The sequence below is a fragment of the Pseudomonas sp. NDM genome, assembly GCF_003105095.1.
Classification (GTDB): domain Bacteria; phylum Pseudomonadota; class Gammaproteobacteria; order Pseudomonadales; family Pseudomonadaceae; genus Aquipseudomonas; species Aquipseudomonas moraviensis_A.
In genome coordinates this window covers 56,278-113,466 of record NZ_QETJ01000004.1, presented here as the reverse complement: position 1 = coordinate 113,466, position 57,189 = coordinate 56,278, and the positions used below count along the sequence as shown (strand labels likewise).

Sequence of the window (57,189 nt, the reverse complement as noted above, 5' to 3'; positions counted from 1 at the left end):
CTATCGCGAGCAGGCTCACTCCTACAAGGGATTTGTATTGGGTCAGAGAGGCTGGGTTAAGATGCCCATCACCCAAAAAACAACAAGGCTTACCTCGCTCCATGGCGGACAAAGACACCATTGCCATTCCACTGGTGCGCGAAGCACTGCTGCAGAGTTGTGCTCCGGGCGCGGCCACGGATGAGGCGTTGAGCAAGGTCGGCATTGCTCCGGCTCTGTTGGCATCCGACGCGGGCAGGGTGCCGGCCTCGCAATACGCCAAACTCTGGCGCCTGTTGGCCCGGCGCGGTGATGACGAGTTCTTCGGCATGGACCCGCGCAAGCTCAAGTCCGGCAGCCTGGCATTCCTGTGTCGCAGCGCCATGGCGCAACCGACGCTGGCGGCAGCGCTGGACACCGGCCTGAATTTCCTTTCGCTGATGCTCGAACGCCTGCCGGCGCAACTGGTGCATCAGCAGAGCCTCGCCGAAATCGTCCTGCTCGAAGACGATGCCGACCCACGTCGTGCGTTCACCTATTTCACTTACTGGATGATCGTGCACGGCGTAGCGTGCTGGCTGGCCGGGCGGCGGATTCCGATTCTGGCGATCGAACTGCGCTGCGCCGAACCGGATTTCACCGACGACTACCGGGTGATGTTTTCGGAGAACCTGCGTTTCGAACGTCCACGCACGCGAATGATTTTTTCCGCCGACTGCCTCGACCTGCCGGTCAAGCGCAGCGCCGAAGAGCTGAAGCGCTTTCTCGCCCAGGCGCCGGCGAACATTCTGGTCAAGTACCGCGACCCGGACAGCCTGGCGAGCCGGATCAAGCAGGATCTGCGGCAACTGCCCGCCGAGCAGTGGCCGGAAACCGAGGCCTTGGCCCAGCAACTGTGCATGTCCGCCTCGACGTTGCGCCGGCGTCTGGCCGAGGAAGGGCAGACCTATCAGGGGCTCAAGGACAGTGTGCGCAAGGAACTGGCAATCACCTGGCTGGCAGAGCCTTCGATCAGTTTTGTCGAGATCGCCACCCGACTGGGCTTTGCTGATGCCAGCTCGTTCTACAAGGCGTTTCGCAAGTGGTCCGGGTCGAACCCGGGGCATTACCGCACGCTGATCCTGAATGAGGTCGTCTGACCCGACGCCTTCGCGAGCAGGCTCGCTCCCACACTTTGAAATGCGTTCCCCCGTAGGAGCTGCCGAAGGCTGCGATCTTTTGATCTTGATGGTGAAAATCAAGATCAACAGATCGCAGCCTCGTTGCACTCGTCAGCTCCTACAGGGGATGCGGCGCCAATCCCTTGGCCAAACCAGTCAGCTACTTTGATAATTTTGACCATTGCCCCAGGCCCCGCACGGCGCGACTATCCCTGTGTTGTTTACGGTTCCCAGCCTAATAAAAACACCGAGGGATTCTGGCAATGCGCGATTACTTGTCTGCCACCGAACAGTTCGATTATCAGCACACCGTCGACGCGTCGCTCAGCGGCTCGCTGGCGGCGCTCAACGCCTGCGTCGAATGCTGCGACCGCCACACCTTGCCCGGTCGCATTGCCTTGTTCTGGGAAGGTCGCGACGGTTCAAGTGCGACTTACACCTTCACTGACCTGCAAGACAAAGCCGCGCGTTTTGCCAATTTCCTCCTCGCCCAAGGCGTGCAAAAGGGCGATAGAGTCGCCGGACTGCTGCCGCGCAACGTCGAATTACTGATCACCGTGCTCGCCACCTGGCGCATCGGCGCGGTGTATCAGCCGCTATTCACCGCGTTCGGTCCCAAAGCCCTTGAACATCGCTTGAACAGCTCCGGGGCGACGGTTGTGGTGACCGATGCGGTCAACCGGCCAAAGCTCAATGAGGTCGGCGAGTGCCCGACCATCGTCACGGTTGGCGGCGTGAAAGGTCAGGGCATTGTCCGTGGTGATTTCAGTTTCTGGGCCGAGCTGAGCAACTATTCCAATGTCTGCGCACCGGTGCTGCTGACCGGCGAAGACCCGTTCCTGCTGATGTTCACTTCAGGCACTACGGGGCCGGCGAAAGCGCTGTCGGTGCCGCTCAAAGCGATCGTCGCGTTCCAGAGCTACACCCGCGATGCGGTGGACCTGCGTCCTGAAGATGCGTTCTGGAACGTCGCTGATCCGGGCTGGGCCTATGGCATTTATTTCGGTGTGACCGGGCCGTTGGCGCTGGGTCACCCGATCACCTTCTACGATGGCCCGTTCACCCTCGAAAGCACCTGCCGGGTGATCAACAAATACGCCATCAGCAACCTCACCGGCTCGCCCACTGCCTATCGTCTGCTGATTGCCGGGGGAGAGGAGTTCGCCAGATCGATCAAGGGCAAGCTGCGCATCGTCAGCAGCGCCGGTGAACCGCTGAATCCGGAAGTGATCCGCTGGTTCGCCGACAACCTCGACGTGGTCATCCACGACCACTACGGCCAGACCGAACTGGGCATGGTGCTGTGCAACCATCACGGCCTCGAGCACCCCGTCCATGTTGGCGCTGCCGGTTTCGCTTCGCCCGGCCACCGCATCGTCGTGCTCGATGAGCAGTACAACGAGCTGGGCGTCGGCCAGCCCGGCATTCTCGCCATCGACCGGGCGAAATCGCCGATGTGCTGGTTCGGCGGCTACGAAGGCGCACCGACCAAGGCCTTCGTCGGCGACTACTACCTGAGCGGCGACACCGTCGAATGGAACCCCGACGGCAGCATCAGCTTCGTCGGCCGCAGCGATGACGTGATCACCACCTCGGGCTACCGCGTCGGCCCGTTCGATGTGGAAAGTGCGCTGATCGAACACCCGGCCGTGGTCGAAGCGGCGGTCGTCGGCAAGCCCGACCCGGAACGCACCGAACTGGTCAAAGCCTTCGTCGTGCTGAGTGCGCAGTACCGCGCCGCGCCGGAGTTGGCCGAAGAGCTGCGCCAACATGTGCGCAAGCGTCTGGCCGCGCATTCGTACCCGCGTGAAATCGAATTTGTCAGCGAATTGCCCAAGACCCCGAGTGGCAAATTGCAGCGCTTTATCTTGCGCAACCAGGAAATCGCCAAGGCTCAAGAGGCCGCGGCGCACAACGTTTCAGCTTGAATCCAAGGAAACACCGTCATGCAGATCGAGAACAAGGTTTTTATCGTCACCGGCGGCGCCTCCGGCCTTGGTGCCGCCAGCGCTGAGTTGCTGATCAGTGCCGGCGCAAAAGTCATGCTGGTCGACATGAACGCCGAAGCCGTCGCCGCTCAAGCCGAGCGCCTCGGTGCGCAGAGCGTCGTCGCCGACATCAGCAACGAAGCCGCCGCCGAAGCTGCTGTGCAGGCGACCATCGCCGCATTTGGCAGCCTCAACGGCCTGATCAACTGCGCCGGCATCGTTCGCGGCGAGAAGATCCTCGGCAAGAACGGCCCGCACGCCCTGAGCAGTTTTGCCCAAGTGATCAACGTCAACCTGATCGGCAGCTTCAACATGCTGCGTCTGGCCGCGGCGGCCATTGCCGAGAGCGAAGCCAATGCTGACGGCGAGCGGGGGGTGATCATCAACACTGCCTCGGTCGCAGCATTCGATGGCCAGATCGGTCAGGCTGCGTACTCGGCGTCGAAAGGTGCGATCGCCAGCCTGACCCTGCCCGCCGCCCGTGAACTGGCGCGCTTCGGCATTCGCGTGATGACCATCGCACCGGGTATCTTCGAAACGCCAATGATGGCCGGCATGACCCCGGAAGTGCGCGACTCATTGGCCGCGGGCGTGCCGTTTCCGCCGCGTCTGGGCAAGCCCGCCGAATACGCCGCGCTGGTACGCCACATCATTGAAAACAGCATGCTCAACGGTGAGGTGATCCGTCTCGACGGCGCCTTGCGTATGGCCGCCAAGTAAAGAGGAATCCGTCATGACTATGTCCAACGATCCGATTGTTATCGTCAGCGCCGTCCGCACACCGATGGGCGGCTTTCAGGGCGAACTGAAAAGCCTCACTGCACCGCAACTTGGCGCGGCGGCAATCAAGGCGGCGGTCGAACGCGCCGGTGTCGCCAGTGACGCGGTTGATGAAGTGCTGTTCGGCTGCGTACTGCCGGCGGGCCTCGGCCAAGCGCCGGCACGCCAGGCTGCGCTGGGCGCCGGGCTGGATAAATCGACGCGCTGCACCACGGTCAACAAGATGTGCGGCTCGGGCATGCAGACCACCATCATGGCCCACGACATGCTGCTCGCTGGCAGTGCCGATGTGGTGATTGCCGGTGGCATGGAAAGCATGTCCAACTCGCCGTACCTGCTCGATCGTGCCCGCGCCGGTTATCGCATGGGCCATGGCCGCGTGCTCGATTCGATGTTCCTCGACGGCCTCGAAGACGCCTACGACAAGGGCCGGCTGATGGGTACCTTCGCCGAGGATTGCGCCGAGACCAACGGCTTTAGCCGCGAAGCGCAGGACGCTTTCGCCATCGCCTCGACCACCCGCGCACAACAGGCGATCAAGGACGGCAGCTTCCAGGACGAAATCGTCCCGCTGACCGTCACCGTCGGCAAAGAACAGGTGGTGATCAGTAACGACGAGCAGCCGCCGAAAGCCAAACTCGACAAGGTCGGCTCGCTGAAACCGGCGTTCCGCGAAGGCGGCACGGTCACGGCGGCCAACTCCAGCTCAATCTCCGACGGCGCGGCGGCACTGGTGCTGATGCGCCAATCCCACGCGCAGCAACTGGGCCTCAAACCGCTGGCGGTGATTCACGGCCATTCGGCGTTTGCCGACACCCCGGGCCTGTTTCCCACCGCACCGATTGGCGCGATCAAGAAACTGGTGAAGAAAACCGGCTGGGCACTGGATCAGGTGGATCTGTTTGAAGTCAATGAAGCGTTCGCGGTGGTCGGCATGGCGGCGATGACGCATCTGGAGATTCCCCACGACAAGCTCAACGTGCATGGCGGCGCCTGTGCGCTGGGTCACCCGATCGGCGCCTCGGGCGCGCGGATTCTGGTGACGCTGCTGGCGGCACTGCGGCAGAAACAGCTCAAACGCGGGATTGCAGCCATCTGCATTGGCGGCGGCGAAGCCACGGCCATGGCTGTGGAGTGCGTTTACTGAAGGCATCTCCGATCAACTGTGGGAGCGAGCCTGCTCGCGAAAACGTCGTTTCAGCCGGCACATGCGTAACTGACACACCGCTTTCGCGAGCAGGCTCGCTCCCACAGAGTTCTATGTCGTACCCAGATTTGAAGGAATCATCATGATCCCCAACGAAGACCAACATCAGATCCGCGACATGGCCCGGCAGTTTGCCGAGGAGCGGCTCAAACCGTTCGCTGCCGAGTGGGATCGCGAGCACCGTTTCCCCAGGGAAGCCATCGCCGAGATGGCCGGCCTGGGCTTCTTCGGCATGCTCGTGCCGGAGCAGTGGGGCGGTTGTGACACCGGCTATCTGGCCTACGCCATGGCCCTGGAGGAAATCGCCGCCGGCGACGGTGCCTGCTCGACGATCATGAGCGTGCACAACTCGGTCGGCTGCGTGCCGATTCTCAAGTTCGGCAATGACGACCAGCGCGAGCGCTTCCTCAAACCGCTGGCCAGCGGCGCCATGCTCGGTGCCTTTGCATTGACCGAACCGCAGGCCGGTTCCGACGCCAGCAGCCTGAAGACCCGCGCGCGGCTGGAAGGCGATCACTACGTGTTGAATGGCTGCAAACAGTTCATCACCTCCGGGCAGAACGCCGGTGTCGTGATCGTGTTTGCCGTGACCGACCCGAGCGCCGGCAAACGCGGGATCAGCGCGTTTATCGTGCCGACCGACTCGCCTGGCTACAAGGTTGCGCGGGTCGAAGACAAGCTCGGCCAACACGCCTCCGACACCTGCCAGATCCTCTTCGAAGATGTGAAAGTGCCGGTCGCCAACCGCCTCGGCGAGGAGGGCGAGGGCTACAAAATCGCACTGGCGAATCTCGAAGGCGGCCGCGTCGGCATCGCCTCGCAAGCCGTCGGCATGGCCCGTGCCGCCTTCGAGGCCGCCCGTGATTACGCCCGCGAGCGTGACACCTTCGGCAAGCCAATCATCGAGCATCAGGCCGTGGCATTCCGCCTGGCGGACATGGCCACGCAAATTGCCGTCGCCCGGCAGATGGTGCATTACGCAGCGGCCTTGCGTGACAGCGGCCAGCCGGCGCTGGTCGAGGCGTCGATGGCCAAGCTGTTCGCCTCGGAAATGGCCGAGAAGGTCTGCTCAATGGCCTTGCAAACCCTCGGCGGTTACGGTTACCTCAACGACTTCCCGCTGGAACGCATCTACCGCGACGTGCGCGTCTGCCAGATCTACGAAGGCACCAGCGACATTCAGCGCATGGTTATTTCGCGCAATCTCTGACAAGGAATTTTCTTCATGACTTACGAAACGATTCTGCTGGAAACCCGCGACCGCGTCGGCCTGATCACCCTCAACCGGCCGCAGGCGCTGAACGCGCTGAACGCGCAACTGGTCAGTGAAGTGAACCACGCTCTGGATGCGCTGGAAGCCGACGCACACATTGGTTGCATCGTCCTCACCGGCTCGAAAAAAGCCTTTGCCGCCGGCGCCGACATCAAGGAAATGGCCGAGCTGACCTATCCGCAGATCTACATGGACGATCTGTTCAGCGACAGCGATCGCGTCGCCAACCGGCGCAAGCCAATCATCGCCGCGGTCAACGGTTTTGCCCTCGGCGGTGGCTGCGAACTGGCGCTGATGTGCGACTTCATTCTGGCTGGCGACAATGCCAGATTCGGCCAGCCGGAGATCAACCTCGGCGTGCTGCCAGGCATGGGCGGCACCCAGCGCCTGACCCGCGCGGTGGGCAAGGCCAAGGCCATGGAAATGTGCCTGAGCGGGCGCATGATCGACGCGGTGGAAGCCGAGCGCTGCGGCATCGTCGCGCGAATCGTGCCGAGTGATGAACTGCTTGATGAGGCGCTGAAAGTCGCAGCAGTGATCGCCGGCAAATCGCTGCCGATTGCGATGATGATCAAGGAGAGCGTGAACCGCGCGTTTGAGGTCAACCTTACGGAGGGCGTGCGTTTCGAGCGCCGGGTGTTCCATGCGGCGTTTGCGACGCAGGATCAGAAGGAAGGGATGGCGGCGTTTATTGCCAAGCGTGAGGCTGCATTCCAGGGCAAGTGATTGTGTCCCGCTGGCGCTTTCGCGAGCAGGCTCGCTCCCACAGGGAGCTCCACCGTCCAGTGTGGGAGCGAGCCTGCTCGCGAAGCTTTTAAAGGCCCACTCACTAGCGCTAGTCTGTTGACCTTCTTGCACATCAAGAGCGGAGGTCAACATGCGTATCGGATTTATCGGGCTGGGTTCCATGGGCAAGGGCATGGCTGCCAACCTGCTCAAGGCCGGCCATGAAGTGCGGGTGTGGAACCGCAGCCAGCCTGCCGTCGAACAACTGGTCAGCCAGGGCGCAACCTCCGCAGGCGATCCCGGCGAAGCCTTCGATGCTGAAGTGGTGATCAGCATGCTCGCTGACGACGCGGTGACGCGCTCGGTGCTGATCGACAGCGGCGCATTGGCCTCAAGCAAGCCGGGGCTGATTCACCTGAGCATGGCCACGCTGTCGGTCGAGTTCATCAAGGAGCTGGCAGCGCTGCATGACAGCGTCGGCGCCCAACTGATTGCCGCCCCGGTATTCGGACGCAACGATCTGGCCGAGGCCGGCAAGCTCAACATCGCCGTCGGCGGTCCGGCCACCGCGCTTGCTCGGGTTCAGCCACTGCTGGATGTGATGGGGCAGAAAACCTGGCCGATGGGTGAAGACCCGGTCAACGCCGCCATCCTCAAGATCGCCACCAACATGATGCTGATCAGCGCCATCGAAGCCACCGGCGAAGCAATGGCGTTGACCCAGAGTTATGGCGTGGGCAATAGCGATTTCGTCGAGTTCATTACCAACACGCTGTTCGCGGCACCGGCCTATAAGGTCTACGGGCCGAAAATTGCCGCGCGGGAGACGGAGGGGGCGGGTTTTACTCTGCGCCTGGGCTTGAAGGATGTTGGCCTGGCGCTGAAGGCCGGCGAGCCGAATCATGTGCCGTTGCCGGTGGCCAGCGTGTTGCGCGATAACTTGCTGGATGCGGTGGCGTTGGGCGAGGGGGAAAGTGATCTGGCGGCGTTGGGGGTGAGGGCGATCCGGCGTTCGGGGCAGGAATAATGTGTGAAACCTTCAAAAGCCCCTCACCCTAGCCCTCTCCCGGAGGGAGAGGGGACTGAACGGGCGATATTGGCGAATTACGCCGACCTGAAAGGTTGTCGCTGAATCCGTAACCGACTCGGTCTGCTCCCTCTCCCTGGGGAGAGGGGACTGACCGGGCGATATTGGCGAATTACGCCGACCTGAAAGGTTGACGCTGAATCCGTAACCGACTCGGTCTGCTCCCTCTCCCTGGAGAGAGGGGACTGACCGCGCTATATTGGCGAATTACGCCGACCTGAAAGGTTGTCGCTGAATCCGTAACCGACTCGGTCTGCTCCCTCTCCCTGGGGAGAGGGCTGGGGTGAGGGGAAGGGGGGCGACACCATCACAACTGGTAGTTCTTCAGATCCCGCGCAATCACCATCCGCTGTATCTCGCTCGACCCTTCATAAATCTGGGTAATGCGCGCATCGCGGTAATACTTCTCGACCGGATAATCCTCGAGATAGCCGTAACCGCCATGAATCTGAATCGCCGAAGAACACACTTTCTCAGCCATTTCCGAAGCAAACAGCTTGGCCTGTGATGCCTCGGACAAGCACGGTTTGCCCGCCGTGCGCAGCCGCGCTGCATGCAGGATCAGCAACCGCGCGGCATTGATCTGCATGTGCATGTCAGCGAGCAGATTGGCAATGCTCTGGTGCTCGATGATTGGCTTGTCGAATTGCACGCGATCCTTCGAATAGGCCAGCGCCGCTTCAAACGCCGCCCGGGCAATGCCCAATGCCTGTGCCGCGATGCCGATGCGTCCGCCTTCAAGGTTGGACAGGGCAATGGCCAGGCCTTTGCCACGCTCGCCGAGCAGGTTGGCCTCGGGGATGCTGCAGTTGTTCAGCGTCACCGCGCAGGTGTCGGAAGCGCGAATGCCCATTTTGTGTTCGGTGCGATCGACGATGAAACCCGGCGTATCGGTCGGCACCAGAAACGCCGAAAGGCCTTTTTTGCCGAGATCCGGATCAGTCACCGCAAACACGATCGCCAGTTTCGCCCGTTTGCCATTGCTGACAAATTGCTTGGCGCCATTGATCACCCATTGGCCGTCGCGCAGTTCGGCGCGGGTACGCAGGTTGTGCGCTTCGGAGCCGGCCTGGGGTTCGGTCAGGCAGAAGCAACCGATGGTTTGCCCGCTGGCCAGATCGGCCAGCCAGGTCTGCTTCTGTTCGTCACTGCCGTAGTTGAGCACCGGGCCGCAGCCGACCGAGTTGTGAATGCTCATGAACGCGCCGGTCGCGCCGTCACCGGCGGAGATTTCTTCGACGGCCAGCGCATAGGCGACGTAATCGACGTAAGTGCCGCCCCATTCCTCAGGCACGACCATGCCGAGCAAGCCCAGCTCGCCCATCTTCGCCACCAGGGCGTCGTCGATCCAGCCGGCCTTTTCCCAGGCCTGGGCATGGGGCGCGATCTCGCCGCGGGCAAAATCCCGGGCCATGTCGCGGATCATCACTTGTTCTTCAGTCAGTTCGAGATCGTGCATGGCTCAGCTCCCGCTCTCATCAAAACCATGGAAGAAACTCGCCACCTGCGCAGCGTCCAGCCCAGCGACGGTTGGCGGGTTCCAGCGCGGTGACTTGTCCTTGTCGATCAGCAGGGCGCGCACGCCCTCGATCAGGTCGCCCCGGGCGAACCACTGGCGGTCCAGGTGCAGTTCCAGAGCAAAGCAGTGCTCCAGGCTCAAGTGCCTGCCACGACGGAGCATTTCCAGGGTCACGGCCATGGCCAGCGGCGAGCGGGTTTCCAGCAGATCTGCCGTGGTCAGCGCCCATTCGTGGCTGTCGGCGACGGTGACGGCGCGCAATTGCTCGATCATGCTCGGCACGTCGGGCAGCGCAAAGAAGTGGTCGATGGCCGGGCGCAAGGCTTCGAGCGGCGCATCGGGCAAGGTTTGCACGGCGTGCCTGGCGAGCAGGTTCTGCAGCGACTTGAGCGGTGTGTCCTGCCATTCCATCTGGTCGAGCTTTTCATCGAGCAGGGCCAATTTGCTGCTGTCCAGATACCAGTCGGCGAGGCCGCAGTACAGCGCGTCGGCAGCGCGAATCTGCACGCCGCTGACGCCCAGATAAATCCCCAGCTCACCGGGAATGCGCGGCAGGAAATAACTGCCGCCGACATCAGGGAAATAACCGATGGCCACTTCCGGCATCGCCAGACGGCTCTTCTCGGTGACTACGCGCAGATCGGCGCCTTGCACCAGGCCCATGCCGCCGCCGAGGACAAAACCGTCCATCAAGGCCAGCACCGGTTTGCGGTAGTGATGAATCGTCAGGTCGAGGGCGTATTCCTCGACGAAGAAATCTTCGTGCAGCGTGTCGCCGCTCTTGTAACTGTCGTACAGCGAACGAATATCACCGCCGGCGCAGAAGGCCTTTTCACCGGCACCGCGCAATACCACGGCGTGCACTTCGGCGTCAGACGCCCAGGCATCGAGCTGCTGTTGCAGCAGACGCACCATGTCGAGGGTGATTGCATTGAGGCCCGCAGGGCGGTTGAGGGTCAGGTGGCCGATGTGGTTGCGCACCTCGGCCAGCACATCGTTTTGCATGGCATCCATGGACGGGGTCCGCCGGGATGAAGCCTGAGCTGTCATCAGTAACTCCCTGCTTTTATTGTCTTTATTCGAAAAGCCCGCGCGCGGGCGTTAGCGGATCGTAACAGTGCAAATTTGCCGTGTACAACGGGGATATCTGCAGGGGGAATCTGCGTTTTTACATGCCTCGAAATTGCGCGGTTATCTGAAGGTTTCGCTGATGCTGCGGCGTTTGGCGTGCAGTTCGCTGGCGTGGATCAGGCGTTCGAGGTCTTCGGGGGTGACGTCGATGAAAGCCTCCATGTCGGCCAGCGCCCGTTTCAGGTCTTCGGCGGTGATCGCCTGGCTGTCGATCGGGACCACTGGCGGGGCCGGATCGGCGGGGCGTTTCGGGTAGCGGATGCGGGTCAGGTTGTTGTAGGCCAAGGCGCTGGCGAGCATGCACAGGGCACCGAGCATCACCGGCTCCATGGCTTTCCAGTCCATGGCGATGGTCGCCGGATCGGCCAGCACCAGTGTCAATGCCAAGGCACCGGCCGGTGGATGCAGGCAACGCAGCCAGCACATCAGGATCACCGCCATGCCGGCGGCGAGGCAGGCGCTGCCCAGCGTTCGGCCGAGCACGTGGGCCACCAGTAAGGCGACCACGCCGGCACACAGGTAGCCGCCGAGAATCGACCACGGCTGGGCGAGGGCGCCGGAGGACACCGCGAACAGCAACACCGCCGAAGCGCCGAGCGGGCCGATCAGATGAAACGCGACGTCATGCCCGAACACCTGCGCGCACATCCACACGCTGACCAGCGTGCCCAGGCTCATGCCGATCGCGGCACGGCTCCATTCTGTGGGGCGGGTGTTGATGGCGGCGGGCAACCAGCGAGCAAGCATGTAGAACTGATCCTTTGCAAAAACCGGGACAAAAAAAAGGACTTGTCCGGCATATCCGGAAAGCCCTCGAAGGTTCCAACATTGGGGGAGGAACGCGCGTAGTTTGCCGATCAAACTCGATGCTGACAAATTCATATAAATGCACTTTTAGTGCACTATCTTTGCATTGAAGCAGTGCGACGCGCGCTGATGAAGCATAGATAACCGCCCAGTGCCGCCAATCCGCTCAGCGCATAGAACATGCTCGGGGCGGGTGTGTGCATCAGCAGAAACCCGCAAATGACCGGGCTCGCGCCGCCACCAAGGGCGGCGAGGTTCTGCGCGCCGTAGTAGCTGCCGCGCAGGGCCTCCGGGGCGAGGGTGTCGACGAACAGGAAGTCGGCCGGGTAAATGATCATCTCGCCCAAGGTGAAGATGAACATCGCCACGCACCAGCCGAGCAGGCTGTCCGCCATGCTGAAACCGATCAACCCGGCGATGAACAGCGCGGTGCCACCGGCAATCCAGTGACGCAGGTGTTCGCGGCTGAGCCAGCGACCGACCTGGTACTGCAGCAGGATCACCGTGATTGCGTTGCACGCGAGCAGGGCGGCCATGGTGTCGAGCATCTGTTGCTGGTTATGGGTGACCAGCAGGTATTGCGACAGGTAAAGGGTGAAGCGCCCGTGCACCAATGTGCTGAGCAGACAGCCGAGGGTGAACAACACCATCGTGCGGTCGTTTTTCAGGATCACCAGGGTGTTGAGGAAACTTTGCGGCGCGCTGCCAGCAGTGATCGGACGGGCATCCCTGGCCACGCCGAGCAGGAGAAAAATACTGCCAATGGCAATTGCACCGGCAACGATGAAAGGCGCGGACGGCTGCACTCCGGCAATCACCACGCCGAGCATCGGGCCGACGGCGTAGCCGATGTTGGTCAGCGTGTAATTGAGGGAAAACGCCTTGACCCGCTGGCCCACCGGCAGCTGTTCGCTGAGGATCGCCTTGCTACCGATGAGGAACAGCGCCGACGCAGTTTCGCTGATGATCAGCACCACGGTGACCAGATACAGGTTCTGCGCGAAGGTCAGCAGGATCAGGCCGATACCGCTGGAAAGCATGGACAGGATCAGCAATTGGCGTTTGTCCAGCTTGTCGATGATGTAGCCGCCGTACAGCGACAGCAGCGTGGCGCTGAACACGGCAATGCCCAGCAGCAGGCCGACATCCTGCGGATTGAGCCCGAGCTTGTTGCTGAGGAACAGCGTCAGCAGCGGACTGACCAGAGCACGACTGACCACCACGGTCAGCGAGCTGATCATCAGCCGGCGAATGAACGGAGAATAGATGGCCACGGAAGGGGAATGTCCTTATTCGGGAAGCCTGGGGCAAAAAGCTGATCCACTATCGCCCCCTTGTAGGAGTGAGCCTGCTCGCGATGGTGGTGGGTCAGCCTCTGAATGTGTCGAATGGTACACCGCTATCGCGAGCAGGCTCACTCCTACAGGGGGTGTGCACCCACAATTACCACTGACTCCCACCGGGGCAGCTCAAGCCACATCCGAAGCCGCCGGTCTCTGCCGCAATGTGATCGGCAACCTGCACGATTCGCCGCGCCCCATCGGGAAATACTGAAACCCGTTGCGCGCCAGGCGTTCGGCGTCGTACAGGTTGCGCCCGTCGAAAATCACCGGGCTGTGCAGACGCTGTTTGATCAGCTCGAAATCCGGGGCTTTGAACTGTTGCCATTCGGTGCAGATGATCAACGCATCGGCGCCGGCCAGTACCGATTCCGGCGTGCCCATCAACATCAGTTTTGACTCGTTCGGATAGAGCTTCTGCGTTTCCAGCATGGCCTCGGGATCGAACGCACGCACGCTGGCACCGGCAGCCCACAAATCCTCGAGCAGCACCCGACTCGGCGCGTCACGCATATCGTCAGTGTTGGGCTTGAACGCCAGGCCCCACAGGGCAAAGATCTTGCCGCGCAAATCGCCCCGGTAGAAGGCATTGATGCGCTCGAACAGCTTGTGCTTCTGGCGCTGGTTGATCGCCTCGACCGCTTGCAGCAGATCACTTGAGCAGTGCGCCTTCTCGGCACTGTGAATCAGCGCGCGCATGTCCTTGGGAAAACACGATCCGCCGTAGCCGCAACCCGGGTAAATGAAGTGATAGCCGATCCGCATATCGGCACCGATGCCCTGGCGCACCGCTTCAATGTCCGCACCCAGATGCTCGGCGAGTTCGGCGATCTGGTTGATGAAGCTGATCTTGGTCGCCAGCATGCAATTGGCGGCGTATTTGGTCAGCTCGGCGCTGCGCAGATCCATGAACAGGATGCGCTCATGGTTGCGATTGAACGGCGCGTACAGATCGCGCATCACTTCGCGCACCTCAGCGCTTTCGCAGCCGATGACGATACGATCCGGCCGCCGGCAATCGGCGACGGCAGAGCCTTCCTTGAGAAATTCCGGGTTGGAGACGATATCGAACTGCAGCAAACGGCCGATCTTGATCAGCGCCTTCTCGATGTGGCTGCGCAAGGCATCGCCCGTGCCCACCGGCACCGTGGATTTCTCCACCACGATCAATGGCTGCTCACGATGCCGGGCAATCGCGTCGCCGACCGACAGCACATAGCGCAGGTCCGCCGAACCGTCCTCGCGTGACGGCGTCCCCACCGCGATAAACGCTACCCGCCCATGCAACACGGCGCGTCGTTCATCGGTGGTGAATTGCAGGCGATTGGCATCCAGCCCTTCACGCACCAGGTTTGCCAGGCCCGGCTCGAAAATACTGACGTGCCCCTCGCGCAGCTGCTCGATCTTCTGCGCGTCGACATCCATGCACACGACCTCGTGCCCCACCTCGGCCAGCACCGCCGCTTGCACCAGACCGACATAACCACTGCCAAACACCGTGATCTTCATGCCGCACTCCTGCCTGCAGTTCCATGCATTGAAGATAAGAGCGCGATGTTTCAGTTCGTCTACCGTGCGGATGAGCCCGCAAATGGACCGTTCGGGGAATGCCCGATTGACTTTTGCGGCCTCGAACGGCAGGTTGTCGGCCTTTCGCGGCAACCCCTTTCATTGAGTCATGCCGTTTTTTGCGTTTCATTTCATGCATTTATTGTTTTTGTTGAATCGTTTTTTATTTCAAGGCCATTTCGTTTGAGTGATTTGTCGAGTACCCAACCCGCACCGTCCACCAGCAATCCACTGACCGTTTACCTGGCGCGACTGGCGCCTTCCAGCCAGTTGACCATGCGTTACGTGCTGCAAGACGCCGCCGACCGCCTCGGTTTCGAAGACGTCGATATCGAAGAGATCCCGTGGCACGGTTTGCAACCGGAAGACGTGGTGGCGCTGGTCGCCGCGTTGCGTGCCGACGGTTACGCACCGAACACTTCGTCCCTGTATGTGAACGCCGTGCGCGGGGTGATGAACGAAGCCTGGCGCATGAGCCTGATCAGCCAGGATCACCTGCTGAAAATGCGTTCGGTCAAAGGCATTGCCGGCACGCGTTTGTCCCAGGGCCGCAATCTCAAGCGCACGTTGATTCACGAACTGATGGAAGTCTGCGCTGCCGACCCGCGCCCGCAGGGCCTGCGTGATGCGGCGGTGATTGCGTTGCTGTACGGCACCGGCATGCGCAAGTCGGAATCGGTGGATCTGGATCTGAGTCAGGTCGACTTCCACGAACGCAGCCTGACCGTGACCGGCAAAGGCAACAAACAGCTGATCAAGTACGCGCCAGCCTGGGCGTTTGCCAAGCTCGACGCCTGGCTGGAACTGCGTCGCTCACAGCTCAAGGAAGGCGAGAGCGACGATGCGTTTCTGTTCAACCGTATTCGTCGCGGCAGCCACATCACCCGCGAGCGCATCACCAAACACGCGATTTACTACATTGCCCGCCAACGCGGAACGCAGGTCGGGGTGAAGATCATGCCCCACGATTTCCGGCGCTCGTTCATTACTCGGGTGATCGAGGAGCACGACCTGTCGATCGCGCAGAAACTGGCGCATCACAGCAATATCCAGACGACCGCCAACTACGACGTACGCGATGACAACGAGCGGCGGCGGGCGGTCGATCGCTTCGATTTGTAAGCCGAGTCAGTTTTGCGGCGGGCAGCGCGAGCCGGTGGCCGCCTGCGTGATTTGCCCAGCGAGGCGTTTGACGTTGTTCTGTTGCGCGGTCACCAGTTCTTCGATGCTCGGCCCTGAAGACGTCTGCAAGACCGAGCGACAGGTCAGCAGCGCTGCATCCGCCGCACCGAGCGGGCGCACTCGCCATTTCACGTCAATCAGGGCGTACTGACCAGGAATCGAATCGAAGCGCTGCACGTCGACGCGCACGGAAGCTCGTTGCTGGCCGACGCCACTGCTCAATTGATCGGCCAGCGCACCGCGTAACTCATCGGCAAGGGTGGCGCTCCACCAATCGGTATCCAGGATAGCGACGCCGCTGTTGCCTTGGCGGATGACGATCTGCGCGCGATCGACCTGCGGCGGCACGCTGATGCTTTCGATGACAATGTCGGCGCCGTTGCGACTGACGCCCGGTTGCGCCGGGGTCAGCGTGTGAAAGCTGATCGGGTCGCTGCGGCACGCGGTCAGCAAGGCGAACGCAGCGAGCAGGGTGATCTTCAACGGTAAAGCCATGGATGCAGCTCCTGTGCTCAATTGCGTGGCGGTCCTTTGAGGTCCAGCGGCGCGGCGTTGTCGGGACGTCCACGAATCAGCGACTCAGGATGGCGGCCAAGGTAATCCGACAGCTCACGCAACGAACGTGACATGCGCCCGAGTTCGTCGAGGGTCTCGGTGAGTTGCTCGCGCTGCGGTGAATCCTCGGCCAGGGTCGAACTGGCGGACTGCAGGGTTTTGCTGACATCGGCGAGGGTGCTCTGCACGCCCGGCAGGGTCTTGGCGTTGAACTGCTTCAGGCTTTTGCGCAGCTCGACCAGATTGCCGTCGAGGTTGCTGGCGATGCGCTCGACCGGCAGCGCGTTGATCTTGTTGACCATCGCTTCGAGTTTTTCCTGCAACTGTTCGAGGCTGCCCGGCACTGTTGGAATGGTCACTGGCCGCGCCGTAGGGTCGAATGCGACTTTGGGTGCCTTGGGGTAGAAATCCAGGGAAATATACAACTGACCGGTGAGCAGGTTGCCGTTGCGGGCCTGGGCGCGCAGACCATTTTCGACGAAAGTGGCGATCAGACGCGCGCCGGTGGCCTCGTCGTTTTCGTCGCCATGGTAGGTCTTGAGAATTTTCGCGTGGGCGCGGCCCAGTCGCTGCGGATAGATGACGATGCCGACATTCACCGGAAAGGTTCGCTTGACCTCGTCGAAGTCGAGATTGACTGCCACCACCCGACCGATTTCGATGCCAAGGAACTCCACTGGCGCATCGACCTTGAGCCCGCGCAAGGCCTGATCAAAGCGCAGCGCCAGATACTGCGCCTTGCCGTCGGGCGGGGCGAGGGCGGCGGTCTGGTTGGCGAACAGTTCGAAATTCTTGTCTTCGCCCGCCGGCGTGTCGTTGGGGCTGTAGTCCGGGGCGCGGAAAGCGATGCCGCCGACCAGCAGGGTCGACAGCGACTCGGTTTTCACCGCAAAACCGTTGGCGCCGACATTGATGTCGATGCCGCTGGCGTTCCAGAACCGGGTGTTTTCGGTGACGTAGGCATCGTTGGGCGAATGCACGAAGACTTCGATATTGACGCCTTTGCCATCCGGGTCCAGCGCGTAGGACACCACCTGGCCGACCGGAATCTTGCGGTAGTAGACCGGGGAGCCGATGTCCAGCGAGCCAAGGTCAGCGGTGTGCAGGGTAAAGCGCTTGCCCGGTTCGCCGTAGGTGATCGGCGGCGGGTTCTCCAGACCTTTGAAGGTTTTTGCCCGAGTGTTGGCCTGGCCAATGTCGGCGCCGATGTAATCGCCCGACAGCAGCGTATCGATGCCTGAGACACCGCCAGCGCCGATGCGCGGGCGCACCACCCAGAATTGCGAATCCTCGCGGGTGAAGGCTTCGGCCTGCTTGGCCAGTTTGATCGTGGCGTTGACGTTTCTATGATCGTCGGCCAGTTCGACCTCGGAAACGTGGCCGATGACCACGTTGCGGTACCTGACTTCGGTCTTGTTGGCGGTCAGGCCATCGCCGGTCTTGAAGGTGACGGTAATCGTCGGGCCTTCCTGGAGGATGTTGTGAATGACCAGCGAGATACCCACCAGCACCGCCACGATCGGCACGATCCATACCAGCGAAATGCCGAAACGGCGGGTCTTGATCGGCGCCTGACCGGGTGCTCGCGGCTCGTCGCTGGCTGACGACTTCATCCATGTCCTCCTTAATTGATCGGGCACTGAGCGTCAGGAACGCAAAAGCACTTCATCAATATAGAAGTGCCTTGCGATAGAGCAAATCCCCAGCCGTTTTAACTTCAGGAATATGTAAGCGCCTGTTAACCGAGCATTTCGCGCAGGCGATACCAGAACATGCCCAATGCCAGCAACGGTGAGCGCAGGGCCGGGCCGCCGGGAAAGGTCATGTGCGGCACGCTGCTGAAGACGTCCATGCCTTGGCTGTGTCCGGCGTGAATGGCTTCGCCCAACAGTTTCGCGCACCAGTGCGTGACGTTGAGGCCATGACCGGAGTAGCCCTGCGCATAGAACACGTTCGGATGCTGTTTGAGCCGGCCAACCTGGGGGAAGCGGTTGGCGGTGATGCCAATCTTGCCGCCCCATTGGTAGTCGATGCGTGCGTCGGCCAGTTGCGGGAACACCTTGAGCATTTTCGGTCGCATATACGCGGCGATGTCCGCCGGATCGCGGCCGGAATAATGACAAGCGCCGCCGAACAGCAAGCGTCGATCAGCCGAGAGACGGTAATAATCCAGTCCGACCTTCTGGTCACACAGCGCCAGGTTCTGCGGAATCAACCGTGCGGCGCGGGCTTCGTCCAACGGCTCGGTGGCGATGATGTAACTGCCGGCGGGCAGCACTTTGCCGCTGAGTTTCGGTTCCAGTTCATCCAGATGCGCGTTGCAACCCAGCACCAGGCTGCCGGCGCGCACTGAACCCGTGGCGCAACGCACCTCGACGGTCGGGCCATGGAGAATTTCCAGCACCGGACTCTGTTCGAAAATGCGCACGCCCAGCGACGCGGCGAGACGCGCTTCGCCTTGCACCAGATCCAGCGGATGCAAATGGCCCGAGCCCATGTCGATCAATCCACCGGCGTACACACCAGCATCAACCACTTGCTGACGGATCTGCTCAGGGCCGACCAACTTGGTCTCGTGGGCGTAGCCGAGTTCGTCGAGGCTGGCCTGTTCCTGCTTGAACCCAGCGAATTGCGCAGCAGTGTTGGCCAATTCGCAAAAGCCCCAGCGCAAATCGCAGTCGATGGCGTTTGCAGTGACGCGCTGGCGCACCAACTCCACCGAATCGATGCCGGCGCGCTGCAGATAACGCACGCCGTCCTGGCCTACGTAGCGGGCGAACCCCTCGACTTCATGGCCGATCCCGCGAATCAATTGACCGCCATTGCGCCCGCTGGCGCCCCAGCCGATCCGCCGCGCCTCGAGCAACACCACCGACAGACCGCGCTGCGCCAGTTCAATCGCCGTGTTGACGCCCGTGAAGCCGCCACCGATCACGCAGACATCGGCAAGCAGATCACCGTCGAGCGCAGGGTAGGGCACGGTCGCCCGAGCGGATGCGGCGTACCAGGAACGAGCGTGTTGTGGGCTGTGCTGATTCATTTGTTCGACTTCACTTTGCTCCACGACCGGGTCATCAGGCGCATGATCGCCTGGGGCGGGGTCGAGGAAATGTAGAGTTTGTCGAGCACCGCCTGCGGCGGATAAACCTCGGGATTGTTGACCAGTTCCTGATCCATGAAGGGCTTGGCCGCCGGGTTCGGGTTGGCGTAGCCGACGGTGGCGCTTACCTTGGCGATCACTTGCGGATCGAGCAGGTAATTGATGAAGGCGTGGGCCTCTTTGGCGTTGCTCGCATCGGCGGGAATCGCCAGCAGATCGAACCACAGGTTGGCGCCTTCCTTGGGAATGGCGTAGGCGATATTGACGCCGTTCTTGGCTTCCTTGGCGCGGTTGGCGGCCTGGAACACATCGCCGGAATAACCGAAGGCGACGCAGATGTCGCCATTGGCCAGGTCGGAGACGTATTTGGAAGAATGGAAATAGGTGATGTACGGGCGGATGCTCAGCAGCTTGGCTTCGGCCTTCTTATAGTCCTCGGGATTTTCACTGCGCGGGTCCATGCCCATGTAATTGAGAATGGCGGGGAAGACTTCGTCGGCGGAGTCCATCATCGACACGCCGCACTGGCTGAGCTTCTTCAGATTCTCGGGTTCGAACAGCACGGCCCAGGAATCGATGTGGTCAATGCCGAGCACTTGCTTGACCTTGTCGACGTTGTAACCGATGCCGTTGGTGCCCCACAGATAGGGAACGGAATGCTCATTGCCCGGATCGTTTTTTTCAAGCAATTCAAGCAGTTTCGGATCCAGGTTGTTCCAGTTTGGCAACTGCGAGCGATCGAGCTTCATGAACGCGCCGGCCTTTACCTGCCGAGCGAGAAAATGATTGGACGGCACTACCACGTCGTATCCGGTACGCCCGGCGAGGAGTTTGCCTTCGAGGGTTTCATTGGAGTCGAAGACGTCATAGATCACCTTGATCCCGGTTTTGCTCTGGAAGTCGGCGAGGGTGGTTTCGCCTATGTAGTCGGTCCAGTTGTAGACGCTGACCTGAGGCTCGGCGTGGGCTGTGGCGCTGAACAGCACGCTCAGCGCTACCGGGAATAGGGATTTCAATGGACGCATATCGACACCTTTTCAGTTGTAGGTTTTTTCAGGTGGTTCTCTATTGCCTGGATAACCGCTATCGCGAGCAGGCTCACTCCTACATGGGAACGCGTTTCAAATGTAGGAGTGAGCCTGCTCGCGATGGTGTTAGGACAGACAGCGAGGATTTCAGACGCTCAGCAGCAGGAACTCGCGCTCCCACGAGCTGATCACGCGCTTGAAGTTTTCGTGCTCGGCGCGCTTCACCGCGACGTATCCGCGGACGAATTTGCTGCCCAGGTACTCGGCCACTTTCGGGCACTCTTCCATTTGCGTCAGGGCTTCTTCGATGGTGATCGGCAGACGCAGATTGCGCCGTTCGTAGGCGCGGCCCTCGACCGCCGCGCTCGGCTCGATCTTTTCGACCATGCCGATGTAGCCGCACAGCAAGCTCGCGGCAATCGCCAGATACGGGTTGGCGTCGGCGCCGGGCAAGCGGTTCTCCACGCGCATCGACTCCGGCCCCGACGTCGGCACACGCAGGCCCACCGTGCGATTCTCTTCGCCCCATTCGACGTTGACCGGCGCCGAGGTGTCCGGCAGGAAGCGGCGGAACGAATTGACGTTCGGCGCGAACATCGGCAGGACTTTCGGGATGTACTTCTGCAGGCCACCGATGTGATGACGGAACAGCTCGCTCATGTTGCCCTCGGCATCGGCAAAGATCGGCCTGCCGGTGGCGATCTCGACCACGCTCTGGTGCAGATGCATGGCGCTGCCGGGCTCGTCGCCGATCGGTTTGGCCATGAACGTCGCGGTGACGTTGTGCTTGAGCGCCGCTTCACGCAGGGTGCGTTTGAACACGGTGATCTGGTCAGCCAGATCCAGCGCATCGCCATGGCGGAAGTTGATTTCCATCTGCGCCGGGCCGTCCTCATGGATCAGCGTGTCGAGGTCCAGGCCTTGCAGTTCGCACCAGTCGTAGACGTCTTCGAACAGCGGATCGAATTCGTTGGCGGCGTCGATGGAGAACGACTGCCGGCCACTTTCAGCGCGGCCCGAACGGCCCAGCGGTGCCTTGAGCGGCAGGTCCGGATCTTCGCAGCGCTGGGTCAGGTAGAACTCCATTTCCGGCGCAACGATCGGCTTCCAGCCCTTGTCGGTGTAGAGCTGCAAGACTTTCTTCAGCACGTTGCGCGGCGACAGTTCGATCGGGTTGCCGAACTTGTCGAAGGTGTCGTGGATGACGATAGCGGTTGGCTCGATCGCCCATGGAATCACGTAGACCGCGTCAGCCACGGGTTTGCAGACCATGTCGATGTCGGCCGGGTCGAGCAGGTCGTAGTAGATGTCGTCGTCGACAAAATCCCCGGTTACCGTTTGCAGCAGCACGCTTTCCGGCAGGCGCATGCCGCGCTCATGCAGGAACTTGTTGGTCGGTGCAATCTTGCCGCGGGCGATGCCGGTCAGGTCGCTGACCACGCATTCGACTTCGGTAATCTTGTGATCTTTCAGCCAGGTGAACAGCTGATCGAAAGGGGCGTTCATAAAGACCTCGTTATTGGTTTTGTAGACGCCGGGGAGGGCGGGTTTCATCTTCCGCCCCTTCCCCTGTGGCGCGTTGACGACTATCTTGGGCGCGGCTTGCGATTCCATCTATCCACTTTCAGCAGCACCAAAGCGCACCAAAAGAGTGCGCAAGGTCACCCCATGACAACGTGCAATCCGCTTAAGGTTCAAGCGTTCAACACCGCCGACGTGGCCGAACAAATCCGCGCCACACCGGGCTGGGTCCAGCATTACCAGCAGATGTCGCCGGGGCATTTCGCCGGGCAGATTCGCTATCTGGATCTGCAAGGCGTCGAGGTCTACGAAGAGCAGATGAACACTCGGGTCGAGCAGAATTTCAGTGCGCCATCCGGTGCCCTGGCGTTCTGTTTCGATCGCAGCGATAACGCGCTGTATCTGCTCAACGAAGAGAGCCGCAACATCTGGATCACCCCTGAGAACTACCGGGAAATTGCCGTGGTATTTGGACCGGATTTCGTTCAAGAGCACGGTTTGCAGGTGGCAAAACTCGAAGGTTTGTTCATGGCGCCGCTTAACGGCGGACAGAACGCTCTGTTCAGCAGCTGGTTAAGCTCGATTCTCACGAAGCTGGCGCAAGCCGCTGATCCACTTGATAAAGATCGCCTGACTGAACAGCTTCTGGAAGACTGCCTGTTCATTCTCGACAACGCTAAAACCAGTCTCGATCGTGGCGGATTGCAGCGGCGCAACGAGGAACGCAAGATCATGCAGCGGGTAGGGGAGTGGGCGGCTGATTCGCCGGAAGACACGGTCAATCTGCTCGAACTTTCCCAGGTTGCCGGCGTACCGCTGCGCCAGTTGCAACAGGCGTTCAAGGCCTACACCGGCATGACCCCGAGTCACTGGTTGCGCCTGAGACGGTTGAACAGCGCGCACCGGGAACTGCTCAAACGTCGGCCCGCGGAAACCACGGTTGCCGAAGTGGCAATGCGCTGGTCGTTCTGGCATCTGGGGCGGTTTTCCAGTAGTTACCGCGCGCTGTTCAAAGAGCTGCCGAGCGAGACGCTCAAGCGCTGAGCAGAAAAAGGCTTTGTGTCCTTGGCGAAGTTAAATAGAATCAGTCTCATTTGAATCTACCTTCGCGCAGGGTCTCTTGAGATGATTGAAGCCACGTCACCGGCGGAGCAGAGCCTGCAGCAGTTGTACCGTGAACATCGCGGCTGGCTGGAAACCTGGCTGCGCCGGCGCATGGGCAATGCGTGGGATGCGGCGGATCTCAGTCAGGACACCTTTGTGCGCGTCTTGTGCAACGCGCCGCCACTGGCCGAATTGCGCGAGCCCCGCGCGTATTTGCTCACCGTCGGCAAACGACTGCTGAGCAATTTCTACACGCGACGCCATCTGGAAAAAGCCTACCTCGACGCCTTGGCGCAATTGCCGGAAGCGTGCGCGCCGTCGCCGGAGCAGCGCTGGTTGCTACTGGAAACCTTGCAGGCACTGGATGAACTGCTCGACGGCTTGCCGCGTGCGGTGCGTCGGGCTTTTTTGTGGAGCCAGCTCGAGGGGCTCGGCTACCGCGAGATTGCCGAGCGCTTGCAGGTCTCAGAACGTACGGTGAAACGTTACATGGCCCAGGCTTACGAGCATTGCTTGCTGGTGGAACTGTGACGCGCGTTGCCCCCAGCGATGAAGCGCGCGAAGTGGCGCGGGCGGCGGCGCAGTGGTTGGCATTGCTCGAATCCGGCGGAGCCAGCGATGAAGATCGCGCCCGGTTGCAGCATTGGCGCAGCAGCGACAGTCGCCACGAAAACGCGTGGCAGAAAATTCAACAATTGCGTCAGCGCTTTGCAGGCTTACCGCCGGCGCTGGCCATGGCCACGCTGGATCGGCCGGATCCGGCGCGGCGCGCGGCGCTCAAGCGTGCCTTGGGCGTGGCGGCGCTGGTGCCGGCGGCGTGGTTGATCGGCCGCGAGCTGCCGCTGGAGGTCTGGCGCGCCGATCTGCACACCAGCACCGGTGAGCGGCGCACAGTACAGTTGGCGCAGGATTCGTCATTGCAGCTCAACACCGACAGTGCGGTGAACGTCGATTTGCCTGCCCGTCAGTTGACGCTGATGCGTGGCGAGATGGCGCTCAACGTAGCGGGGGATTCAGCCTTTATCGTCAACGCGCCTTACGGCCGGATGATCGTCAGTCACGTCGACATCTCGGTGCGCCTGAATGCGCGCGACTGCCAGGTCTGCGTGCTGCGTGGCTCAATGCAGTTGCAGCCGTTGCACGGCCCGACGATGGTATTGAAGCAGGGCCAACAAGTCAGCCTGCAAGCGTCTGGTGCCGGCGCGGTGACGGCATTCGATACGTTGATGCCCGGGTGGCGCGACGGCGTGATGATGGCGCAAAACCAGCCGCTGGGTGATTTCCTGCGCGAGTTGAGCCGCTACCGCCCGGGCGTACTGCGCTGGGATCCGGCGCTGGAATCGCTGCGCATCACCGGCAGTTTCCGCCTCGATGACACTGATCAAGTGCTGTCACTGCTGGCGGCGAGTTTGCCTGTCGACGTGCACACGCGAACGCGATTCTGGGTGTCGCTGGTGCCGCGTGCAGAAAAAACTGGCTGAAGCCTGTCCCTTTTTTTCGCCTCGCTGGTCATTCCAGGCAAGTGAACAAAATCGAGAGCTTCTTCCAATGCCCGCAGTATTCCCAGGTCGTTTGCGTCCGTTGTTGCAGTTGAGTCTTTTGCTGAGCCTGAGTGCCAGCCCCGTGTTGATCCAATCGAGCTGGGCCGATGACGGCAGCCGCCGCAGTTATCAGGTCCCGGCCGGTAGTCTGAGTGCGGCGCTGACGCGGTTCGCCGGTCTGGCCGGAGTCAATCTATCGGTGGACCCGGCGCTGGTCAGCGGCCGCAACAGCAATGGTTTGGCCGGTGAATATGGCGTGGAGGAGGGGTTCAGCCGATTGTTGCTGGGCTCGGGGCTGCAACTGCAACCGGTCGGCGATCAGGCTTATACGCTGGTACCCGCGGCAGAAGGCAGCACCTTGCAGCTTGCGCCTACATCTATTCTCGGCGCGAGTGGGTCAACCGAGGCCGACGTGTTTGCCGGCGGCCAGGTTGCACGGCGTGGCTCGCAAGGGCTGTTGGGCTCCAGGGATTTCATGGAAACCCCGTTCAGCATGACCACCTACACCAGCGAAACGGTGAAGAACCAGCAGGCGCGCACGCTCGGCGACCTGATCGGCAGCGACCCTTCGGTACGCGCGACCAACCCGGCCGGCGGACGCTACGAGCAATTCACCATCCGTGGCTTCAGCCTGTTCAACAGCGACGTTTCCTATAACGGCCTCTACGGAATCTTGCCGACGTACACCATCGACATGGAAATGGCCGATCGCGTCGACATCCTCAAGGGCCCGAGCCAATTGATCAACGGGATTTCGCCACGGGGCAGTGTAGGAGGGGGGATCAACGTCGTGCCGAAACGCGCCACCGACAAGCCGATAACCTCGCTGACGGCCAACTACGCCTCGAACAACCAGATCGGTGGCGCGGTGGATGTCGGGCGGCGCTTTGGCGAAGACAATCAGTTCGGCGTGCGCTTCAACGGCGTCAAACAGTCCGGCGATACGGAATGGGATCACCAGAGTGTCGATCGCGACATGGCGGTATTCGGCCTGGATTTCCGTGGCGAACGCTTGCGGCTGTCCACCGATATCGGCCACACCGAACGCGACACCGACGCGCCGCAGGAACGCGTGCAAGTCGCCGCCAATGCCAGGGTGCCGAACGCCAATGATGTGCGCGACAACTATGCGCAACCCTGGAGCAAGGCGCGCACCGAAGATACCTTCGGTACGGTGAACGGGGAGTTCGATGTCAGTGATTCGGTCATGCTATATGGCGGCGTCGGCGCGCGCAAAAGCAATCACGACTTCTTGCGCCATGCCGTTTCGGTGACTAACGACGCCGGTGATTTCAGCGTCCAGCCGCGAGATTTCACTCGCGACGAAAACGTCCGCACGGCTACCGCTGGCGTTCGTAACTGGTTCCAGACCGGGCCGGTCAGCCATGAAGTGAATCTGGCAGCCAACTACTTTTATATGGACTTCGAAAACGGCGGCGCCCGTTACGCGGCCGGGCGCAGCAACCTCTACGATCCGGTGGAAATCGCCAGACCCGGCACGCCGACCCGCAATGACGCCAAGGTCTACACCGAGAACCGCTTCAGTGGCGTGGCGTTGTCCGACACTCTCGGTTTCCTCGACGATCGCCTGTTGCTGACCCTGGGTGCGCGTTGGCAGCGGGTCAAAGTCGATGACTGGAGCGACGGCATCAAGGGCGACACGGCTTACGATGAAGAAAAGGTATCGCCATCGGGCGGCATTCTGTTCAAGGCAACCGACAAACTCTCGCTGTACGCCAACTACATGGAAGGCCTCAGCCAGGGCAAGATCGCACCATCGACATCGATCAACGAGGACGAAATCTTCCCGCCATTCATCAGCCGCCAGATCGAAGTCGGCGCCAAATACGACGCGGGCTCATATGCGCTGACCGCAGCAGTGTTCCGCATCAAACAACCCGCCTACGAAACCAACGCCACCACGCGTGTCTTCGGCCCGAACGGCAAGCGCGAGAACAATGGCGTGGAACTCAGCGTATTCGGCGAACCGCTCAAAGGCTTCAGATTGCTCGGTGGAGTGATGTACATCGATAGCGAATTGACTCACACCACCAACGGCACATTCGACGGCAACCGCGCACCGGCGACACCGAAATACAACGTCAACCTTGGCGCGGAGTGGGATGTGCCAACGGTGCAGGGCTTGACGTTGACCAGTCGCGGAATCTATTCAAGTTCGCAGTACCTGGACCAATCCAACGACAAGGAAATCGACTCGTGGGAACGGTTCGACGTAGGCACACGCTATGCTTTCAAGCTGGACGGAAAGACGATCACCTTGCGCGCCAATGTCGAAAACGTGCTGGATAAACGCTACTGGAGCTCGGCGGGAGCCTCGGATGACAGTGAGCCGGGATTGACGCTGTCGACGCCGAGGACGTATCTGCTGTCGGCGACTGTGGATTTCTAGTAGAGCAGGTAAATGCATCGAACTTCGCCGATAATACGTTAACTACACTAAATGACCGTTTAGTTGAGCTATCAAAAAAGCCTCCCGATAACGGAGAAGATAATGAATCCAGCGCAACCAGTCGCACATCATCAGGTCCTTTCGTTATGAGCGATAACGCAAACGGGCCTAAAAAACTGTTATTTCTTACAGTTTTAAAATTGTTCTGAGGGACAAAGGATAGTCGCTGCGTAATGAGCACATTCCACCAAGGAGAAAACGCCATGACAACGTTCAGCGATGACCAACTCTTGAACCTGACTCCAGAGCAATTGAAAAAATTAACACCCGCGCAAGTGGCCCGACGAAATGATTTGATCAACAAACCAGCGGATCAGCGTGTTATCGCGAAACATACAATTATTGAGAAAACGATCAAGCCTGTGAGTTCGACAAGTGGTGAGTAAATTCTCCAGAAGTCGAATCGGGGCATTTCAAACCAGATCAGAAATCCCGTTACGGTCAGTAGCGGGATTTTTTCAGTCGAATGATCAGATGGGGAATCTACGGCAATATCGGAGGTAGAGGTTTAGCGGCGGTAGATTTCAATTCCCCGTGGCAACCACGACAACCTCGTAACATCGTGTTACGTGTAATGTATATTATGTTAAATCATGGATGCGAATAGCCTCAGGCTTCAGATATCACATTCACCACTCCCAACCTCTCAGTCTAAGCAACGCCATTCGTTTGCAGCTTCAACAACCAATGTCTCTCGGTAGTCCATCCGATAAAAACCTGAGCACCTTCGCTTGCTTGGCGAGCCTCGGTCAACGGTGTGCCAGAAGCTGCTACTCGCAATCCTCTAATCGCCGGCAGGAACCTTTCACGAAATGCACTAGGCTGAGTCGCGAAATGAGCTTCGATACGTTCAATCGCGAATTGCATTTCTGCCTCACCGAGCATCGCTAGATAAAACACCATCTGCCGCCAGGCATAAGCCGTATTTTTAATCATCACCATGCTGCTGTGATAAAGGCGCAATTTCATCTGTTGGCGTACGCATATCCATCTGAAGCATTCCTCGGCCATCGAGGCCAGGCGACCCTGCAATAGCGCTTTCAACCCCAGCTCACCAAATAAGAGCGAGAGGTTTTGTGTCGTTAGGATCTGTTGTTGCTCAATGATTTTCCCGTTAGTCGCCGGTCGCCATGCCCCCAGGCCCTCATCAGCGCGCTGGGAGCACAATCTGGCCAATGCGTCCCTGTTACTAGCGTCAGGCCTGGAGAACCTTTTGCGCCTGGATTTCGGTTGATCAGGAAGCATCGCCAATTGGCTTGCATCAATGTCGTAGTAGTTGGCGTATAGCGTGCCACCTGTCAAAGATGCCGCCTGCCTGGCAGCTCTTATGTACTTGTTCGAGAAAGCGCCCATGAAAATGTCCGAGGCGACTTCTTCCACAAAAGGCAGATCCAGCTTGGCCATCGCCGCCAGCGCGGTAAATTCCTGAATCAGTTTGTTGGGCAGGATCGCTTGAGGAAAAGCGCAAAGAGTCATTGCTGCGGATTGGATCAGGAACTGTTTCGTTGCCTCAGCGACCACCGCGTCCGTTTCTCGCTGGTCTTCAACAGCCGCCACCCACGGCAATTCCTTCATTTTGACCTGGGTTTGCAGATCCAACAGCAACAATGATCGGCGTTGTCGAAAGGCGCAATAGGTTGCGACAGACAGCATCCGCAGCGACGTATCGCGAAATCCTGCGCTGCAGATCTCAGCCGTTATCGCTGGCAGCAGACGCGCCACGGTATCGCCAGATGTAATTAATCCCTTCTCGATCAATTCAGCAATTGTGCCCTTTCGACACCGCTCGACGCGTCGACGAATATCAGGAGGAATGCCAATACCTGTTAACAGCGAATATGCGGTCGCTTCTTCGCAGGTAACGGGTTGCAACAGAGATGAAAAGTCGGAAACTCCGTCCGAACCGGGATACCTGCTCAGACGTGCGGCAACCGCTTTAGCAAATAAATGGTGCCCGGGTGAGGACACGTGACTGCGTTGAGACTCTCTGTGCTTTTGATGAGATTGGGATTCGGGATGACCATGCTTGCGTACGAAATCGTCGACGATCCTGCGAATTCGTCCGACTTGCCGTCCCGTAAGCGACGCCGCATCGCTAGCGCAACTCCCCAGCAGTGCAAACAACTCCCCTACCCGATCCCTTGAGCTTTCAGCTTCACCTGAAGCGCTGGGGCAAGAAGCATCGAACTGCCGCTTCAGAATATTCGCCTGCTCGAACCAGCCCTCGGGGTACCGGCGACAAGGCCAATCATCCTGATACGTTACAAGGAACAGCGACACCGCCGAATCGTAAAGCGGTAAACAAGTTTCCACGACATGCTTCTGCACTGCCACGCGCGCCTGTGCCGGGCGATTTGAAAGCACGGCTCTGACATCCCCAACAGTAAAAACCTGCACTTGAGCTGTTGAAAGCGGCAAACCGTCAGAAGCCATCGGAAAGAATCGCAGCTGTTCAAAGAAAGGCGCTATCGCTTCAACCAAGCCCCATGCGCTCTCTGTACGTTGCTCCCCCAGCAACCAGGCCACGGTCAGCAGTGCAGCTTCTTCGGGCACCTCGATTCGATAATCCCCGCTCGCCAGCTTCGTTTGCAGTACCTCGATCCCCTCCTCCGTAAGGTGCCAAGTGTTGAGATCGAGTCGCTCGAAGCCAGGACGGATACCAGGAATCGAAGCAGCCAACTGTCGCTCGTACTCGGTCAGTGCACCGCCGGCCAAGAACTGCCCAGTGGCGAAACCTCCAGTGACGACTTCCAGCGTGACCCACTCGGGCACATCCGCGAATGGAGTTCGTGAGCCATACGACGCCGATCCCTGCAATATGTGCTCGATTACATTGCGCCAGCGCTCGATGCGCTTGCTCGTCTGTCCGTCATTGTCGAGGCCCGGTGCAGTGAGTTCTCGAGACAGTTGAAAGGCTGCATAGCCGGCACCTATGCCGGCGTTCGCATTCGATTCCCTATCGTCCCTGAGCATGAGTCCTTCCGAGCCTGCGATGTTGTGGGTCCGGGGGCTGGATTCGAACCAGCGCCCACCCGGTTAAGAGCCGAGTGTTCTACCGCTGAACTACCCCGGAACAGAGCGCGGATTGTCCACGAGCGTTGAACGATTGTGAAGATCGAAAACATTGCCGCTTGTGAACCTGAACGGTCGCACCGGCGTCGCGAACCAATACGTCGGGAGCCGAAGACTTTATTTCGGGTTGTGGGATTGTCAGCGAGTTTAGCGCTGCTGTGCGAAATCGATTACTTCGCCGTTCCAGTAGTAATTGTACGCGCCGGAGCGGCCGCGATTGAGACTGCACTCAAAATACGTTTGAGCTCGATCCCCAGCGCCTCCCCTTCTGATTCAGCCCCGATTTGCCAAGCTCCGACCCCATAGTCCGCATGATAGGTCGGGCTGACAAGCGACATAACTTTGTCTGCCCGTGGTATCAGCAGCAATGAGACGTCAGGCTTGATGCCCTTCCACTGGAGACTGTCGTGATAAATGTGCGCTGACTCCATTGCATCCAGGACGCTGGCGCGGGCGCTGCGATACTTCGCGTCGAAAACCAAGAAGCGCTTCGCCGAAGGCGAGTCCAACGTCACGACGATGTCCGGATATCGCTCTCGCGATAAGCTTTGAAAACCGCGATGCGCAGGTTGATCAATCGCTGGGCATCGGACTTGGTAACACGCCTCAACGGTTACATCAGCCGCTATTCCCCGCCACACGATTTCTTTTAAACCCACCGATCGATATTCACGACTCCAGACGAGTTCAGGAAACTGACGTCGCAGCTGTGAGACTACAGTTACAAAGCACCACCGCTCATAAATCTCCCATGTTGGGCTGATCCACAGCGTCTCATCAGGATCCTTTCCAAACCAGCCTGAACGCAACGCGTACCAACCAAACCGATAAGCTCGCGCATATGCGGGGTGAGCAGAGATCGCATTCAATCCAGCAGCCGATAGACGCCTGGCAGTCACGATGCAGAAAGGTCTCGCGCGTTGAAGCCGTTGAAGCTTGCTAGCAAGCGACTCGGTGAACGCGATTCGACGTACGAGCCTTGGCGTTAATGCTGATCGGGTATCGCAGACCACTTCAGTGGCAGCTGCATGCTGAAGCCCCCTCACCACCTGCCGACACCGCCTAAGGAGATCGAAGAGAACGAGTCCAATGGCCTGATTGGCCGGATTGTCCTCTTCCTCGTAAGATTTGCTGACCTCGAAGCGAACAGTATTCAAGGCCGGACGCTGAGTGCTGGCAGGATGCAAGAGTGCCTGTCCCGTTGGCCCTCTGAGTGCCTTATGCACGGATGCGGAGTCCAACCGCTTGACCGTGTGCGCACTCACCGACGTGCGAACACTCTTCAAGGTTGTTAACGGCCGCTGAGATATCTGTTTGAGCGCGCGGTGAAACCGATCTCCATAGCGCCTCAGCCTCGCATACTGCAGATGCGCGTTGGTTAGCGCTCCATCATGGCCAACTCCAAACTGAGCCTCTTCTGTGCCCATAACGAGAGCCGGGTCGAAATCCAGTATCGCCTCAACCATGGCAGCGAATGCCTGACCTCCGAGCTTATTATCAGCTGCCGAAACGTCCAGCCGGTAAATGGCGGCAGTTCTCCCTCGGTCATCCAGAAGCTCTGCCACGACCTCTCCTGCATAAAAGCCTGGCGACCATAACCAAGCACACGCCTCGTTTTCGTCGACCGTCTTGATCAAGACGTCATCAATGTAGAAAGAGAAGCCTTCAAGCGCGGTAAAACGATAAACCTTCTTCTCCATAAAACCTGGGTTCAACTGACCTGGGTGCACGTCAAATCGAGCGTCCCCCTGCTCTACCTGCAAGATGATCGACATGGTCTACCGCCAGAATCTGGTCGAGCCGGAGTGAGCCAGATCGTCAGCCATTTCTTTGACTTTGCGCATCGACATTCCCAACCCCGCATTTTTGAGCGTGGTATGGAGCAATGTGAACACCTCCTGAAGTCGAGGGCTGTCTTCACCGCGCAATTTGGGGAGTATCTTCGAATAAATGGCATGGTCGAGTGCTCGTGAGAACTCGATGACACCACCCGCCTGCGTTTGCTGCAGATAGCCAATCACATCGTTGAGCGTGCGCCACCCGAAATGCAGTCGAGCTGGGCGAAGCACATCCATGAGTGAGGACATGAGATTTCTGACGATTGAAATCTGTTCATCCTCAAGCGAGCTCTTCTGCCAGCCAGGAAATGCTTTGACCTCAATGTCCCAAAACTCGATCACAGACGCTCGATCAAGCACCTTGTCGCTCAACCCATGAGTGGTCTCATCCATGTTCACGGTGCCGATGATCACGAGGTTGCTCGGATACGGAATGCCTGGAGGAACACCATCGATCTCGTCAACTTGACCGTGAAAGACGATCGTTTCGCCGGTTTCCATCGCTGAAAGCAGAGGCGCCAGATATTGTTCCGGATGAGAGAGGTTCATTTCATCAAGAACCAGTGTGTAGGGCTTCGTCGGGTTGGCGCTTGCCTGCAGGAGGAAATCCAGAACGCCGGTACGCACATATGCGTCAGACTCCAGCGGATTAACGTAACCCAGCAGACTCGTGTAGTCGTGCCAGCCTGGCTGGACAGGAACGATCAGCAACCCTTCACTTGGCTCGGGATCGTCCTGCCACAGACTCAGCGCATAATTACGGGCAAGTTGCGTTTTTCCCGCACCGCTTAAGCCTGTGAGTACCGCGAAATGGCGCCTCGGATGCCCCCACAATCCAGCATCAAGTTGTCCAATCAGCTCTTCTGGAAAGCGAAATTCTTGATCAAATCGCGCAATCAAGGCGCCTAGCTTAGGCCTCTCGATATCGATATCGAGCTGTACCGGAGGTATTTGAGCCAAGGAAGGGCTGATGTCTGGAATGCTCGCAAGACCCTTTGGTTCCCAGTGAATGCGGTTAACCCACTGTCTGCCCCTTTCAGTGAGGCTGAGCACTTTCTCGTAGATCGTGGCTAGATCAAGGTACCTGAACCAACTAATAATTGCTGAGGGGGCGAAATCAGACTTCCATCCAGGATTTGCCTTTCTGAGAGTGAGGATGGCCTCACGGTTGGATAACGGTGAGTCACGCAATGCCACTAGCAAATAGTCAAACCCCAAGATGCGGGTGATCATCCAGTCAATGATCTCATCTGGGTCACCCGACTCCAGAAATGCCTCGCCGCGGGGTGTTAATTGCAGGTTATTTCCGTTGGCACACAGCACGCCCCATTCGGCGATCAGAGCGTTCAGCTGAGTGTTGCAAGTCGACGTTTTTGATTGAGGGCTGATCGATTGCAAGTGTTGGATGAAGTCTTCACGAGTGCATCCATCTGTTGCAAAGTCGATCATGCTTTGAATGGTGGCTGTGCCTCCGCCAATCGCCAGCAGACCGCGCCTCCTCCTTTCAGGAGGCAAGGGCTTGAGTACTTCGTCACCTGTCTCTAAGTCGGATATTTCGGTGGCTTCGCCTTCTGGGTTCTGAACATAGTTTACGAACATTAGCCAAGGCAACGTCAATCGTGAGACGCCCTCCCTGGAATAAACGTCAGCCACTTCACCCAGCACTTCATTTAACCGGTTCAACACGAGTCGGTGCAGATGACGTCTCTGACCGCTCAGTGGAAGCCCCAAGGCATGCGCCAGCTCTCGCAGTTTCCGATGATGCGCTATCGACGTGAAAGCACCTGGACAAAGCAACGCGAAGACGCGGTACATTTTGAGTCGAGGGTTTCTTTTGGTCAGCGCACCAACCGCGGACGCAATTTGCGACCAAGCTTCAGCGATGAGCATCTCATTCTCAGTAAGATCCCGGGTCTGCGCGTACTTTTGCTTCAGTTGCCAGAGGCTTTCTGCGATTTCCGAATTTTCGGCGACCGCAGATATGTTGATGCGCCCCATGCCTGTTGCCGAAACAGCCTCGGTATCCCAGAGCGCGAGTTGGAAGTCCTTGCTTATGAACTCCTCATGGGACACATCCCTGACACGCACCAACCATTTCTTGAATTCGGTGATCCAGCTTTGATTACCCGCCAAGGACATCACCTGCTCCTGGAGGCTAATACACGCAGTCCTCAGTTGTTCGTCGTCCTTAAGATCCAGCAAGTCCATTCTCCCCAAGCGATATTTATAGATGGCGAGATAATGTCACTGCTGCGGGCTGGAAGCCAGATCCGACCTTTGACGTAGCAGGAGGTAAGCGAGAGCATTTCACTATCTCTCACCCTGCATGACCTAGTCGTAGGCTGACGCACCGGCTTGATGGGTTAGCCATTATCCTGGAGCTTAATCGTTTTGAGCGGGCCAAAGCGGATTACAGGGATATGCTGGGATTTTTCCGCAGGGAGGACCTATGCAGCATTTTTTCAGTTGGGATACCCGTCGCGGCAACCATGATTGCACTGCCGACATTCAGCTCGGGTGACCCATATGAGCCTTGGCGGATTTGCACCGGACTGCTGATAGGCGCCGTCTCATCGCTGGCTTCCAGAGATATGGGCCGCAAGCCTAAAACCATCGCATCCTACCTGGTGGGCAGTGAAAAAATCTCGAGATACCCAGGCCATACGCTTCATCGCAAGTTTGAGGAGTTCATAAACGACTAGCAGGCATAACTGAAGCCCTAACGGGTTCCATGTTCAAATCTGACGGCCTTACACGGTCGATTCGCGTTCAGATGTCCGATGCGCGTCACATCCGCTCCGCATTACGTAAGAAGTAGGCTGGCCTGATACATGAACGCCTGAACTGATGGCGTTGCACCTTTCAGGATCACGGCTGTGGAGAACGCAGCCGCGGCGAAAATGGAAAAAACCAGCGATGCTCCGACGGCAATTCAGGATTTACGAATTATCACATGTGCTGCCAATACCTTTGAGAGCTGCTTTATTAACGGTGTCAAGGGCAGCGCGGTGATGTCGCTGAGAATACGCTCACGAAATCCGCAGCATCATTGATCTTTCGCGCCACACCCAGTAAAAAACTGTCTTCCCTTTCCGCCCTTGCAAGGAGCTGCGGATGCTTGAGCTCACCACGCAACGCCTGGATCTGCGCACGATGGTCGAATCCGATTGGCCGCTGTTCCTCAGGCTGCATTCCGAGCCGCAAACCATGCAGTATGTGTTCGGTGAAATCGCCGAGGACCAGGTGCGCAAAGGCTTCGAGCATCGGCTTCCGGCCTGGGGGCCGCAGTCGGATCACTGGTTGTGTCTGGTGGTGATCGACAGGGCCAGCGGGCAGGAACTGGGTGTGACCGGATTCCGCATCCTGTCGCCGGGGCATGCCGAGGTGGGTTGCCTGCTGTTGCCCGAGCATCAGGGCAAAGGCTTTGGCACCGAGTCGCGGCAGGCGATCATCGACTATGCCGCGGACATCGGCCTGGACTCGTTGGAGTCGACCGTGACCGACGGTAATATCGCGTCATGCAAGGTTTTGGAGAAATGCGGTTTTGTATTCGAGCGCCGCGTGCCCCAGGCCTATCAGATTGGAGATCGGTGGTTTGACGACCTGATCTACCGCTATCAAATCAGCTGACCGGTTTTATCAGCGACCGCCAAGGAGGCCCTCCTCGTGAACCCTTATCAGTGCCTGCCACCCCGCGCTTTCTGGCGCACCGCCGTGGCTGACAAGCCTGCGCTGAACATCGATCAACTGTGGACGCCACAATTCGAGATCGGCAACAAGGACGCTATCGTCACCGCCGGCTCGTGTTTCGCCCAGCACATCGGCCGGGCGCTGGGCGAACGCGGCATGAACTGGCTGGATGCCGAACCGGCCCCGCCCGGACTGCCCGAAACCGACTGGAAGGCCCATAACTATGGAGTTTTCTCGTTTCGTACCGGCAATCTGTACACTCCGGCGATGCTGTGCCAATGGCTGGAATGGGCGCTCGGCGTGAGCCTGCCACCCGACGAAACCTGGGTCCATGACGGGCGTTTCTTCGACCCGTTCCGCCCCGCCGTGGAACCCAACGGTTTTGCCAGCGAGGACGCACTGTTCACCTCGCGCGAAGCCACCCTCGATGCCATCCGCACTGCCCTGCGCCGCGCCAAAGTGTTCGTGTTCACCCTGGGCCTGACCGAAGCCTGGCAGAACCGCCAGACTGGTCTGGTGTATCCCGTGTGCCCCGGCACCGTGCGCGGCACCTTCGATCCGCAGCTGCACTGCTTCTGCAACTTCGGCTTCATGGACACCTATGGCGACATGGTCAGGGCGCTTGAGTTGATGCGTTCGATCAACCCGCAACTGCGTCTGCTGCTCACCGTGTCACCGGTGCCCCTGACGGCAACCGCCACGGGCGAGCATGTGTTGAGCGCCACCACCTATTCCAAATCAGTCCTGCGCGCCGTTGCCGGGCAGCTGTGCGAAGACCTGCACGACGTCGACTATTTCCCCTCCTACGAAATCATCACCGGCACGCCTTTCAAGGGCGCGTTCTACCAACCCAACCAGCGGGAGGTCAAGCCTGAAGGCGTGGCATTTGTCATGCGGCAGTTTTTCGCCGGGCTCGATACGGTTCAACCGCTGCAGGCGCCGACCAGCGTTGCCTCCACCTGCGTGTCCAGTGAGGAGCTTGTCTGTGAAGACGCCGTGCTCGATTACTACGCCTAGGTTTCTGTTGCTGGGCGATTCCCATGCCGGGGTCATCGGCAAGGCAGCGCAGGCCCGCGAGTTGCCTTTCAGTGGCGGCCCGCTGGGCACCGGCCGGGATTTCGCGGTGGATTTTTTCAGCCTGACCCGTCATGACGTGGCGTTTCGGGACGTCGAGATGGAGCGCCTGTATCGCCAGGCCCTTGAGCCATTCGAAGTACCGCAACTGGCGAAGGTCGGGGTGCCGCTGGTAAGTACCATCGGCCTGAGCCTGCACTATCTCGCCACCGTGCCGAACTGGACCTGCTACCAGACGCCGGACGGCGAATTCGACGAAGGTTTTCTCACCGGGCCGCTGTTCGAGTCTATCATCGACACCTTGTCCCGGCCTGCGCTGGCGTTCTATGAACAGGCCCGGGCGCTGAACCTCAAGGTGTTCGCCGTGCTGCCGCCGCAGCGGGTGCCGGAGCTGTCCGACCCACGCGTGTTCATGGCCGCGCAGGCGCTGCTGATCGAGCGCCTGCAAGGACTCGGCATCGAGCTGATCGACGTGCGCGCGGCGGCGAATGATGAGCTGGGCTTTCAGCTTCCGGCGTACTGCGAGGTGGATGACCCGTTGCACGGGAATCTGGCGTTCGGCGAGTTGATCGTCGAGCAACTGCTCAAACAAGGTCTGTGAATGAGCGGTGGGAGCGGCGCCCTCTCCCACCGGTTTTTTAGACTCAAGCCTTGGGCTGCGTCCCCAGAATCGTCACCCGCTCGCCATACCGCGAGTGCGGAAAATAATCCCAGACCGCATGGTGCTGTGTGCAGCGGTTGTCCCAGAACACCAGGCTGTTCGGCGCCCAGCGCACGCGACAGCTGACCACCGGTTCGCGGGCGACCAGGTCAAACAGCATGTTCAACAGTACCTGACTTTCACCGTCAGACAACTGGACGATGTGCGAGGTGAACCCGGAATTGACGAACAGCGACTTGCGCCCGGTTTCCGGGTGGCGAACCACCACCGGGTGCTCGGTTTTCGGCAGATTGGCCGGCGCCTCGTAGCCCTTCCACGGAATCGCACCGTCATGGATCGCGGTCAATTCGCCAAGAAACTGCTGCATCGTCGGCGACAGCATTTCCAGCGCCAGGTGCATGTTGGCGAACAGCGTGTCGCCGCCGGTGCCGATGGCCGGGGTTTCCTTGACGTACAGCATCGAGCCCATGGACGGCGCCAGATCGGCGGTGCCGTCGGTGTGCCAGGTTTCGCCGGCCACGTAGCGCGATTGCGCATTGGCGCGGATCACCACCAGCTCCGGGTCATCGCCGTCGATGTCTTCCACCGGCAGGGCTCGCAGCTCACCGAACAGCCGGCCAAACGCCTTGTGTTCGTCCACCGTCAGGTGCTGATCGCGGAACACCACCACGTGGTTCTCCAGAAAGGCCCGGCGGATTTCCGTGAGCTGCTCGTCGCTCAGCGGCTGCGAAAGATCGACGCCGCCGATCTCGGCGCCGATGATCGGCGTGATCCGCTCGACCGTGATGTGCTGATACGGCGCGCGCCGTTCGGCGACGATGCGCTCGATTGCCTTGAGTGCCAACTGATCCATGTTCCCTCACCTTTTTTATTGGAACGACACCGATGATTGCTCGTGCAGCGAACGCGGGCACATGTCGATCCAGTGTTCGTTGATGTAATCCAGGCAGACCTGGCGTTCGCCACGCATCCCCGCCTCGTTCCAGCCGCTGGCCATCGGCTTGCCCGCCGGCCACAGGGAATACTGACCCTGGGCGTTGATCACCACAGCGAATTGCAGGTGTGCGTCATTCATGTCGTTCTCCTGTTGAACGGGATTGCAGCGTGGCCAGACTCCGGTCGAGCCCGGCGGCGAGATGGTTGAATACGGCATGTCGCTGTTCGTCACTCCAAGCGCAGACCCCGACGTAAACCCGCACGGACGCCCCGCAGACCTGAGCGCAGGTGTCTGCATCGTCGTCCGCAAAGGCCCGGGCCGACACCTCGGCGTTGGCGCTGGCATGAGCCTGGGCAAACGCGGTGGCAGCGGCCTCGGTATTGAGTTGTGCGTAATACTCGGCGAACGCCTCGGCATCGCCGAAGTGCTCGGAAATCGTGGCGCTGTTGGCCGGTGCGAGGCCGTAGGCCATCGCACTGGCGTGGGCCTTGGCGTACGCCGCGTCGTAGGGGTAGGCCTTGCGGTACAGCGCCAGCAACACCGGTTTGAGCGTGGCCCGCCACTCGCCCCGACGCCCGATCACGCCGAGCGCCGCCCGCTGATGCAGGCTTTGCAACGCGAGCAGCGCCTGCTGATGTTCCGGCAAGGCTTCGCAGAGCATCGGCACGACCACGTCGGCCTGCCAGAGATGAAACAGCTGAAACGGCACCTGACCGCGCAATTGCCTCAAGCGCAAGGCCGCGTTCGAATCGGCTTCGCACAACACCTTGGTCAAGGCCAGCCACCATCGCGGCATCGAGATCGGATCATTCATGGCGCAGGCTCATCCGTACCGATCACCTCGGCCAGCAACCGCGCCCAGCGGCCCGCCACGATGCCGTAGTGATCGGTGTCGAGGATTTGCCAGCTGCGCAACTGCGGCAGCAAGGCCTGCCAATTGCGTTGCAGGTCGTCCGGGTTCCAGGCATTGCCCAGCCCGTAAGGATTGGCCTGCCCGGCGATGAACAGCCGCACCGCTGTGGTCGCCAGCGCCGGCGGCTGGAAGTCGAGCATGCTGGTCATGTTGTTTCGACAGCACACCGTCAGCCGTTGCAGATACGCCTGACGCTCCTCGGCCATGCCCTGCCCTTCAACCTCCGGCCAGCGCTGGGCGAACTCGCGTTGGAACACCTGCTCGATCGTCTGTTCGTCGATGCCGGCCAGTTCCGCACCGGCATCCGGTGCGGGCGGGTCGATCAGGTATAACAACGGTTGGCTGAATCCGTCAGCCTGGGCCTGATGACACAGAGCCTGCGCCACCCATGCACCAAATGACCAGCCTGCCAGGCGCCAAGTGCTGCCGGGCGGAAGGTGGGCCTTGATCGCCGCCTGATACCGGCGTGCACGTTCGTCCACGCTGATGTTCGGCAACTGCGGGAGACGCAGCGCCGGGTCGGCGATCACGCACACGCCCAACTCCGCCGGCAATGCCGACACCAGTTCCCGATAGGCCTGCACATCGCCACCCACCGGGTGGATCAGGTACAGCCAATCACGGCCGGCACCGGCATGCCATTGATCAATCCGCACCGCGTCGTGCCAGTCGTGCGGTGCAGCCAGGGGCGCCTCTTCAACCGTGGCGGTCGACACCAGCCCAAGCACTTCGCTCAGGCTGACCTTGTGGCTGAATTGCGACAGCTGGAATACCTCACCAGTGGCCGCTTGCAGTTCGTCGATCAGGTCGAGCAGCGTCAGCGAATCCGCGCCCAGGTCGTACAGTGAATCGTCGTCCTCCAGCTCGGCCACACCGAGCCACTTGCACAAACACTCACGCAGGCGCGTCGACAGATCCACGCCCTTCGGTGCCTCGACCACTGCGGCCACGGCACCATGGCGTACCGGATAGAACCGCCGCGCCGTGTCGATGCCGGTGGTGGAGATAAGTAGCTGCGGCAACTGCGTCGCCATCGCCAGATCGAACACCCGACAGCCCTCTTCGGCGGACAGGCCAACCGTCAAATGCTCCAGGTGCGCGGTGTCCGCGCTGTTGCTGGTGGTGGCCATGCCGATGTCGCGCCAGATGTCCCAGTTGATCTCCAGGCGCAGGCAAGCGCCGGTCGCGTTCGGGCGATAGTGGGTGAATCCGTCGAGCACCCCGCTGGCCGCTGCGTAGTCCAGATGCCCCGCGCCGCCAAACAGTGCTGACATCGACGAGCAGTACAGGACAAAATCCGGCGTCAGGTGCTCGATCAAGGCCTCGACCGCTAGCATGCCGCGGGTCTTTGCGGCCATGGCCTGGGCCATTTGCCGAGCATCGCGGTGACGAATCAGGCTGCCTGCACCGACGCCCGCCGCATGAATCACCCCGCTCAAACGACCGTAACGAACGGCCAGTTGATCGAGTACCTGCGGCCAGCGCGGCAGGTCGGCGATGTCCGCTTTGATGCAGTCGATCCGCAAAGCGTAAGCCGCCAGAGACGCCGGCAATTGCCCCTGACGCGAGAGCAGCACCACCCGGCGTGCAGGTGCCTGCAGCAGGTGTTCGCACAAGGTCCGGCCGATGCCGCCGCTGCCGCCCAGTATCAGGAACGTACCGTCTTCCGGCAGAAGCCCTGATGTCGTTGCCGGGCCGGTCAATGGCTGAGGCATTAAACGTGGCTGCCAGAGATAACCATCGCGCACCGCCATTCGCCGAGGCGATGAGACCGGATCGACCAACAACGCTGCCAACTCGCCCGCGTGCGTTCCGAGGCGTGACGACGGCCAGTCCAGCCAGTGGCAACGCACCGGGTATTCCTGCGGCACCACTTCAGTGACGCCGGCCAGCGCTGCCAGTTCGGGCCGCTGAACCTCGCCGTCCACCGGGCATGCCTGCCACGACATCAACCACAACCGCAGACGGGTCGTGCGCGGGGTTTGCCCCCAGGCCTGCATCAGCGCACTGATCGTGTCCAGACAGGCCCACTGCGCCAGATCCAGCGATTGCTCGTTGACTGCACCAGCCACCGCCAGTGGCAAGGCATGCAGCCAGTCGAGCTCGCCGAGTGCAGGTTCTGCGACCTCAGCGAGCAAACGGGTCAGGGCCTCAGCGTCCAGCGGATCAAGCTCGAAACGGTCCGTGCTCAGGCGTTTGAAACCGTTGCCGGTGCGCACTTGAATCACGCATCGATACACGGCGTTCAGGCTCGCCAGCAATGTCGATTCGGGCGCGTCATGGCTGCACAGAATCAACACCTCACGGGATCCGGCCGTCCCTGTCGCGCTCAGGCGCCGGGTGCGCACCCACTGTCGCTGGTGGAACCAGTCCGCCAGCGGTTGTCGCTCAAGGGGTGGCGCATCAGGTTGAACAGCTACAGGTGGCTGGAAACGATACGGCTGAAGATCGAACGATGACGGCGGCAAATCCCAGGGCGGCGGTGCCGAGCACTGCGACCATTGGATCTTCGCGCCTTCGTACCAGGCGTCCAGCAGCTCCTGCGGCGATTGATCAACGACTTTAAGTTGCGCGCCCGAAGCGGTGATTTCCTTGATCGCTGTCGGCTGCAATGGAATGTCGTCACCCGGCCGGCAGACCATCGCGAAGCGCCAGCGCAGTTGCCGACGACCTGACTGCAAGTGCCGCAACAACGCGGTCTGCTGCTCAGGATTCGTTTGCAGGTATTCGCGAATCGCCGCGATATCGCGCAGCAACTCCGCCCGGCTATGCGCTGAAATCATCAGCAGCGGCAACGTTTCCTCAACAGTTTGCTGCGCCGTAGGTGCAGCACCAACGATGACATGCGCGTTGGTCCCGCCGATCCCGAAACTGCTGACACCGGCCAGTCGCCGCCGCCCTTGCGGCCATGGCCGGGACGTGGTCGGCACATAGAACGGCGAATGCTCCAGGTCGATCTGCGGGTTGATCCGGCCAAAACCCAGGTTCGGCGGCAGTACGCCATGGAACACCGCGAGGCTGGCGCGAATCAGCCCGACCACGCCCGCCGCCGCACCCAGATGACCGATCTGGCTTTTCACCGAGGCCAGCGCGCATTGGCCGGCCGGCGCATCGCCGAACGCCTTGGTCAACGCGGCGACCTCGATCGGATCACCGAGCAAGGTGCCGGTGCCGTGGGCCTCTACGTAGCCGATGTCAGCGCCGGTTAACCCGGCACGGCTCAAGGCATCGCGGATGACCGCGCTCTGCCCGGCCACCGACGGCGCGGTGTAACTCATCTTGGCCCGGCCATCGTTGTTCAACGCCGATCCCTCGACCAGCGCGTAAATCCGGTCGCCATCGGCCCGCGCCTTGGCCAGCGGTTTGAGCACCACTACGCCGTAGCCGCTGGCGCCAAGGGTGCCGCTGGCGTCGTCGCTGAACGGACGACACAAACCGTCGGCGGAGAAAATGTGCTGCGAGCGGTGCCGGTAGCCCTCGGTCAGCGTCGGGTCGATCAGCACCCCGGCCGCGAGCATCACGTCGCTGTCGCCCTGACGCAGCATCGAACTGGCCAGGTGCACGGCGATCAGCGAGCTGCCGCAAGCAGCCTGCACGCTCAGGGCCGGGCCGTTCAGGTCCAGGTGATACGCGGCTTTGGTCGCCAGAAAATCCTTGTCGTGATGCAGCGCCAGCTGGAAGCCGTCGGGCAAATCGTCGTCTGCGGTTTCACGCAGCATTTGCTGGAAGTAAGTGGTTTCGCCGCAACTGGCGATCAGGCCGATGCGCGGGCCATTCGCCGACGGGACGATGGCCGCGTGTTGCAGGGCCTGAACGCACGCCATCAGCAGATGCCGCTGTTGCGGGTCCATCAGGCGCGCTTCCTGGCGGCTGATGCCGAAGTAATCAGCATCGAAATCGAGCATGCCCGCCAGTTGACTGCGGGCGCCGACCAGCCCCTCGCCAGCGGCAAAGTGCTCAATGCCCAGCCGATTGCCTTGCACCATCGCCCAGAACTCGGACAGGTTCTGCGCCCCGGCCACATTGACCGACATGCCGATGATCGCCATAGGCTGATGGCCTGCATCGGTCTGCCGTACACGCTCGGCCACGTCCACCGGCGCGGTCGACAGATGCGCCGCCAGACGTCGCACCGTGACGTATTCGAACAGGTCGGCCATTGTCACCTTGTGCGGCAGCTCTTCGGCGTAACGGCCATGCAAACGCATCAAGCCGAGGCTGGTGGCGCCGGCCTCGAAGAAGGTCTGCTGCGGTTCGATCTCCCGTCCGATCACGGCCTGGAACAACTCGCTGAGTTGCCGTTCCAGCGCGGTCAATTGAACAACCGGTGTTGGCGTACTGCGCCGCTCCAGGGCCTCGCCAACATTCGGCAAGGCGTTGCGGTCGATCTTGCCGCTGGGCGTGCGTGGCCAGAGGTCGATCCGCCGGTATTCATCGATTCGCACATGGGCCGGCAGCAGTTGCGCGACCTGACGATCCAGCTCACCGGATGTCGCAGGTTCGCCCTCGAGCTGCAGCCAGGCGATCAGCCGTGGCGGATCGGCCTGCACCGCCACCACCGCGTTGACCACTTCCGGCACCTGCATCAGCGCCGACTCGATCTGACCCAGTTCCAAACGATGGCCGCTGAGTTTGATCTGCTGATCGTCACGTCCCAGATAATGCAGGCAGCCCTGGGCATCGGCCCACGCCAGATCGCCGGTGCGGTAGTACAAATTGCCGTCTGCCAGCTCGACAAACCGCGCAGCGTTCAACACTGGATCAGCCAGGTAGCACCGGGCAACCATTGGCCCGGCCACCAGCAGGTAGCCACGGCAGCCGTTGGGCACCGGGCGGTCATGCTCATCGACCAGCAACAGCCGCGCATTGCCAACGGCATGGCCGATCGGCGCGCGCAACGACCAGTTCCGCGCCACGGACGGCAGGCGCAAGGCGCTGACCACGTGGGTTTCGGTCGGGCCGTAATGGTTGAACAGCGAGGCGTGCGGCATGCCGCCGAACCAGTTGCGCAACGCATCGGTGCAAAGCAGTTGCTCGCCGGCCGTGATCACCTCGCGCAATGCCAAAGGGTAAATGCCCCGGGCCACGGCGGTTTGCGCCAGGTGCTGCAAGGCCACGTACGGTAGAAACAGGCGCTCGATCCGCGCCTCCACCATGTACTCCAGCAACGCCTCGGCGTCCTGACGCCAGCGCGGCGTGATCAGGTGATAGCACCCGCCGCCGCACAGGGTGCTGAAAATCTCCTGAAACGACACATCGAACGACAGCATCGAGAACTGCAGGGTTACCGCTTTGGCCGGCAACTGCCCTTCGGTGCGCTGCCATTGCAGCAGGTTGCACAGGGTGCGCTCCGACACTTGCACACCTTTGGGCGTGCCGGTCGATCCGGAGGTGAACAGCGTGTACAGCGGCCGTTCGCCGGCGTGGCGTCGACGTTCGAACGTTGTGGCATTGGCGCTCAGATCGACCCGATGGGTGGCGAATCGTCCGGCGTTCAGGTCATCCAGCGCTGACTTCGTCATATCGCTGAACAGCACGCAATGCGGTTGCGCCTGTTCCAGCACCTGGCGCTGGATCGCCACCGGATAGGCAGGATCCAGCGGCACGGCCGTCAGATTGAGTTTGGCCAGGGCCAGCAAGGCGACGATGTGTTCCACCGAGGCATCGAGGAACAGCACGACATGCAATGGCGCGTTCCCGACGGGCAACGGATGGCCCTCGATCAGGTTTGCCGTCAGAGCATCGGCCAGCGCATTCAGTTCGCTGTAGGTAAGGCGCCGCTGGCCTTGAACCAGCGCAACCGCATCCGGCGTGCAATGCACTTGATGCTCGAACCCGTCCGCCAGTGTGTTGAACGGCAGCGCAGTCCGAGGGCCCTCACTGGCCGGGGGCAAACCACGTCGATACGGACCGAGCAAATCGTTGAGGTTGGCCGCCGGGGTTTCCAGCAACAGGTCCAGGCCTCGGCGAAACAGCGCATTCACTGCGCGCATCTGTTCGCCATCGAAGTAGCTGCACTGATATTCCCACCAGCATTCCAGTTGCGACCCGCTGCCCACCATCAACAGCGTCAGCGGGCACTTGGCGTGCAAGTGCTCGTTGAATTGCAGCGTCGCGTGCAGGTTCGAATCGGCCAGCGCTGCGTAATCGGTGTTCTCCAGCACGAACATGAAATCGAACAGTAACGGGCTCGACGACAGCCGCAGGTCTTCCACCAGATCCGCCAGCGCCACGTCCTGCAACGCCAACACCTCGCGCACCGTGGCGGTCTGCTTGCGCAACTGTTCGTCCAGGGTCGATGCCTGCTCGACGGCGGTCGGGATCAGCACAGTGTTGGCAAACATGCCGACCGTGTCTTCGAACTCCGCCAGTGGCCGGTTGGACACCGGACTGGCGATCCGTGGCCGTTCGCACCCGGTCAGGGCGTACAGGCTCCAGGCGAAGACGCTGAACAGCACTTCGAAACGGGTCAGCCGTTGTTGGGTGCAAAAGCGTTCGAGGGCCGCGCTGCGCAGGGTGCCCAAAGGTTCCCGGTGCAACCGGGCGTCCGGGCTGATTTCGCGCATTGGCATCAATGCAGGCGGCGGTTCTTCCTGACGGCGATGCAACTCGGCGAGGGCGCGGCGCTGGTCACGATAATGCGGATCGACGCTCCACTGGCGCTGCCACTGGCCAAACTCCAGCGTCGTCAAGCGGGCCGCGGGTTGCAGGCTGTCGCGGCCTTGCAGGACATCGCTGTAAAGCTGCGCCAGGTCGTCGAACAGCAGGTTCACAGACCAACCATCGACGATGATGTGATGCAGGTTCAGCAACAGCCGGCAACTGCCATCGGCGAACGGCAACAGCCAAGCCTGAAACAGCTTCGGGGTGGTCAGGTCGAACGGCGCGGCGAACACCAGGTCGGCGAAGGCCTGCCAAGTGTCCTCGGTGAAATGCCCGACCGCAAAGATGCGACAGGTCGAGCCCTGCTCGGCGATTACCTGATCCAGCCCATCGGCACCCGCCACGAATGCCGTGCGCAACCCCGGATGACGCTGCACCAGACGCCCCAAAGCCTCGGCCAGTGCCGCGACTTCGACACCTGCCGCCAGATTCAGAATCAGCGGCACGCTGTAGGCGGTCGAGGTCGGCGAGCGTTGTTGCAACAGCCACAGGCGGCGCTGTTCGCCGGTGGCCGGTAGGCGTTTTGCGCGACTGATCGCAGGCGCGGGTGGGTAGATCGACGCGCCGTTCGTTTCACCGCTCAGTTGTACGGCCAATGACGAGAAAGGCTCGTTGAGCAACGTATCGATCGCGATCTCGCGCTGCCAGCGGACACGGATCGCCGAACGCAGGCGCATCGCCTTGAGCGAATCGCCGCCACAGCCCAGCCAATCGTCCTGCGCACTCAGAGCGGGTTGGCTGAGCAGCGAACGGGCCTGACTCAGCAACCAATCCAGCGCCGGTGATGCGTTTTCGTTATCCGTAGCCGTCAGGACTGGGTGCCACGGACTCAAACCTTGGGCCAGCAAGCTATCACGATCGATCTTGCCATTGGCCGTCAGCGGCAGGCGCTCCAGCAGGAATAGCTGATTAGGCCGCATGTAAGGCGGCAGTTGTGCCCGCAGATGGTTTTCGAAAGCGTGATAGTCCAGAGCCCGGCGAGGCACGATGAACGCCAGCAACTGATGATCTTCCGCCGCCTGCCGCCGGGTGCAGACATACACCTGCGCCACACCCGGATGCTCCAGGATCCGTTGCTCCACCTCCCCCGGCTCGATCCGGAAACCCCGGATCTTCACCTGCCGGTCGACCCGCCCCAGGTACTCGATCAAGCCTTGGGTATTGCGCCGCACCAGATCGCCGGTGCGGTAATGCACCTGCGCGCCACCGTCGAGGTCGGGCAAACGGACGAACTGGCGGGCGGTTTCTTCGGGCCGGTTGCGGTAGCCACGGGCGACACCACTGCCACTCAAATACAGCTCGCCGACCTCGCCTGCCGACACCGGGCGTTGCTGCTCATCCAACACCTGCACGCCGGTATCCGGCAACGGCCGGCCAATGGGCGCCGAGTCGCCGGCAAAATCGCGGCTGATCGGCCAGCACAGGGCAAACGTGGTGCATTCGGTGGGGCCGTAGACGTTGAAGATCCGGCAGCGACTCTCAGGATTGGCCCGATACCATCCGCGCACGGCGGCAGCGCTGATCTGCTCACCGCCGATCAGCACCTGACGCATGCTGGAAAAGCACGACGGCCACTCGGCAATCATCGTGTTGAACAGCGACACCGTCATGAACAGGTTGTCGACCTGCGTGCGCTCCAGCACCTCGGCCAGTCGACGCGCATCCAGCACGTCCTCGTCAGCGATCAGGACGCAGCAACCGCCGTTGAGCAGCGGCGCCCACAGTTCGAAACTGCACGCATCGAATGCCGGATTGGACAGGCAGGCAAACCGGTCCGTCGGGCGAATCTCGATATAGCCGTCGGTGGACGCCAGCCGCAGCAAGCCGCGCTCGCCAACCTCAACCGCTTTCGGCGTGCCGGTGGTGCCCGAGGTGTAGAACAGGAACATCACCTCGGCGAAGTCTTCGGCCAGTGCTTGCGGCGGGGCGTCCGGCTGATCGAGCAAGGCCTCGACGCTGGTTTGCCACAGTGAAGGCGACCAAAACGATTCGTTATTCAGGGTAATCAGGCCGACACACGCCGCATCCGCCAGCATCAGTTCCCGGCGTTGGCGCGGGCTGGCCCGGTCCAGCGGCACCACTACCGCGCCAACTTTCAACGCGCCGATAATCGCCGCAAACCACTGCCAGCATCGCGGCATGCACAGCGCCAGCGACTGGCCGGGCTCGACGCCGCGCGCCAGTAACCCCCGGGCGATGCGTTCGCTGGCGCTGGCCAGTTGGGCGTAAGTCAGCCTGACCGACTGATCGATCACCGCCGGGGCTTGCGGATTGCGCGCCACTTGCTCGGCAAAACGCGCGAGCAACGGCCTGTCATTGGACGCACTCATTATTTCGCCTCCTGCGCGTCGAAGCGTTGCAGCTCCCGACAGATGATTTGCGAGACCCGGTGGATTTCCGCGCTTTCGAGCATGTCCCAGTGCCCGCCGCTGACCAGTTTCGCCAGATAGCCGCTGCCCGCGCGGCGACGCCAGAAGCCGCGCAGTTCATGCAACTGATGGCGGCTGAAATCTTCCCGCGCCTGGATCAGCACCACACGGCCGGCGCGCGGCGAGCACTCATAAGCGGCCATGGCCAGCCGGTTGTGGTTGTAGATGTTGAAATAGCGCTCGACCTGGGCGTCTTCGATGCCGGGGTACATGCCGTTGAAGCGCACCAGTTTGTCGCGAAACTCGACCATGTCCACGGTGCCGATCTGCTCGCGGAAACCGGGGTCGTCGCTACCCTGGGTGTCAAGCAGCACCACCGTCACCTGACGATGCCCCGCCGCCGTCAACCGTCGCGCCATTTCATAGGCTACGAGGCCGCCGAACGACAACCCCGTGAGGATCAGCGCTTGCTGTGTCAGCGGCTCAATCTGGCGCAAGTAGGCCTCGGCCATCGCTTCGACCGTCGGCTCGGTGCTCTCCCCCGGATTCAGCCCCGGTGATTGCACGCCGTAGACGCCGGTTGTATCCGGCAGCACCTTGGCCAGCGATAGGTAGCAGAACGCCGTGCCGCCCGCCGGGTGAATGCACACCACGTTGTGCTGGCCGCTGCCGCGTCGGAATTCGATCAGGTTGCTCTGGGCCAGCGCCGGGTTGGCCCCGACCCGCAGCCAGCCGCCCAGCGCCTCGATGGTCGGGTAGCTGAGCACCACCCGCACCGGCACTTCGACCGCGAACTGCTGGCTGATTTCATGGGCCATTTTGATTGCGGCGATGGAGGTGCCGCCGACATTGAAAAAATTGTCGCGAATGCCGATCTGCGGCGCCAGCAACAGGCTTTTCCAGATCTGGTACAACGCCAGTTCGATGTGATCGCGCGGGCTGCTCAGGTTGACCTGGCGGTTGGTCATCTCTTCATCCGCCAACGCTGTCAGCGCGGTTCGGTCGACCTTGCCGTTGGCGGTCAGTGGCAGCGCGTCGAGCCACAGGTAGCTGCCGGGGATCACCGCTCTGGGCAGTGTCGTCGCCAGATGGGCGTGCACCGCTGCTTCGTCCACGGTCTCGGCCACCACGCAACACGCCACCAACCGCTGATCCTGCGCTGCTTCGCCGACCATCAGCACCACGGCGCTGCGAATGCCGGGAAACGCTTCGAGCCGGGCCTCGATCTCGCCCAGTTCCAGACGCACGCCGCGCAACTTGACCTGAAAGTCGTTGCGACCGAGAAATTCCAGTTGACCGTCCGGGCGATAACGCGCCAGATCGCCGCTGCGATAGAGCCGATCGCCTGTCACAAACGGATTGTCGATAAAGCGCTCGGCACTGAGCTGCTCCAGTCCCAGATAACCACGGGCCACGCCCACGCCGCCAATGTGCAGATGCCCGGTCACGCCCACCGGCACCGGCTGGTCGCGGTCATCAAGCACGTAAAAACGGTTATTGGAAATCGGCCGGCCGATCGGCAGCTGCCGGGCCGGTACCTCGGCACCAGGCTCCAGGGTCCAGATGCTGTTGATCACCGTGGTTTCGGTCGGGCCGTAGACGTTGTGCAGCCGCGCATGGGGCAGGCGCTCCTGAAAGCGCCGGGCCAGAGCCGGTGGCAGTTCACCGCCGCCGCTGAACACGTCAGTCAGCGACGCACACTGGCTGACCTCGTCGACCTCCAGAAACAGCTGTAGCATCGCCGGCACGAACACCAGCGCCGTGACCTTCCGTTCGCGCACCTCGCGCGCCAGATACGCTGGTTCGTAATGCCCGCCGGGCCGCGCGATCACCAGCAGCCCGCCAGTTGCCAGCGGCCAGAACGTCTCCCACGCCGAGGCATCGAAACCGAACGGAATCTTGTGCAGCATCGCCCCCGCTTCGCCGCAGACCTGCAAACACCACAGCAGCAGGTTGCTCAGGCCACGGTGGGCGACCATCGCCCCCTTGGGCAAACCGGTGGTGCCCGAGGTGTAGATCACGTAGGCGAGGTGGTCAGGGGTGACGCCGACATGGCGCGGATCAAGATTGTCCGCCGGCAATGACGCCCAGCTCGCGGCATCTTTTTCGAGGTCGAGAATCGGCGCTTCCCAGGTCGAGCCTTGCACGGCTTGCCGCAGGATAGCGTGCGCCGAGCCGAGGGTCAGCAGCACCGCCGGCGTGCTGTCACCGAGCATATGGCTCAGGCGCCCCAGCGGATAATCCGGATCCAGCGGCACGTAGGCGCCGCCGGCCTTGAGCACTGCCAGCAACGCGACCGGCAACTCCAGCGCGCGCTCGATGCACACCGCCACGCGCACATCCGGGCCGACGCCCAAGTTGCGCAAGTGCCGCGCCAGGCGGTTGGCCCGGGCATTGAGTTCGGCGTAGTCAAGCGACTCACCCTCGAACACAACTGCGCAGGCCTGAGGGTTGCTCGCCGCCTGCGATTCGACCAGTTGATGCACGCAGGGCGCCGCTTGCGTCAGTGGCGCGGCGCGGTTGAAGTCCACCAGCATCTGCTGACGCTCCGCCTCGTTCATCAACGGCAAGGCATTGATCGGTTGCTTGGCGTCGGCGGCGATCTGCTCGAGCAGGTGGCGGTAGTGCCCGCTCAGGCGTTCGATGGTCGCAGCGTCGTAGAGGTCGGTGTTGTATTCCACCAGCAAGTCCAGGCGCCCTGCCCGCTCGACCCATTCGAATGCCAGATCGAACTTGGCCGTGGCACTGCTGGTGCCGTACGGCGCCAGTTCCAGCGCGGGCATCTGCACCGCGTTGCCCGGGGTGTTCTGCAGCACCAGCATCACCTGGAACAACGGTGAGTGACCGGGATCGCGCGGCGGGTTGACAGCCTCGACCACGCGATCGAAAGGCACGTCCTGATGGGCGTGGACGTCGAACATCTGCCCCCGCACCTCACGCAGCAGTTCAGCGAAGGTCTGCTGCGGATTCAGGCGCTGACGCAGCACCAGCGTATTGACGAAATGACCGATCAGCGGCTCGATTTCCGGGCGATTGCGATTGGCGAACGGCGTGCCGATGCACAGATCCTGCTGACCGCTGTGGCGCCACAGCAGCACCGCCAATGCGCCCAGCAACACGTTGAACAGCGTGCCCTGGGTCTGCCGGGCCAGCGCGGTGAGTTCACGCAAGGTGCCGCCATCGACGGACGAACTGAACGTGGCCCCGACAAAGCGCTGCACCAGAGGTCGCGGCCGATCGGCGGGCAAGGTCGATAACAGCGGCGCGTCGTCCAGGGTGCGGCGCCAGTAATCGAGTTGCGCGTCCAGCGCCGCACCACCCACCCGCTGTTGCTGCCAGCACGCGTAGTCGGCGTATTGCACCGACAACGGCGCAAGAGTCGAGGTTTCGCCACGCAGATAATCGCCGTACAGCGTGGCGATTTCATGCAGGATCACACCCATCGACCAGCCGTCGGCGATGATGTGATGCACGCTGTACAGCCACAGGTATTCATCGTCGGCCACGTGCAGTAACGACGCCCGCAGCAGTGGACCGGCGGCCAGATCGAACGGCGCCCGGGCATCCTGTTCGACGGCGATTCGCACTTGCTGCTCACGCTCGTCGGCAGGCAATTGGCGCAGATCCGTCACCGACAACGACAGCGGCATCGACGAATGCACCACCTGACGCGGTTCACCGTCCACGCTGCAAAACGTCGTGCGCAGGACTTCGTGGCGGGCCACCAGTTGGTTGAGCGCCCGCTCCAGCTGCGCGACGTCCAACTGCCCTTTCAGCGTTACCGCCGTCGGCACGTTGTAGAAAGGGTTGCCGGGTTCCAGTTGATCAAGAAACCACAGTTGCCGTTGTGAAAACGACAATGGCCAAGCCGCGTGCGCACCTGCACGACGGGGAATTACCGCGTCATCTTGCCCGCCGAGCAAGGCGATCAGTTCCTGTTTGTGACGCTTGAGCGCCTGGGTCAGTTCTTCGCTGAGAAACCCGCGCGGCGCCTTGCAGCGCAGCCTGTCACCGTCAACCTCGAGCACCACGCCATGGCGAGCGAACAACGCCAGCAATTGATCGGCAGTCATACTTCGAATTCCTCCATGTCTTCATCGTCCAGGCTGGCGGTCACAGGCTCGATGGCAAACGCCTCGACTGGCGCGCGGTGTCGTTCATCGGCCGTGCGCAGGCCGCCGATCATCGAGTAGATCAATTCATGGCTCGGCCCGAGGTCGAACAGCGTGGTCAGTTGCTGTTCTTCGACCGAGCCGATACCGCACAGGCCCAGGCCCTGCTCGACGGCGGTCATGCTCAGCAACTGGGCCATGGCGCCGCTTTCGATGTGGCAGAAGTCGCGGCTGCGCTCGCCATACAGCGGACGAATCGCCGCCATGTCGGCGATGAAGAACAGCGAGAACGCGGCGTTCTCGTACACCGGACGGTTGACGAAATAGTCATAGGTGTCCGGGTCGAGCGCTCCGCTCTGGAGCGCCAGCAGACGATGCTGGCGGGGATCGTAGTAATACGCGCCGCCGGGCACGCCGAGCACGCGATCCGGCTTGACGTAGAGGTACGCCTGAATCGGGTACAGCCCGCCCGCCGACGGGAACTGGTATTTCACCTCGCCATCGAGTTGCCCTTGGGCCAACGCCGCCAGTACGTGCGCGAAGGCCCGGGTGGCGATCGGTTGCCGATCGTATTGACGCACCGAGCGGTAATTGCTGAAACGTCGGGCGAAGGCCGGGTCTTGCGGCAGGTCCAGCGCCAGCGCCGGCAGGGTCTGAGCGAAGTCGCGGCGTCCGCGTTGTTCGGCCTTGAACTGCGCCCGCTGCTGGGGATCTTCGATGATGTCCTGTACGGGATCCGAGGCTTGCTGCACGTTGCCGAGCACATCCTGCCGCGCCCGGTTCTGGCGGTACATGCCAAGCAGATGCAGCAACGTTGGTTGGGCCAGCAGTTGCGCCACGTGCGGGCGGAACTGCAAGGCGCCGGACAAGGCGTTGCTGATCCTGACGATATCGATCGACGTTGCGCCGAGGTTCAGCAGATTGGCGTTGGCAGCAATGGAATCGCGCTTGAGCACGTCCTGCACGATTGCCACCAGCCGTTGCTCCTGCGGGCCATCGACTTCGATCGCCGGCCCTTGCTCCTCGATCTGCTGCGGTTCCGGCAGGCGTTTCTTGTCGACTTTGCCGTTGGATGACAACGGCCACGCTTCAACAAAGGTGAATGACGGCGGAATCATGTAGGCCGGCAGTTTGTCGCTCAGGTACGCGCTGAAATCGTTGGCCTGCAACGCCGGATCGGCCTTGAGCACATAACCCGCCAGACGCTTCTCGCCCACCGCGCTGCCCAAAATCCGCACCACCGCGCTCTGCACGCCGGGATGGCGATTGAGCGCGGCTTCGATTTCGCCCAGCTCGATGCGATAACCCTGAACCTTGACCTGATTGTCTTCGCGGCCGAGGAATTCGATGTTGCCGTCCGGCAGCAAGCGCCCCAGGTCGCCGGTGCGATACAGGCGCTCACCGGTCAGTGGATGATCAAAGAAACTGCCGGCGCTGAGCTTGTCATCGCGCCAATAACCTTTCGCCAGACCGATACCGCCGATGTACAACTGCCCCGCGACCCAGGTCGGGCGCACCTGCAGCGTTTCATCCAGCACGTAGAAGCGCTGATGATCGAGGGCCTTGCCGTAGGGAATGCTGCGCCACGCCGGGTCGACATGCTGCACCGGGTAGCAGATCGACCAGATCGACGCTTCGGTGGCACCGCCCAGGCTGATCAACTGCAAATCCCGCTGCAAAGCCCAGGCCCGCTCGGGCAGAGTCAATGGAATCCAGTCACCGGACAGCATCGCCACCCGCAGGCTGGCGGGCAACGCGCCGCTCTCGCCCTCTACGTACTCGACCAGCATGCCGAGCAGCGCCGGCACCGAGTTCCACACGCTGACCTGGTGACGTTCGATCAACGCCAGCCAGTGCGCCGGATCAAGTGACAATTGCGGTTCGAGGATGACCACCGCCGCGCCCACGGCGAGGGTGCCGAAGAAGTCATAGACCGACAGGTCGAAGCTCAGGGACGAGATCGCCAATACGCGGTCGTTCGGGCCGACGGCAAAGCGTCGGTTGATGTCGAGCAAGGTATTGACCGCACCGCGATGATCGATCACCACGCCTTTGGGCTGGCCGGTAGAACCCGAGGTATAGATCACGTAAGCCAGGTCGCTTTCGTTCACCTGCACCGGTTGCAGTGGCAGTACATCGTTTGAGACTTCATCGCTCACCGCGATGGCCGTGACTTGCGCCGGCCATTCGATTTTGTCGAGCAGCGCTGGTTGGGTCAGGGCCAGACTCGCCTCGGCCCGCTCCAGAATATGCCGCAGCCGTTCCGCCGGCTGAGTCGGCTCGATGGGCAGATAAGCGCCGCCGGCATACAGAATCGCCAGGGTCGCGACCACTTGCTCCCAACCGCGCTCCATCACCACCGCGACCAAGCGGTTCGGCAGCACGCCTTGCGCTTGCAGACGGGCGCCGAGTTGCCGCGCCTCGTTGCGTAGCTGGGCGTACGTCAGCTGTCGCGCACCGATTACCGCCAGTGCATCCGGTGTCGCGAGGGCCTGACGTTCGAACAAGTCGTGCATCAACGGCAGCGTGTGCTGGTTGTCGACCGGTGCCGGCAAGCGTGCTTGCGGCAACAATTGCGGCGTATTTGCGCCCCAGGCTGCCGGCTCGCACAGGCTGTCGAGCAGCGTGTTATAGGCGACGAACATCTGCTCGATCATCCCTTGCGGGAACAGTTCGTCGATGCTGTCCCAGTTAAACAGCAGGCGTCCTTCCAGCTCCAGCAACGTGTGGTCGAGCCACACCTGCGGGGTCTGGGTGATGCTGTGCATGTGCCTGGCATTCAATGCGTCGGCGAGATTGAACTCGGCCAGTTCCGGCGCCGCTTCCGACAGTGTGCTGTTGAACACGATCGGCATCGCCGTCTGCTGCACGCCCCGGGCCTGGGACAATTCGCGCAGTACTCGTACACCGCTGACCACCGAATGGTCGATATCGCGCCACAGTTGCGCCTGCACCGCGCGCGCCTTGTCGGTGAAACTCTGCGAACCGTCGATGCCGACTTCCAGCAGCACCAGCGAGGTGAAGTCGCCGATGATTTCGTCTACATCGGGATGCAGCGGCATGCGGTTGAACAGCGGCAGGCTCAGGGTGAAACGCGGCGTGCGGCTCCACAGTGCCAGCACTTCGCTGAACGCGGTCAGCAGCATCACCGACGGCGTCACGGCAAACTGTTTAGCCACGGCTTTGAGCTGCGTCCACTGCGCCGCCGACATGTCGCGGTCGCGGCGGGTGAAGTGCGGGTTGGCGATGCTTCCCGGCTGGCGCACCAACGGCAGGTCCGGCGCCGGGGCCAGAGTGGTCACCCGCTCACGCCAGTAGCCCAGCGCCTGCTCGTAGCGGCGGCCATCGCGCAGCTGTTGTTCGGCCAGCACATAGTCGCGGAAAGTCAGGCCCGGCTCCGCCAGTTCCAGCGTCGGATCGACGTAGAACGCCATCAGTTCGCGGGCGAGAATCTGCGTGCTCGCCGCGTCGACGATCAGCGCGTCGAGGCTGATGTGCAGATGGGTGATGCCGTCGTCGAGCAACGACAGGCTGAACTCGAACAGCGGCCAGCGACTGGCGTCCAGCACCTGGTGGGACTGGCGTTCGCGGGTCGCCCCAAGGGCGCGTTGCGCTTCATCAGCGGGCAACCCGCGCAGGTCGCTGCGCGGCATATGGTAGGTCGGCACCTGCCCCAGTACCTGTTGCGTGCCGTTGCTGAGGAACACCACGCGCAGCATGTCGTGGCGCTGGATCATGCGGTTCAGCGCACGCTCGAAACGCTCGGCGTCGAATTCGGGAATGCGCAGTTCTTCGTAGCCGTGGGCACTGACGCCGCCCAGACTGACCGTGGCCTCGCGACCGAACCAGTAGGCTTGCTGAATATCGGTAAGAGGGAACGGTTCATGTCGATTGCCGCGATCCGGCTCGAGCTGGATGAATGCCGGTTCAACGCTTTGCTCTTCACGCGACACCTGCGCCGCCAGATCCAGCAACACCGGGGTCTGGAACAGGCTGCTCAGGGACAGTTGCGCGCCCATGCGCTGGTTGATCGCGTAGATCATCCGCGTCGCCAGCAGCGAGTGGCCGCCGAGGTCGAAGAAGTTGTCGTGGATGCCGACCCTTTCGCACTTGAGCACTTCGGCCCAGATCCCGGCCATCTGACGCTCAATGTCATTGCGCGGCGCCTCGTAAGTCGCCCCGGCACTGCGTTCCGGCGCTGGCAGCGCCTGGCGGTCGAGCTTGCCGTTGCGGGTCAGCGGCAATTGCGACAGGCGAACCCAGGCACTCGGGATCATGTGTTCGGGCAACTGGCGTTGCAGTTCGGTGCGCAGGCATTCAGGGGTCGCGGTGCCGACCACATAGGCCACCAGACGTTTGTCCCCGGCCACGTCCTCACGCAGCAATACGGCGGCTTCTTGTACGCCGGGTTGTTGATGCAACAGGCTGTCGATCTCGCCGAGCTCGATGCGGAAACCGCGCAATTTTACCTGTTGGTCGATGCGTCCCAGGTATTGCACGTTGCCGTCGGCCTGGAACTTCGCGAGGTCGCCGCTGCGGTACATCCGCCCGCCCGGCTCGGCACTGAACGGGTCCGGCAGGAAGCGTTCGGCGGTCAGGTCCGGGCGGTTCAGATAGCCACGGGCCAGGCAAGCGCCAGCGATGTACAACTCGCCTGCCACGCCGATCGGCACGGGATTCAGATATTCGTCCAGCACGTACAGCCGCGCATTGGCGATGGGGCGGCCAATGGGCGGCGCGTCCGGCCAGGATTCGGCCGCGTTGCAGTCGAGGCTGAATTGGCTGACCACATG

35 protein-coding genes and 1 tRNA gene (1 of these 36 only partly in view) are annotated in these 57,189 nt (G+C 61.2%); 16 read left to right on the top strand and 20 right to left on the bottom strand.

Going from position 1 to position 57,189, the window contains the following annotated elements; genetic code table 11:
• The first annotated feature begins 101 nt into the window (after positions 1-101).
• The 7 genes from DCO47_RS02075 (at position 102) to DCO47_RS02045 (ending at position 8,140) form a co-directional block, all read left to right on the top strand.
• Positions 102-1,118, top strand: coding sequence for an AraC family transcriptional regulator (locus DCO47_RS02075; protein ID WP_116657344.1), 1,017 nt, complete (start codon positions 102-104; stop codon positions 1,116-1,118).
• A 284-nt stretch (positions 1,119-1,402) separates the two neighbouring features.
• Positions 1,403-3,067, top strand: coding sequence for an AMP-binding protein (locus DCO47_RS02070; RefSeq protein ID WP_116657343.1), 1,665 nt, complete (start codon positions 1,403-1,405; stop codon positions 3,065-3,067).
• 18 nt (positions 3,068-3,085) lie between these two features.
• Positions 3,086-3,847, top strand: a complete 762-nt coding sequence (locus tag DCO47_RS02065) for an SDR family NAD(P)-dependent oxidoreductase (RefSeq protein ID WP_116657342.1) — start codon at positions 3,086-3,088, stop codon at positions 3,845-3,847.
• Between the two features lie 13 nt (positions 3,848-3,860).
• Positions 3,861-5,054 (top strand): acetyl-CoA C-acyltransferase, encoded by a 1,194-nt coding sequence (locus DCO47_RS02060; protein ID WP_064362297.1) that lies wholly within the window; start codon positions 3,861-3,863, stop codon positions 5,052-5,054.
• Between the two features lie 142 nt (positions 5,055-5,196).
• Entirely contained in the window at positions 5,197-6,324 is a 1,128-nt protein-coding gene (locus DCO47_RS02055; RefSeq protein ID WP_116657341.1) for an acyl-CoA dehydrogenase, read from the top strand.
• 15 nt (positions 6,325-6,339) lie between these two features.
• Positions 6,340-7,113, top strand: coding sequence for an enoyl-CoA hydratase (locus tag DCO47_RS02050; RefSeq protein ID WP_116657340.1), 774 nt, complete (start codon positions 6,340-6,342; stop codon positions 7,111-7,113).
• A gap of 151 nt (positions 7,114-7,264) precedes the next feature.
• Positions 7,265-8,140 carry an NAD(P)-dependent oxidoreductase gene (locus DCO47_RS02045; RefSeq protein WP_116657339.1) on the top strand — a complete coding sequence of 292 codons (876 nt, stop codon included), beginning with the start codon at positions 7,265-7,267 and terminating at the stop codon, positions 8,138-8,140.
• A 367-nt stretch (positions 8,141-8,507) separates the two neighbouring features.
• Here the strand turns inward: DCO47_RS02045 and DCO47_RS02040 are convergent, their stop codons facing one another.
• The 5 genes from DCO47_RS02040 to DCO47_RS02015 form a co-directional block, all read right to left on the bottom strand.
• Positions 8,508-9,659, bottom strand: a complete 1,152-nt coding sequence (locus tag DCO47_RS02040; protein WP_041480377.1) for an acyl-CoA dehydrogenase family protein — start codon at positions 9,657-9,659, stop codon at positions 8,508-8,510.
• Between the two features lie 3 nt (positions 9,660-9,662).
• Entirely contained in the window at positions 9,663-10,769 is a 1,107-nt protein-coding gene (locus DCO47_RS02035) for an enoyl-CoA hydratase/isomerase family protein (protein WP_042609945.1), read from the bottom strand.
• Between the two features lie 141 nt (positions 10,770-10,910).
• Positions 10,911-11,597 carry an HPP family protein gene (locus DCO47_RS02030; RefSeq protein ID WP_083352777.1) on the bottom strand — a complete coding sequence of 229 codons (687 nt, stop codon included), beginning with the start codon at positions 11,595-11,597 and terminating at the stop codon, positions 10,911-10,913.
• Positions 11,598-11,752: 155 nt separating this feature from the next.
• Positions 11,753-12,931, bottom strand: coding sequence for an MFS transporter (locus tag DCO47_RS02025; protein ID WP_116657338.1), 1,179 nt, complete (start codon positions 12,929-12,931; stop codon positions 11,753-11,755).
• 195 nt (positions 12,932-13,126) lie between these two features.
• The gene (locus DCO47_RS02015; protein WP_116657337.1) at positions 13,127-14,506 is read right to left on the bottom strand and encodes a UDP-glucose/GDP-mannose dehydrogenase family protein; all 1,380 of its coding nucleotides are present in this window, start codon (positions 14,504-14,506) and stop codon (positions 13,127-13,129) included.
• Between the two features lie 243 nt (positions 14,507-14,749).
• Between DCO47_RS02015 and xerC the strand changes: the two genes are divergently transcribed.
• Positions 14,750-15,688 (top strand): tyrosine recombinase XerC, encoded by a 939-nt coding sequence (xerC, locus tag DCO47_RS02010; RefSeq protein WP_309475230.1) that lies wholly within the window; start codon positions 14,750-14,752, stop codon positions 15,686-15,688.
• Between the two features lie 6 nt (positions 15,689-15,694).
• Here the strand turns inward: xerC and DCO47_RS02005 are convergent, their stop codons facing one another.
• The 5 genes from DCO47_RS02005 to DCO47_RS01985 form a co-directional block, all read right to left on the bottom strand.
• Complete coding sequence (locus DCO47_RS02005; RefSeq protein WP_116657336.1) at positions 15,695-16,243, bottom strand: membrane integrity-associated transporter subunit PqiC; 549 nt, start codon at positions 16,241-16,243, stop codon at positions 15,695-15,697.
• A gap of 17 nt (positions 16,244-16,260) precedes the next feature.
• A complete protein-coding gene (locus DCO47_RS02000) occupies positions 16,261-17,916 on the bottom strand; it encodes an intermembrane transport protein PqiB (protein WP_042609949.1) in 1,656 nt (551 codons plus the stop codon).
• Positions 17,917-18,041: 125 nt separating this feature from the next.
• Positions 18,042-19,343 (bottom strand): FAD-binding oxidoreductase, encoded by a 1,302-nt coding sequence (locus DCO47_RS01995; protein ID WP_116657335.1) that lies wholly within the window; start codon positions 19,341-19,343, stop codon positions 18,042-18,044.
• A complete protein-coding gene (locus DCO47_RS01990) occupies positions 19,340-20,428 on the bottom strand; it encodes a polyamine ABC transporter substrate-binding protein (RefSeq protein WP_065617330.1) in 1,089 nt (362 codons plus the stop codon). The genes DCO47_RS01995 and DCO47_RS01990 overlap by 4 nt, the downstream gene beginning before the upstream one ends.
• 150 nt (positions 20,429-20,578) lie before the next feature.
• Positions 20,579-21,937, bottom strand: a complete 1,359-nt coding sequence (locus tag DCO47_RS01985) for a glutamine synthetase family protein (RefSeq protein WP_116657334.1) — start codon at positions 21,935-21,937, stop codon at positions 20,579-20,581.
• A 162-nt stretch (positions 21,938-22,099) separates the two neighbouring features.
• On the opposite strand from DCO47_RS01985, the gene DCO47_RS01980 reads away from it, so the two are divergent.
• The 5 genes from DCO47_RS01980 to DCO47_RS01960 all read left to right on the top strand — a co-directional run bounded on the left by DCO47_RS01980 (position 22,100) and on the right by DCO47_RS01960 (position 27,453).
• Positions 22,100-22,996 carry a helix-turn-helix domain-containing protein gene (locus tag DCO47_RS01980; RefSeq protein ID WP_116657333.1) on the top strand — a complete coding sequence of 299 codons (897 nt, stop codon included), beginning with the start codon at positions 22,100-22,102 and terminating at the stop codon, positions 22,994-22,996.
• Between the two features lie 81 nt (positions 22,997-23,077).
• The gene (locus DCO47_RS01975; RefSeq protein ID WP_042609954.1) at positions 23,078-23,587 is read left to right on the top strand and encodes a sigma-70 family RNA polymerase sigma factor; all 510 of its coding nucleotides are present in this window, start codon (positions 23,078-23,080) and stop codon (positions 23,585-23,587) included.
• On the top strand, positions 23,584-24,537 hold the full coding sequence (locus tag DCO47_RS01970) for a DUF4880 domain-containing protein (RefSeq protein ID WP_116657332.1): 954 nt from the start codon (positions 23,584-23,586) through the stop codon (positions 24,535-24,537). The genes DCO47_RS01975 and DCO47_RS01970 overlap by 4 nt, the downstream gene beginning before the upstream one ends.
• A gap of 67 nt (positions 24,538-24,604) precedes the next feature.
• On the top strand, positions 24,605-27,007 hold the full coding sequence (locus DCO47_RS01965; RefSeq protein WP_116657331.1) for a TonB-dependent receptor: 2,403 nt from the start codon (positions 24,605-24,607) through the stop codon (positions 27,005-27,007).
• A 263-nt stretch (positions 27,008-27,270) separates the two neighbouring features.
• Positions 27,271-27,453: a hypothetical protein gene (locus DCO47_RS01960; RefSeq protein WP_116657330.1), complete on the top strand. Its 183-nt coding sequence runs from the start codon at positions 27,271-27,273 to the stop codon at positions 27,451-27,453.
• A gap of 265 nt (positions 27,454-27,718) precedes the next feature.
• On the opposite strand, the gene DCO47_RS01955 is transcribed toward DCO47_RS01960, so the two are convergent.
• From DCO47_RS01955 to DCO47_RS01940, 4 genes are all read right to left on the bottom strand, one after another.
• Complete coding sequence (locus DCO47_RS01955) at positions 27,719-30,040, bottom strand: hypothetical protein (protein WP_116657329.1); 2,322 nt, start codon at positions 30,038-30,040, stop codon at positions 27,719-27,721.
• Positions 30,041-30,065: 25 nt separating this feature from the next.
• Positions 30,066-30,140 (bottom strand) — tRNA-Lys (locus DCO47_RS01950).
• Between the two features lie 169 nt (positions 30,141-30,309).
• A complete protein-coding gene (locus DCO47_RS01945; protein WP_116657328.1) occupies positions 30,310-31,914 on the bottom strand; it encodes a nuclease domain-containing protein in 1,605 nt (534 codons plus the stop codon).
• A 3-nt stretch (positions 31,915-31,917) separates the two neighbouring features.
• Positions 31,918-34,179 carry an McrB family protein gene (locus DCO47_RS01940; RefSeq protein ID WP_177434297.1) on the bottom strand — a complete coding sequence of 754 codons (2,262 nt, stop codon included), beginning with the start codon at positions 34,177-34,179 and terminating at the stop codon, positions 31,918-31,920.
• 912 nt (positions 34,180-35,091) lie between these two features.
• Between DCO47_RS01940 and DCO47_RS01930 the strand changes: the two genes are divergently transcribed.
• From DCO47_RS01930 to DCO47_RS01920, 3 genes are read left to right on the top strand one after another with little or no spacing between them, the layout of a single operon-like run.
• Positions 35,092-35,607 (top strand): GNAT family N-acetyltransferase, encoded by a 516-nt coding sequence (locus DCO47_RS01930; protein WP_065617339.1) that lies wholly within the window; start codon positions 35,092-35,094, stop codon positions 35,605-35,607.
• Positions 35,608-35,643: 36 nt separating this feature from the next.
• Entirely contained in the window at positions 35,644-36,684 is a 1,041-nt protein-coding gene (locus DCO47_RS01925; protein ID WP_116657325.1) for a GSCFA domain-containing protein, read from the top strand.
• Complete coding sequence (locus DCO47_RS01920; RefSeq protein WP_165839174.1) at positions 36,653-37,342, top strand: hypothetical protein; 690 nt, start codon at positions 36,653-36,655, stop codon at positions 37,340-37,342. The genes DCO47_RS01925 and DCO47_RS01920 overlap by 32 nt, the downstream gene beginning before the upstream one ends.
• Positions 37,343-37,385: 43 nt before the next feature.
• Here the strand turns inward: DCO47_RS01920 and DCO47_RS01915 are convergent, their stop codons facing one another.
• The 6 genes in view from DCO47_RS01915 to DCO47_RS01890 are tightly spaced (at most 15 nt apart) and all read right to left on the bottom strand, a layout consistent with a single transcriptional unit that may run on beyond the window.
• A complete protein-coding gene (locus DCO47_RS01915; RefSeq protein WP_116657324.1) occupies positions 37,386-38,255 on the bottom strand; it encodes a TauD/TfdA family dioxygenase in 870 nt (289 codons plus the stop codon).
• 15 nt (positions 38,256-38,270) lie between these two features.
• Positions 38,271-38,477, bottom strand: coding sequence for an MbtH family NRPS accessory protein (locus DCO47_RS01910; protein ID WP_116657323.1), 207 nt, complete (start codon positions 38,475-38,477; stop codon positions 38,271-38,273).
• Entirely contained in the window at positions 38,470-39,153 is a 684-nt protein-coding gene (locus tag DCO47_RS01905) for a hypothetical protein (protein WP_116657322.1), read from the bottom strand. The genes DCO47_RS01910 and DCO47_RS01905 overlap by 8 nt, the downstream gene beginning before the upstream one ends.
• Positions 39,150-48,245 (bottom strand): non-ribosomal peptide synthetase, encoded by a 9,096-nt coding sequence (locus DCO47_RS01900; protein WP_116657321.1) that lies wholly within the window; start codon positions 48,243-48,245, stop codon positions 39,150-39,152. Before DCO47_RS01900 ends, DCO47_RS01905 begins: the two co-directional genes overlap by 4 nt.
• Positions 48,245-52,357 (bottom strand): non-ribosomal peptide synthetase, encoded by a 4,113-nt coding sequence (locus DCO47_RS01895; RefSeq protein WP_116657320.1) that lies wholly within the window; start codon positions 52,355-52,357, stop codon positions 48,245-48,247. Before DCO47_RS01895 ends, DCO47_RS01900 begins: the two co-directional genes overlap by 1 nt.
• Positions 52,354-57,189 carry the 3' portion of a non-ribosomal peptide synthetase gene (locus tag DCO47_RS01890; RefSeq protein WP_116657319.1) on the bottom strand. 4,173 nt of this gene lie beyond the right edge of the window, so the window shows 4,836 of its 9,009 coding nt (coding positions 4,174-9,009); its start codon lies beyond the right edge, outside the window — the gene reads right to left on this strand; its stop codon occupies positions 52,354-52,356. Before DCO47_RS01890 ends, DCO47_RS01895 begins: the two co-directional genes overlap by 4 nt.

Excerpts from the sequence above, each read along its gene's own strand:
- DCO47_RS02075 (WP_116657344.1), top strand. The coding sequence starts at position 102 with ATGGCGGACAAAGACACCATTGCCATTCCACTGGTGCGCGAAGCACTG.
- DCO47_RS02070 (WP_116657343.1), top strand. The coding sequence starts at position 1,403 with ATGCGCGATTACTTGTCTGCCACCGAACAGTTCGATTATCAGCACACC.
- DCO47_RS02065 (WP_116657342.1), top strand. The coding sequence starts at position 3,086 with ATGCAGATCGAGAACAAGGTTTTTATCGTCACCGGCGGCGCCTCCGGC.
- DCO47_RS02060 (WP_064362297.1), top strand. The coding sequence starts at position 3,861 with ATGACTATGTCCAACGATCCGATTGTTATCGTCAGCGCCGTCCGCACA.
- DCO47_RS02055 (WP_116657341.1), top strand. The coding sequence starts at position 5,197 with ATGATCCCCAACGAAGACCAACATCAGATCCGCGACATGGCCCGGCAG.
- DCO47_RS02050 (WP_116657340.1), top strand. The coding sequence starts at position 6,340 with ATGACTTACGAAACGATTCTGCTGGAAACCCGCGACCGCGTCGGCCTG.
- DCO47_RS02045 (WP_116657339.1), top strand. The coding sequence starts at position 7,265 with ATGCGTATCGGATTTATCGGGCTGGGTTCCATGGGCAAGGGCATGGCT.
- DCO47_RS02040 (WP_041480377.1), bottom strand. The coding sequence starts at position 9,659 with ATGCACGATCTCGAACTGACTGAAGAACAAGTGATGATCCGCGACATG.
- DCO47_RS02035 (WP_042609945.1), bottom strand. The coding sequence starts at position 10,769 with ATGACAGCTCAGGCTTCATCCCGGCGGACCCCGTCCATGGATGCCATG.
- DCO47_RS02030 (WP_083352777.1), bottom strand. The coding sequence starts at position 11,597 with ATGCTTGCTCGCTGGTTGCCCGCCGCCATCAACACCCGCCCCACAGAA.
- DCO47_RS02015 (WP_116657337.1), bottom strand. The coding sequence starts at position 14,506 with ATGAAGATCACGGTGTTTGGCAGTGGTTATGTCGGTCTGGTGCAAGCG.
- DCO47_RS02005 (WP_116657336.1), bottom strand. The coding sequence starts at position 16,243 with ATGGCTTTACCGTTGAAGATCACCCTGCTCGCTGCGTTCGCCTTGCTG.
- DCO47_RS02000 (WP_042609949.1), bottom strand. The coding sequence starts at position 17,916 with ATGAAGTCGTCAGCCAGCGACGAGCCGCGAGCACCCGGTCAGGCGCCG.
- DCO47_RS01995 (WP_116657335.1), bottom strand. The coding sequence starts at position 19,343 with ATGAATCAGCACAGCCCACAACACGCTCGTTCCTGGTACGCCGCATCC.
- DCO47_RS01990 (WP_065617330.1), bottom strand. The coding sequence starts at position 20,428 with ATGCGTCCATTGAAATCCCTATTCCCGGTAGCGCTGAGCGTGCTGTTC.
- DCO47_RS01985 (WP_116657334.1), bottom strand. The coding sequence starts at position 21,937 with ATGAACGCCCCTTTCGATCAGCTGTTCACCTGGCTGAAAGATCACAAG.
- DCO47_RS01980 (WP_116657333.1), top strand. The coding sequence starts at position 22,100 with ATGACAACGTGCAATCCGCTTAAGGTTCAAGCGTTCAACACCGCCGAC.
- DCO47_RS01975 (WP_042609954.1), top strand. The coding sequence starts at position 23,078 with ATGATTGAAGCCACGTCACCGGCGGAGCAGAGCCTGCAGCAGTTGTAC.
- DCO47_RS01965 (WP_116657331.1), top strand. The coding sequence starts at position 24,605 with ATGCCCGCAGTATTCCCAGGTCGTTTGCGTCCGTTGTTGCAGTTGAGT.
- DCO47_RS01960 (WP_116657330.1), top strand. The coding sequence starts at position 27,271 with ATGACAACGTTCAGCGATGACCAACTCTTGAACCTGACTCCAGAGCAA.
- DCO47_RS01955 (WP_116657329.1), bottom strand. The coding sequence starts at position 30,040 with ATGCTCAGGGACGATAGGGAATCGAATGCGAACGCCGGCATAGGTGCC.
- DCO47_RS01945 (WP_116657328.1), bottom strand. The coding sequence starts at position 31,914 with ATGTCGATCATCTTGCAGGTAGAGCAGGGGGACGCTCGATTTGACGTG.
- DCO47_RS01930 (WP_065617339.1), top strand. The coding sequence starts at position 35,092 with ATGCTTGAGCTCACCACGCAACGCCTGGATCTGCGCACGATGGTCGAA.
- DCO47_RS01915 (WP_116657324.1), bottom strand. The coding sequence starts at position 38,255 with ATGGATCAGTTGGCACTCAAGGCAATCGAGCGCATCGTCGCCGAACGG.
- DCO47_RS01910 (WP_116657323.1), bottom strand. The coding sequence starts at position 38,477 with ATGAATGACGCACACCTGCAATTCGCTGTGGTGATCAACGCCCAGGGT.
- DCO47_RS01905 (WP_116657322.1), bottom strand. The coding sequence starts at position 39,153 with ATGAATGATCCGATCTCGATGCCGCGATGGTGGCTGGCCTTGACCAAG.
- DCO47_RS01900 (WP_116657321.1), bottom strand. The coding sequence starts at position 48,245 with ATGAGTGCGTCCAATGACAGGCCGTTGCTCGCGCGTTTTGCCGAGCAA.
- DCO47_RS01895 (WP_116657320.1), bottom strand. The coding sequence starts at position 52,357 with ATGACTGCCGATCAATTGCTGGCGTTGTTCGCTCGCCATGGCGTGGTG.